The 54529-nt window shown below is 70.9% G+C and carries 60 protein-coding genes, 1 tRNA gene and 1 riboswitch (2 of these 62 only partly in view); of the genes, 28 read left to right on the forward strand and 33 right to left on the reverse strand.

The annotated features are described in order from the left end of the window. Positions 1-247, forward strand: the end of a protein-coding gene (locus H4W80_RS25255; RefSeq protein ID WP_192787369.1) for an MDR family NADP-dependent oxidoreductase. 737 nt of this gene lie to the left of the window's left edge; only the last 247 of its 984 coding nucleotides appear in the window; the start codon falls outside the window, past its left edge; the stop codon is at positions 245-247. Beyond that, entirely contained in the window at positions 244-1344 is a 1101-nt protein-coding gene (locus H4W80_RS25260; RefSeq protein ID WP_192787370.1) for a winged helix DNA-binding domain-containing protein, read from the forward strand. The genes H4W80_RS25255 and H4W80_RS25260 overlap by 4 nt, the downstream gene beginning before the upstream one ends. Before the next feature lie 230 nt (positions 1345-1574). On the opposite strand, the gene H4W80_RS25265 is transcribed toward H4W80_RS25260, so the two are convergent. The 3 genes from H4W80_RS25265 to H4W80_RS25275 all read right to left on the reverse strand — a co-directional run bounded on the left by H4W80_RS25265 (position 1575) and on the right by H4W80_RS25275 (position 4944). Next, positions 1575-2963 (reverse strand): GH39 family glycosyl hydrolase, encoded by a 1389-nt coding sequence (locus tag H4W80_RS25265; protein ID WP_318787049.1) that lies wholly within the window; start codon positions 2961-2963, stop codon positions 1575-1577. A gap of 159 nt (positions 2964-3122) precedes the next feature. Continuing rightward, entirely contained in the window at positions 3123-3872 is a 750-nt protein-coding gene (locus tag H4W80_RS25270) for an SDR family oxidoreductase (RefSeq protein ID WP_192787371.1), read from the reverse strand. Between the two features lie 43 nt (positions 3873-3915). Beyond that, positions 3916-4944: a phosphotransferase family protein gene (locus tag H4W80_RS25275; protein WP_192787372.1), complete on the reverse strand. Its 1029-nt coding sequence runs from the start codon at positions 4942-4944 to the stop codon at positions 3916-3918. Positions 4945-5102: 158 nt separating this feature from the next. Here H4W80_RS25275 and H4W80_RS25280 point away from each other — a divergent pair, with 158 nt between their 5' ends. Both H4W80_RS25280 and H4W80_RS25285 read left to right on the forward strand, forming a co-directional pair. Next, the gene (locus tag H4W80_RS25280; RefSeq protein WP_192787373.1) at positions 5103-6185 is read left to right on the forward strand and encodes a GNAT family N-acetyltransferase; all 1083 of its coding nucleotides are present in this window, start codon (positions 5103-5105) and stop codon (positions 6183-6185) included. Beyond that, on the forward strand, positions 6182-7303 hold the full coding sequence (locus H4W80_RS25285) for a DegT/DnrJ/EryC1/StrS family aminotransferase (RefSeq protein ID WP_192787374.1): 1122 nt from the start codon (positions 6182-6184) through the stop codon (positions 7301-7303). Before H4W80_RS25280 ends, H4W80_RS25285 begins: the two co-directional genes overlap by 4 nt. On the opposite strand, the gene H4W80_RS25290 is transcribed toward H4W80_RS25285, so the two are convergent. Then, positions 7284-7991 (reverse strand): hypothetical protein, encoded by a 708-nt coding sequence (locus tag H4W80_RS25290; RefSeq protein ID WP_192787375.1) that lies wholly within the window; start codon positions 7989-7991, stop codon positions 7284-7286. The genes H4W80_RS25285 and H4W80_RS25290 overlap by 20 nt on opposite strands. Positions 7992-8036: 45 nt before the next feature. Continuing rightward, positions 8037-9431 (reverse strand): MocR-like pyridoxine biosynthesis transcription factor PdxR, encoded by a 1395-nt coding sequence (pdxR, locus tag H4W80_RS25295; RefSeq protein ID WP_192787376.1) that lies wholly within the window; start codon positions 9429-9431, stop codon positions 8037-8039. Between the two features lie 71 nt (positions 9432-9502). On the opposite strand from pdxR, the gene H4W80_RS25300 reads away from it, so the two are divergent. The 9 genes from H4W80_RS25300 (at position 9503) to H4W80_RS25340 (ending at position 19344) form a co-directional block, all read left to right on the forward strand. Continuing rightward, a complete protein-coding gene (locus H4W80_RS25300; protein ID WP_192787377.1) occupies positions 9503-10141 on the forward strand; it encodes a pyridoxamine 5'-phosphate oxidase family protein in 639 nt (212 codons plus the stop codon). 48 nt (positions 10142-10189) lie between these two features. Next, positions 10190-12523 carry a serine/threonine-protein kinase gene (locus tag H4W80_RS62845; RefSeq protein WP_192787378.1) on the forward strand — a complete coding sequence of 778 codons (2334 nt, stop codon included), beginning with the start codon at positions 10190-10192 and terminating at the stop codon, positions 12521-12523. Positions 12524-12629: 106 nt separating this feature from the next. Further along, a complete protein-coding gene (locus H4W80_RS25310; protein WP_192787379.1) occupies positions 12630-14282 on the forward strand; it encodes a serine/threonine-protein kinase in 1653 nt (550 codons plus the stop codon). Between the two features lie 21 nt (positions 14283-14303). Then, entirely contained in the window at positions 14304-15641 is a 1338-nt protein-coding gene (locus H4W80_RS25315) for a protein kinase family protein (RefSeq protein ID WP_192787380.1), read from the forward strand. Positions 15642-15690: 49 nt separating this feature from the next. Further along, a complete protein-coding gene (locus H4W80_RS61060) occupies positions 15691-16833 on the forward strand; it encodes a DUF2510 domain-containing protein (protein ID WP_225963653.1) in 1143 nt (380 codons plus the stop codon). Positions 16834-16901: 68 nt separating this feature from the next. Next, positions 16902-17495, forward strand: coding sequence for an oligoribonuclease (gene orn / locus H4W80_RS25325; RefSeq protein WP_192787381.1), 594 nt, complete (start codon positions 16902-16904; stop codon positions 17493-17495). A 68-nt stretch (positions 17496-17563) separates the two neighbouring features. Continuing rightward, positions 17564-17639 (forward strand) — tRNA-His (locus H4W80_RS25330). 188 nt (positions 17640-17827) lie between these two features. After that, a complete protein-coding gene (locus H4W80_RS25335; RefSeq protein ID WP_235030925.1) occupies positions 17828-18022 on the forward strand; it encodes a helix-turn-helix domain-containing protein in 195 nt (64 codons plus the stop codon). Between the two features lie 71 nt (positions 18023-18093). Beyond that, positions 18094-19344, forward strand: coding sequence for an NAD(P)/FAD-dependent oxidoreductase (locus H4W80_RS25340; RefSeq protein WP_192787382.1), 1251 nt, complete (start codon positions 18094-18096; stop codon positions 19342-19344). On the opposite strand, the gene lat is transcribed toward H4W80_RS25340, so the two are convergent. The 5 genes from lat to H4W80_RS25365 form a co-directional block, all read right to left on the reverse strand. Then, positions 19334-20608 (reverse strand): L-lysine 6-transaminase, encoded by a 1275-nt coding sequence (gene lat, locus H4W80_RS25345; protein ID WP_192787383.1) that lies wholly within the window; start codon positions 20606-20608, stop codon positions 19334-19336. The genes H4W80_RS25340 and lat overlap by 11 nt on opposite strands. A gap of 66 nt (positions 20609-20674) precedes the next feature. Further along, positions 20675-21289: an HdeD family acid-resistance protein gene (locus tag H4W80_RS25350; protein ID WP_225963655.1), complete on the reverse strand. Its 615-nt coding sequence runs from the start codon at positions 21287-21289 to the stop codon at positions 20675-20677. Then, positions 21264-21629: a PPOX class F420-dependent oxidoreductase gene (locus tag H4W80_RS25355; RefSeq protein ID WP_192787384.1), complete on the reverse strand. Its 366-nt coding sequence runs from the start codon at positions 21627-21629 to the stop codon at positions 21264-21266. Before H4W80_RS25355 ends, H4W80_RS25350 begins: the two co-directional genes overlap by 26 nt. Continuing rightward, the gene (trhA, locus tag H4W80_RS25360; RefSeq protein ID WP_192787385.1) at positions 21629-22276 is read right to left on the reverse strand and encodes a PAQR family membrane homeostasis protein TrhA; all 648 of its coding nucleotides are present in this window, start codon (positions 22274-22276) and stop codon (positions 21629-21631) included. Before trhA ends, H4W80_RS25355 begins: the two co-directional genes overlap by 1 nt. A 68-nt stretch (positions 22277-22344) precedes the next feature. Next, positions 22345-23859 carry a penicillin-binding transpeptidase domain-containing protein gene (locus tag H4W80_RS25365; protein ID WP_192787386.1) on the reverse strand — a complete coding sequence of 505 codons (1515 nt, stop codon included), beginning with the start codon at positions 23857-23859 and terminating at the stop codon, positions 22345-22347. A 71-nt stretch (positions 23860-23930) separates the two neighbouring features. Between H4W80_RS25365 and H4W80_RS25370 the strand changes: the two genes are divergently transcribed. The 5 genes from H4W80_RS25370 to H4W80_RS25390 all read left to right on the forward strand — a co-directional run bounded on the left by H4W80_RS25370 (position 23931) and on the right by H4W80_RS25390 (position 26944). Beyond that, on the forward strand, positions 23931-24752 hold the full coding sequence (locus H4W80_RS25370; protein ID WP_192793725.1) for a spermidine synthase: 822 nt from the start codon (positions 23931-23933) through the stop codon (positions 24750-24752). Positions 24753-24851: 99 nt separating this feature from the next. Then, the gene (locus H4W80_RS25375; protein ID WP_192787387.1) at positions 24852-25790 is read left to right on the forward strand and encodes an SPFH domain-containing protein; all 939 of its coding nucleotides are present in this window, start codon (positions 24852-24854) and stop codon (positions 25788-25790) included. A gap of 5 nt (positions 25791-25795) precedes the next feature. Next, the gene (locus tag H4W80_RS25380; RefSeq protein WP_378525600.1) at positions 25796-26056 is read left to right on the forward strand and encodes a type II toxin-antitoxin system antitoxin; all 261 of its coding nucleotides are present in this window, start codon (positions 25796-25798) and stop codon (positions 26054-26056) included. Next, positions 26025-26666 carry a GOLPH3/VPS74 family protein gene (locus H4W80_RS25385; RefSeq protein ID WP_192787388.1) on the forward strand — a complete coding sequence of 214 codons (642 nt, stop codon included), beginning with the start codon at positions 26025-26027 and terminating at the stop codon, positions 26664-26666. Before H4W80_RS25380 ends, H4W80_RS25385 begins: the two co-directional genes overlap by 32 nt. Before the next feature lie 38 nt (positions 26667-26704). Then, positions 26705-26944, forward strand: coding sequence for a hypothetical protein (locus H4W80_RS25390; RefSeq protein ID WP_192787389.1), 240 nt, complete (start codon positions 26705-26707; stop codon positions 26942-26944). Positions 26945-27041: 97 nt separating this feature from the next. On the opposite strand, the gene H4W80_RS25395 is transcribed toward H4W80_RS25390, so the two are convergent. The 9 genes from H4W80_RS25395 to H4W80_RS25435 form a co-directional block, all read right to left on the reverse strand. Beyond that, positions 27042-27371: a nuclear transport factor 2 family protein gene (locus tag H4W80_RS25395; RefSeq protein WP_192787390.1), complete on the reverse strand. Its 330-nt coding sequence runs from the start codon at positions 27369-27371 to the stop codon at positions 27042-27044. A gap of 40 nt (positions 27372-27411) precedes the next feature. Then, positions 27412-28497, reverse strand: a complete 1086-nt coding sequence (locus tag H4W80_RS25400) for a low temperature requirement protein A (protein ID WP_192787391.1) — start codon at positions 28495-28497, stop codon at positions 27412-27414. A 52-nt stretch (positions 28498-28549) separates the two neighbouring features. Next, positions 28550-29122 (reverse strand): superoxide dismutase family protein, encoded by a 573-nt coding sequence (locus tag H4W80_RS25405; protein WP_192787392.1) that lies wholly within the window; start codon positions 29120-29122, stop codon positions 28550-28552. A gap of 95 nt (positions 29123-29217) precedes the next feature. Further along, on the reverse strand, positions 29218-29478 hold the full coding sequence (locus H4W80_RS25410) for a 4a-hydroxytetrahydrobiopterin dehydratase (protein WP_192787393.1): 261 nt from the start codon (positions 29476-29478) through the stop codon (positions 29218-29220). A gap of 9 nt (positions 29479-29487) precedes the next feature. Then, complete coding sequence (locus tag H4W80_RS25415; protein WP_192787394.1) at positions 29488-30333, reverse strand: carbohydrate ABC transporter permease; 846 nt, start codon at positions 30331-30333, stop codon at positions 29488-29490. After that, positions 30334-31248, reverse strand: a complete 915-nt coding sequence (locus tag H4W80_RS25420; protein WP_192787395.1) for a carbohydrate ABC transporter permease — start codon at positions 31246-31248, stop codon at positions 30334-30336. 4 nt (positions 31249-31252) lie between these two features. Further along, positions 31253-32692, reverse strand: coding sequence for an N-acetylglucosamine/diacetylchitobiose ABC transporter substrate-binding protein (gene ngcE / locus H4W80_RS25425; protein ID WP_192787396.1), 1440 nt, complete (start codon positions 32690-32692; stop codon positions 31253-31255). 165 nt (positions 32693-32857) lie between these two features. Beyond that, positions 32858-33769: a hypothetical protein gene (locus H4W80_RS25430; protein ID WP_192787397.1), complete on the reverse strand. Its 912-nt coding sequence runs from the start codon at positions 33767-33769 to the stop codon at positions 32858-32860. Further along, positions 33766-34308, reverse strand: coding sequence for an RNA polymerase sigma factor (locus tag H4W80_RS25435; protein ID WP_192787398.1), 543 nt, complete (start codon positions 34306-34308; stop codon positions 33766-33768). Before H4W80_RS25435 ends, H4W80_RS25430 begins: the two co-directional genes overlap by 4 nt. A gap of 124 nt (positions 34309-34432) precedes the next feature. Between H4W80_RS25435 and H4W80_RS25440 the strand changes: the two genes are divergently transcribed. Next, positions 34433-34657 (forward strand): hypothetical protein, encoded by a 225-nt coding sequence (locus H4W80_RS25440; RefSeq protein WP_192787399.1) that lies wholly within the window; start codon positions 34433-34435, stop codon positions 34655-34657. 241 nt (positions 34658-34898) lie between these two features. Here the strand turns inward: H4W80_RS25440 and H4W80_RS25445 are convergent, their stop codons facing one another. Further along, a complete protein-coding gene (locus H4W80_RS25445; protein ID WP_192787400.1) occupies positions 34899-35249 on the reverse strand; it encodes a winged helix-turn-helix transcriptional regulator in 351 nt (116 codons plus the stop codon). Positions 35250-35303: 54 nt separating this feature from the next. On the opposite strand from H4W80_RS25445, the gene H4W80_RS25450 reads away from it, so the two are divergent. Beyond that, positions 35304-35906 carry an NAD(P)-dependent oxidoreductase gene (locus H4W80_RS25450; protein ID WP_192787401.1) on the forward strand — a complete coding sequence of 201 codons (603 nt, stop codon included), beginning with the start codon at positions 35304-35306 and terminating at the stop codon, positions 35904-35906. On the opposite strand, the gene H4W80_RS25455 is transcribed toward H4W80_RS25450, so the two are convergent. Then, the gene (locus H4W80_RS25455) at positions 35900-37108 is read right to left on the reverse strand and encodes a DUF4032 domain-containing protein (protein ID WP_192787402.1); all 1209 of its coding nucleotides are present in this window, start codon (positions 37106-37108) and stop codon (positions 35900-35902) included. The genes H4W80_RS25450 and H4W80_RS25455 overlap by 7 nt on opposite strands. A 22-nt stretch (positions 37109-37130) precedes the next feature. On the opposite strand from H4W80_RS25455, the gene H4W80_RS25460 reads away from it, so the two are divergent. Beyond that, positions 37131-38699, forward strand: a complete 1569-nt coding sequence (locus tag H4W80_RS25460) for a DUF885 domain-containing protein (protein ID WP_318787050.1) — start codon at positions 37131-37133, stop codon at positions 38697-38699. Here the strand turns inward: H4W80_RS25460 and H4W80_RS25465 are convergent. Together H4W80_RS25465 and H4W80_RS25470 are read right to left on the reverse strand one after the other, a co-directional pair. After that, entirely contained in the window at positions 38694-39332 is a 639-nt protein-coding gene (locus H4W80_RS25465) for a class II aldolase/adducin family protein (protein WP_192787404.1), read from the reverse strand. The genes H4W80_RS25460 and H4W80_RS25465 overlap by 6 nt on opposite strands. 31 nt (positions 39333-39363) lie before the next feature. Next, positions 39364-39948 (reverse strand): TetR/AcrR family transcriptional regulator, encoded by a 585-nt coding sequence (locus tag H4W80_RS25470; RefSeq protein WP_192787405.1) that lies wholly within the window; start codon positions 39946-39948, stop codon positions 39364-39366. 46 nt (positions 39949-39994) lie between these two features. Between H4W80_RS25470 and H4W80_RS25475 the strand changes: the two genes are divergently transcribed. Both H4W80_RS25475 and H4W80_RS25480 read left to right on the forward strand, forming a co-directional pair. Then, positions 39995-40912, forward strand: a complete 918-nt coding sequence (locus H4W80_RS25475) for a carbohydrate kinase family protein (protein WP_192787406.1) — start codon at positions 39995-39997, stop codon at positions 40910-40912. Then, on the forward strand, positions 40909-42123 hold the full coding sequence (locus H4W80_RS25480; RefSeq protein WP_192787407.1) for an aminotransferase class III-fold pyridoxal phosphate-dependent enzyme: 1215 nt from the start codon (positions 40909-40911) through the stop codon (positions 42121-42123). The genes H4W80_RS25475 and H4W80_RS25480 overlap by 4 nt, the downstream gene beginning before the upstream one ends. A 72-nt stretch (positions 42124-42195) precedes the next feature. On the opposite strand, the gene H4W80_RS25485 is transcribed toward H4W80_RS25480, so the two are convergent. The 3 genes from H4W80_RS25485 to H4W80_RS25495 form a co-directional block, all read right to left on the reverse strand. Beyond that, a complete protein-coding gene (locus H4W80_RS25485) occupies positions 42196-43041 on the reverse strand; it encodes an alpha/beta fold hydrolase (protein WP_318787051.1) in 846 nt (281 codons plus the stop codon). A 38-nt stretch (positions 43042-43079) separates the two neighbouring features. Beyond that, positions 43080-43772, reverse strand: coding sequence for a hypothetical protein (locus tag H4W80_RS64635; RefSeq protein ID WP_378525601.1), 693 nt, complete (start codon positions 43770-43772; stop codon positions 43080-43082). 185 nt (positions 43773-43957) lie between these two features. Then, positions 43958-44093: riboswitch (cyclic di-AMP (ydaO/yuaA leader) on the reverse strand. 166 nt (positions 44094-44259) lie between these two features. Continuing rightward, positions 44260-44460, reverse strand: a complete 201-nt coding sequence (locus H4W80_RS25495) for a DUF5302 domain-containing protein (RefSeq protein WP_221519159.1) — start codon at positions 44458-44460, stop codon at positions 44260-44262. A 227-nt stretch (positions 44461-44687) separates the two neighbouring features. Here H4W80_RS25495 and H4W80_RS25500 point away from each other — a divergent pair, with 227 nt between their 5' ends. After that, complete coding sequence (locus H4W80_RS25500) at positions 44688-45656, forward strand: rod shape-determining protein (RefSeq protein WP_192787408.1); 969 nt, start codon at positions 44688-44690, stop codon at positions 45654-45656. Between the two features lie 58 nt (positions 45657-45714). After that, positions 45715-46152 (forward strand): hypothetical protein, encoded by a 438-nt coding sequence (locus H4W80_RS25505; RefSeq protein ID WP_192787409.1) that lies wholly within the window; start codon positions 45715-45717, stop codon positions 46150-46152. A gap of 22 nt (positions 46153-46174) precedes the next feature. Here H4W80_RS25505 and H4W80_RS25510 read toward each other — a convergent pair whose 3' ends face one another. From H4W80_RS25510 to H4W80_RS25525, 4 genes are read right to left on the reverse strand one after another with little or no spacing between them, the layout of a single operon-like run. Then, positions 46175-47395, reverse strand: a complete 1221-nt coding sequence (locus tag H4W80_RS25510) for an ABC transporter permease (RefSeq protein WP_225963657.1) — start codon at positions 47393-47395, stop codon at positions 46175-46177. Further along, positions 47395-48090: an ABC transporter ATP-binding protein gene (locus H4W80_RS25515; RefSeq protein ID WP_318787052.1), complete on the reverse strand. Its 696-nt coding sequence runs from the start codon at positions 48088-48090 to the stop codon at positions 47395-47397. The genes H4W80_RS25510 and H4W80_RS25515 overlap by 1 nt, the downstream gene beginning before the upstream one ends. Next, positions 48087-49220 (reverse strand): efflux RND transporter periplasmic adaptor subunit, encoded by a 1134-nt coding sequence (locus H4W80_RS25520; protein WP_192787410.1) that lies wholly within the window; start codon positions 49218-49220, stop codon positions 48087-48089. Before H4W80_RS25520 ends, H4W80_RS25515 begins: the two co-directional genes overlap by 4 nt. Then, the gene (locus H4W80_RS25525) at positions 49220-49747 is read right to left on the reverse strand and encodes a hypothetical protein (protein ID WP_192787411.1); all 528 of its coding nucleotides are present in this window, start codon (positions 49745-49747) and stop codon (positions 49220-49222) included. The genes H4W80_RS25520 and H4W80_RS25525 overlap by 1 nt, the downstream gene beginning before the upstream one ends. A gap of 156 nt (positions 49748-49903) precedes the next feature. Between H4W80_RS25525 and H4W80_RS25530 the strand changes: the two genes are divergently transcribed. Genes H4W80_RS25530 through H4W80_RS25540 form a run of 3 tightly spaced genes read left to right on the forward strand, consistent with a single transcriptional unit; the run spans position 49904 to position 52270 of the window. Further along, entirely contained in the window at positions 49904-50560 is a 657-nt protein-coding gene (locus H4W80_RS25530) for a response regulator transcription factor (protein WP_192787412.1), read from the forward strand. Beyond that, positions 50557-51894: a sensor histidine kinase gene (locus H4W80_RS25535; RefSeq protein WP_192787413.1), complete on the forward strand. Its 1338-nt coding sequence runs from the start codon at positions 50557-50559 to the stop codon at positions 51892-51894. The genes H4W80_RS25530 and H4W80_RS25535 overlap by 4 nt, the downstream gene beginning before the upstream one ends. 19 nt (positions 51895-51913) lie before the next feature. Continuing rightward, positions 51914-52270, forward strand: a complete 357-nt coding sequence (locus H4W80_RS25540) for an ArsC/Spx/MgsR family protein (RefSeq protein ID WP_192787414.1) — start codon at positions 51914-51916, stop codon at positions 52268-52270. A 116-nt stretch (positions 52271-52386) separates the two neighbouring features. On the opposite strand, the gene H4W80_RS25545 is transcribed toward H4W80_RS25540, so the two are convergent. The 3 genes from H4W80_RS25545 to H4W80_RS25555 form a co-directional block, all read right to left on the reverse strand. Beyond that, positions 52387-52890 carry a hypothetical protein gene (locus H4W80_RS25545; RefSeq protein ID WP_192793730.1) on the reverse strand — a complete coding sequence of 168 codons (504 nt, stop codon included), beginning with the start codon at positions 52888-52890 and terminating at the stop codon, positions 52387-52389. Positions 52891-52952: 62 nt separating this feature from the next. Next, positions 52953-54320: an MFS transporter gene (locus tag H4W80_RS25550; RefSeq protein ID WP_192787415.1), complete on the reverse strand. Its 1368-nt coding sequence runs from the start codon at positions 54318-54320 to the stop codon at positions 52953-52955. Positions 54321-54430: 110 nt separating this feature from the next. Further along, on the reverse strand, positions 54431-54529 hold the end of the coding sequence (locus tag H4W80_RS25555; RefSeq protein WP_192787416.1) for a class I SAM-dependent methyltransferase. The gene runs 558 nt beyond the window's last position; the window shows 99 of its 657 coding nt (coding positions 559-657); its start codon lies beyond the right edge, outside the window; its stop codon occupies positions 54431-54433.

Below are 54529 nucleotides of genomic sequence, written 5' to 3' on the forward strand. Positions count from 1 at the left end.
GGAGCGCTTCCCCGAGCCCGACCAGGCCGCGGCCCAGGCCAGGGGTGTCGAGCTGCGGCCGTTCTCCTGCTACCACACCCCCGACCAGATCGCCGCCTGGCGGGAACACTTCAGCACCTGGCTGGGCGAGGGCCGCTTCGTCTACCCGCAGACGGTCATCAAGGGCGAGCTCGAAGACGTGCCGCAGGCTTTCCTGTCCCTGCTCCAGGGCTCCTACCGGGGCAATGTCTCGGTGCGGCTGTCATGACGGCTCTCTCGAGCAGGGCCCTGAACCGGGCCCTGCTGGGCCGCCAATTCCTACTGGCCCGCACCGATCGCACCCCGCTGGAGGTGATCGGGCGCCTGGTCGCGCTGCAGGCGCAAGAACCCAACTGGCCCTACGTCGGGCTGTGGAGCAGGATCTGCGACTTCACCCACTCCGAGCTCACCACGCTGCTGGAGGACCGGAAGGTGGTCCGCTCCGGCCTGCTCCGCAGCACCCAGCACCTCGCCGCGGCCGACGACTTCCGCCGACTGCGGCCGCTGCTGCAGCCCGTCCTCGATCGCACCGCCCGCTCGGCCTACTTCGCCCGCAACAGCGCAGGCCTGGACAGCGCCTCGCTGATCGCCACCGGGCTTGAGCTGCTGGCGGGCGGGACGACACCGCGAAAGGAGCTGGCTCGACGGCTGGCCGAACGCCACCCAGGCCGCGACGGGCGCGTCCTCGCCGGGGAGGTCGAGCTCAGAACCCCCCTCATCCACAACCCGGCCACCGGCGCATGGGGCTCCTGGGGCACCCGGTCGGCCGTCTCTGTCACCCCCGCCGAGACCTGGCTCGGCCGGCCCATGGCGCCGGCAACCGCCAAGGACCTCATCCGCCGCTATCTGGCAGCGTTCGGCCCAGCCGGGATCATGGACGTACAGGCCTGGTCCGGGCTGACCCGCCTCGGCGAGGTCGTCTCCGACATGCGCGCCGAACTGCGCCACTACCGCGATCCCGACGGCAGGGAACTGATCGACCTGGCCGACGTGGAACTGCCCGACCCCGACACGCCCGCCCCCGTGCGGCTGCTGCCGGCCTTCGACAACGCCCTGCTCGGCCACGCCGACCGGACCCGCATCATCAGCCACGAGGACCGAAAGCGCGTGATGCCCGGCCAGGCACAAGTACGGCCCACCTTCCTCGTGAACGGCCATGTGCACGGAACCTGGTCCCTCGAAGGCGAGACCCTGCGCCTCAACCCGTTCCGCGCCCTGACCGCGACCGATCAGGCCGCCTTGGAGCAGGAGACAGAGCGCCTGCTGCCGTTCGTGGGAGTCAGGAACGTGTCCTACAGCGGCCCGATCGTGACCCGGTCATCCTGACCGTCCGGGATATCGAAAGGATCCGTAGGTTCGGCGGTGGACCGGCTCTCGGAGCTGCCGGGCTCCTCAACCCACTGGTTGACCTGCTCCCCGCCCTGAAGTGAAGGCCGAGGCTTTCTGCGGACCTTCGGTAACCGGCGGAGCCCCAAAGCGAGCTCAGCGAGCGGGGGTTTCGGGGGGGTCGAAGGGGGCGGGAGCCCCCTGGGAGGCGCTGGCTGGAAGCCCGTTCTTTAGGTGCCGCCGCGGCCCGACCATTTGATTTCGTGGGGTTTCAGGGTCACCTGGCGGCCGTCCACCGTGGCCGTCACCTCGCGGTCCGAGGTGTTCACCATGACCACCTGGCGTTCCTGGCCGATTGCCTTGATCTTGGGGTCCGAGGTTGTCACGGGCTCGACGCGTACGCCCGCCGGAAACCATTTGGTGAAGCCGCTGAGCAGGCCCGCCATCGGCATCTCCCCGCCCACCTTGGGGCTCCAGAGGCAGCCGGCGCACTCGCCCTGGCTCTTCTGCTGCGGGTTCCAGTAGAGGGCCGTCGTCACGCCGCTCTTGGCGAATTCCATCAGCGCCGTCGCCTGCACCGCCGTGCGCTTCTCCTCCGACCAGCCGGAGTTCTCCGGCTCGACGTACCATTCGGCCCACCACACGGGCAGGTCGTCGCTCTTCTGCCGCAGCCACGTCGTGATGGCGGCGAACTTGCCCTGGGCGGCGAAGTCGTCGGGTACGTTGCCCCGGTCGTTCGTCATGGACGCGCCGTCCACCACGACGAAGTCGGCGCCCTTCTTGTGGTCCAGCCAGTACGTGATCGCGTCCAGCGCCCGCTGGTCCACCGTGCCCCACGGGCCGCTCAGCTCCGAGGGTCCGCCCTTGGAGTTGGTCTCGATGGGGATGTACGGGCCGCCGATCTGGATGTCCTTGTTCACCTTCTTCAGGGCCGTGTAGACCTTGTTGTACAGCTCGGTGTACCCCTCGGCGTCCCAGCGGTTGGTGGACGGGTCCCAGAAGCCCTTGAACTCGTTCCACACCATGTAGTGCCTGACCGTCGGATACTGCTTGGCGACCTGGACGGCCAGTTTGGCGTAGTCGTCGAAATGCTCGCGCTTGGGCGCGACCGTGTGGTTCTTGCTCCAGTCCGTACGCCCGGCCTGCCCGCCCTTCATCCAGTCCGGCGCGCAGCACAGCGTGATGACGGGCACCGCCCGCGACGACGCCATGAACTTCAGCCGCCGGTCCAGGTCGCGGAAGTTGAACTGCCCCGGGCTGGGCTCCGGGTTGCCGACACCCCAGCCCATGATGTGCTGGTTCTGCAGCATCGGGACCCGGCCGAGCACGCCCCTGGCCTCCTCCACGACCTGCGGCGGCTCGTTGTCGGCGCTGTACTGGGTGTGGGTGACGCCCCAGCGCGGCCAGTTGTCGAGCGCGGGCGGCTGCTCCAGCCGCGGCGCGGGCTCGCTGGGGAGGGTCGTGGCGACGTCGTCGCCCTTGAACACGCTGCGTGACTGGCTGCGCATCGACGCGTAGACCATGATGCCCGCCACCAGCACGACGGCGAGGACGCCTGCTCCCAGCGCGAGCGGCCACGGCGATCGTCGTCGTGCGTGCCGGCCGTCAGTCGGAATCACCGAACGCTCCTCATGCTGCGGCAAAGGTACAAGGACTCACGAACCTACAAGGGCTCAGGATTCTGCGAGGGTTGCGAACGTTCCAGAGAGTGCAAACGTACAAGAGCCTGACCCTAAATAGGCTAATCGCCCCACTTGCAAGGAACTTGCCGGATCCGTTCAGGAAACAGGAGGACGCCGGCCCCCAGCGGGGCCCGGGACCCCTGCGTAGCGGTACGGGACCGGCGGCCGGCCGGGCTGCACGACCAGGAGCGTGCCGGGGGTCTCGGCGTAGAAGGCGGACTCGACGGCGGCGGCCACGTCCTCGGCCGTGAGCAGCGGGAACCCGGCGTTGACGAACATCTCCCGCGACTCCGCCACCAGCGGCGTGTCCGTGAATCCAGGACAGACGGCGCCGATGCGGATGTTCTGGGCGGCCAGCGGCTCGGCGAGCGCCCTGACCAGGCCGACGACGGCGTGCTTGGTCATCGTGTAGATCGGGTCTCCGGCGAAGCCCACGAGCCCGGCCAGCGAGGAGGTGGCCACGATGGCGCCCCCGCCCGACCGCTTGAGCAGCGGGACCGCGGCCCGCACGCCGAAGACGACGCCGTCCACGTTCACCCCGACCACCTGGCGGTAACGCTCCGGGTCGAAGTCCGCCAGGTCCACCCGGCCCGGGATCCCCGCGTTCAGGTGGACCAGGTCGAGCCGTCCGTAGCGCTGCTCGGCCAGCGCCACCGCCTCCAGCGACGCCTCCTCGCGGCTGACGTCGGCGGCCAGCCACGCGCCCTCCACCTCCTTGGCCAGCCTCTCGACGCCCTCACCGTCGAGGTCGACGAGGACGCACTTGACGCCGCCCGCCGACAGCCGCCGTGCCACCGCCGCCCCGATGCCGCTGGCCGCTCCGGTGATGAGTGCAACTGTGCTCATGGCGTCGCTCCTTGCGTCGGGGGTCCTCGCGAAGGCCGGACCGTCAGGGCTGGTCGAGCATGCGGTGCGCACGGGAGATCAGCGCGGGCACCGCGGACCCGATGCGGTCGAATCCCTCCCCAACGGTCTTACCTTGCCGGAACCGGGCGTGGATACCCTCCACGATGACCGCGAGCTTGAAGTTGCCGAAAGCCACGTAAAACCCAAGATCCGAAATATCCCGGCCGGAGACCTTGGCGTAGTGCGCGGCGAACTCCGCCGCGTTCATGAACCCCGGCGCCAGCGTCACGTCCCCCGCCACGGGAATCCGCGCCCGCTCCTCGTCCCCCTCATCGTGCCAGTACGTCAGCGTCAGCCCCAGGTCGGCCAGCGGATCCCCCAGCGTGGACATCTCCCAGTCCACCACGGCCATGATCTCGATCGGCTCCCCGAACCTGATCAACGTGTTGTCCAGCCGGTAGTCGCCGTGCACCAGCGTGCTGTCGGAGGTGGCGGGCAGCCGCCGCCTCAGCCGCTCCACCAGCCGGTCGTACTCGGGCAGGTCGGCCGTCTTCGACCGCTCCCACTGCTGCCCCCACCGTTCGAGCTGCCTGGCCAGGTAGCCCTCGGGCCGCCCGAAGTCCCCGAGCCCCACCTCGCGGTAGTCGACGGCGTGGATGGCCGCCAGCACCTCGGCCAGCCGCTCCGACAGCCGCCGCGTGTGCGCCGGCGACGGCGAGCCGAGCTCCTCCCGGGTCCGTACGGCGGCCCCCTCCACGTACCCCATGAGATAGAACGGCGCCCCGATGACGGACTCGTCACCGCAGAACGCGACCGGCGCGGGCACCGGCACGGGCGTGGCCGACAGGGCCGAGACGACCCGCCACTCGCGCCGCATGTCGTGGGCGGTGGGCAGCACGTGGCCGAGCGGCGGCCGGCGCAGCACCAGGCGGCGGTCGCGGGCCTCGATCAGGTAGGTGAGGTTGGACCTGCCGCCCGAGATCAGCGAGACGGACAGGGGCTCGCCCGCGTCGGGCACGTTCCGGCCCATCCACGCGATCAGGGCGGGCCGGTCGATGCCAGGTACGGTCATGAACCCAGATTAGAACGCGACTCGGTCCTGAATACCACCTGAGAGTTCGGTAACGTTCGGGACCTGCGGTTACGACTGCTCTGGTAATAACCTTTACCCTGGCTGTACAGGTCCCCCCTCAAGCTTGAAACACAGTGGCATGCCGACGGTAGGAGCCCATGCGCGTCACCCTTGCCCTGCCCCGTGAGCTGGGACAATCCGAAGTGAGCCGCTGGAGGGAGCTCCAGGAGGCGGACCCCGCACTCGACAGCCCCTTCTTGTCTCCGGAATTCACCATCACGGTAGGCGAACTCCGAGATGTCGTACGGGTCGCGGTCCTCTACGACGGCCCAGACATCGTCGGCTTCTTCCCCTTTGAACGACATCCCCTCGGCATCGGCAAACCGGTCGCCGCGGGGCTGACCGACGCGCAGGGGATGGTACGTGCCAAAGGGCTCCCCATCGATCCGCGCCGCCTCCTCAAGGAGTGCGGGCTCGCGGTGTACGAGTTCGACCATCTGGTCTCCGGCCAGCCGCTGCTGGACGAGCGGCACGACCGGCACCCGTCGCCGATCATCGACCTGCGCGGAGGCTACGAGCACTACACCGACATCCTCCGGGAGCACTCCGGCAAGACGTACAAGTCCACCCTGGCCAAGTCGCGCAAGCTGCAGCGCGAGGCCGGGGAGTTGCACCACGACTACGCGACCACCGACCTGGCGCCCCTGCACACGCTGCTCGGCTGGAAGACCGATCAATACCGCCGCACCGGGCGCACCGACAGGTTCGCGCACCGGTGGATCGTGGAGCTGGTCGAGCGGCTGCTGGCCACCCGGTCCGACAGCTTCGCCGGGGTGCTCGACATGGTCTACGTGGACGGGCGGCCGGTGGCCGGGCATTTCGGCCTCCGTACGCGTACGACGCTCGCCGGGTGGTTCCCCGCCTACGACACCCACTTCGCCAAGTACTCCCCCGGCCTCATCCACCACCTGGCGATGGCCGAGCAGGCCGCGGCCAACGGCATCGAGGTGATCGACATGGGCCGGGGCGAGAAGGAGTACAAGGAGAAGCTCAAGACGGGCCAGCTCGAAGTGGCCGAGGGCCGGGTGGCCAGGATCGGCGCGTCGGCCGGGATCCACTGGATGATGCGGGTGCCCGTGCGCAAGACGCGCGCCACGGTGATGGCCAACCCGTTCCTGCTCAAGACCGCCGACAAGGCGTTGAAGACCTACGGACGGCTCCGCACCGTCCTGCAGGGGTGAGGCCGATCGAGGAGCGCACAGGCCGTCGCTGCCTGGCGCTCCCCTCCAACCGTCTTGGCCTCTACCTGGCCTTACGCCACTGGTGCGAGCCGGGCCAGCGGCTGCTCATGTCGCCGATCTCGGCCGACGAGATCCTGTTCCTGGTGCTCGCGGCCGGCCTGCGCCCGGTGATCGCGCCGCTGTCCCCGCGCGACGGCAACATCGACGTCTCCCGCGTCGACCTCGCCGCGGTGGACGCCGTCCTGACGACCAACCTGTACGGCCTGCCCGACGACGCCCCCTCCTTGTCCGGAAAAATCCTGATCGAGGATGTGGCGCACGCCATGGAGACGAGCGTCGGCGGCCGGCCGCTGGGGACCTTCGGCCAGGCCGGGGTGTTCAGCCTCTCCAAGCACCCGGGGGCGGGCTCGGGCGGCGTCCTGGCGGTCGAGCACGAGTCCGACCTGCGCGCGCTCCAGCGCGCCCGTGACGCCCTGCTGGCCCCCGGATCCCTGAGGGCCGACCTGACCGGCGTGGCCACCTCGATGGCCCGCCAGGTGGCGCTCAGGCTCGACCTCGTACGCCCCGCGCTCAGGCTCATGCGGGCACTCGGCATGCAGGAAGACCGCGAGGGCTACCGCATCGCCCTGGAGCCCGAGGCCCTGAAGCAGGCACTCGAGCGGATCCCCGAGCTGCCGCCCTTCGACCCCTGGGTACGCGCCGACCTGCACGACTACCGCGCCCGCCGCGGCCGCGTGGCCCGCTGGTACCAGTCCAGGCGCCTGGCCAAGGTCGCCGCCGACCGCGGCCGGCGGCTGGCGGGCGTCGCGGCCCTGGCCGAGCTGCCCACGGTCGCGCCCGCCGTGCGCGACGACGTGCGCCGCCCGCTGTTCCGCGTGCCGCTCCTGGTGCGCGACAGGGACGCGGCCATCGCCGAGCTGGAGCGGCGCGGGGTGGCCACGGGCTACCTGTACGACCCGCCGTACGACGACTACGCCCCCGCCTTCACCGAGCCCTCCCCCGATCCCGGGCCCGCGCGCTGGTGGGCGCGGCACGTGCTGCCCGTGGACCCGTTGTACGCCGCCCGCGCCCTGCCCGTCCTGCGCGACCTCGAGCCGCCTACGCAAGGTCCGCCCTGACCAGCCGCAGGAACGCCTTCAGCCCCGTGATCACCTCCTGGTTGTCGTTCAGCCCGTCCACGGTCTCGTCGAACCGGCGGGCCATGAGCGTCATCCGGCGCCCCAGATCGTGGTCGGCCAGCTCCAGGCCCTGGCGGGCGGCGTTCAGGTCGTCGACGTCTCTTTTGATGCCCTTCACGACCGTCTCCAGCTCGGACACCCGGTCGAGCAGGGCGATCACGTCCGCGCGCGGGTAGCGCACCTCCTGCCCGAGCGTCCTGACCCGGTCGCGCAGGTGCTTCGTGTACGCCGCGACCGGCCGGAAAGCGGTGGCGAGCAGGTAGAACCCGGAGAAGTAGTAGCCGAGCTGGGCCCCCGCGAAGAACGTGACGACCGCGATCACGGCGGCGGAGACGACGTGGCCGGAGACCGCGAGCACGAGCATGCGCCGGGCGATGCGCCGCGCCTCGTCCTCGCGGTGCCGGGCCACCTCGATGCCGGCCTCCCTGGACACCTGGATCTCGTGGAGGACGTGGCGGGCGGCCAGGAACAGGTTCCACGGGACGGTCAGGACGACGACCAGCCAGAGCAGGCTGATCGCGCCGGCGCCCAGGGAGAGGAGCGTGGACGGCGCCACGCCCGCGTAGAGGACCAGCCAGACGGTGAGCAGGGCGACGATCAGGGACGCGAGGAGCAGCCACCATTTCATGGGGTTCAGCATGCTTCGGGGGTGGGGTGGGGGGCGAGAGCTCGGCTACTCAGATCCGCCCTGAGCACCCGTGGAGCGGATGAGGTCGGCGAGGATGCGGCAGCCGCGGCGGACGTCGGCGAGTGAGGCGGAGCCGTAGCCGATCACCACGCCGTGCAGCCGCGCCCGCCCGTGGTGGTGGCGGCCGATGGAGTCGAGCAGGACGCCGCGCTCCCTGGCCCGCTCCACCACGTACCGCTCGACCGGCGCAGGCAGCTCGGCCACCACGTGCAGCCCGGCCGTGTCGCCGCGCAGGCGGCAGACGGGCCCCAGGAGCTCGACGACCGCGGCGCGGCGGCGGGCGTACTCCAGGCGCATCCTGCGCAGGTGCCGGTCGAGGTCGCCGCACTCCAGCAGGTTGATCACGGCCTGCTGGACGGGCCCGCTGGTGCGGTCACCGACGCTGCGCCGCAGGCGGGAGATGGTGGCGACCAGCTCGGGAGCTCCGACGAGCCAGCCGACGCCCACGTCGGGCGCGAGCGTCTTGGAGAGCGTGCCGAGGAGCACGACCCGCGAGGGGTCCAGGCCGTAGAGGGCTGGCAGCGGGGCGACGTCGTAGCGGAACTCCGCGTCGTAGTCGTCCTCGACGATCGTCGCGCCCGTGCTCCTGGCCCAGGCCAGCAACCGCTCCCTGCGCGGGATCGGGAGCCGCCCGCCCAGGGGGTACTGGTGCGCGGGCGTGGTGTAGAGCACGCGGAGGTCGCCGGGCAGCCCGTCCACGACCACGCCGTCCTCGTCCACCGGGCACGGCACCACCTCGGCGCCCCTGGCCGCGAAGACCGTGCGCGCCACGTGGTAGCCCGGGTCCTCGACGCCGGCCCGCGTGCCGGTGCCGAGCAGGGCGAGCGCGCACAGGTCGAGCCCGTTGCCGGTGCCCCGGGTGACCAGGATGTTCTCGGGACCGACGGCCATGCCTCTGGCCCGTCTCAGGTGGTCGGCCAGCAGCTCCCTGAGGCGCGGCAGGCCGTACGGGCTGGGGTCGGCGCCCGGCGGCAGGTCGGCGGCCTTGCGCCAGGCCCGCTTCCACGCCGCCAGGTCGTAGTCGCGCACCCAGGGCTGGCCCGGTGTGAGGTCGATCCCGTCGGCCGGGGCGGGCGGCGGCGCGGGCACGTACGGCGTCTGCTCGCGCGGCGGCGGGGCCACCTCCATGTCGGCCACGAACGTCCCGGAGCCGTGCCGCCCGTCCAGCCACCCCTCCGCGTACAGCTGCTGGTACGCCTCCGTGATCACGGTCCTGCTCACCGCGAGCTGGGTCGCCAGGGAACGCGTGGACGGCAGCCGCTCGCCGGGCGCCAGCGTGCCGTCCAGCATGGCGCGCCGCAGCCAGTCGGCGAGCTGCGCGGTCAGCGGCGCGTCCGAGTCACGGAAAAGGGAAACGGGCAGGTCAACGTGGGTACGCACGGAAGTGGTCTCTGCGAAGGGCTCGATAGTGGCCCTACAGGATAGGTCCACTTGGTGGTTACGGTCGAATCATGCTCTCCACCACTTCCCGCACCACGCTCGGCCGCTCGAAGGAGCGGGGCAGCACCGACAGGAACGACCTCCACGAGGTCCTCGACACCGGCCTGGTCTGCCACCTGGGCGTGGTCGTGAACGGCCACCCCATGGTCGTGCCCACGGGCTACGGCCGCATCGGCGAGACCCTCTATCTGCACGGCTCCACGGGGGCCACGACGCTGCGCGCCGCCGACGGGGGCGAGGTGTGCGTCACGGTCACGCACGTGGACGGGATCGTGCTGGCCCGCTCCGTCTTCCACCACTCGGTCAACTACCGTTCGGCGGTCGTCTACGGCCGCGCCCGGCTCGTGACGGACCCGGAGGAGCGGATGGCGGGGCTGCGGGCCCTGTCGGAGCAGCTCGCGCCCGGGCAGTGGGACTACGTCAGGCAGCCCAACCGCAAGGAGCTCGCCGCCACCGCCGTGCTGGCCCTGTCGCTGGAGGAGGCGTCGGTCAAGATCAGGCGCGGGGCGCCCAAGGACGAGGAAGAGGACTACGACCTGCCGGTATGGGCCGGGGTGCTGCCCCTGGTCACCACGTGGGGCGAACCCGAGCCGGATCCGATGCTCCCAGAAGGTATCGACGCGCCTGTTCACATCCTCCATCGGGAGTAGTTCCATGGAGCAGGCACCACCTGCTCCTGATGGTGATGGGAGACGTCGATGGAGTGGAGCGCTCCCGGCTATACCGAGATCAAGCAACTCGGGACCGGCGCCAGCGGGCGGGTGACGCTGGCCGTACACGACGAGACCGGCGTCAAGGTCGCCATCAAGTACCTCTCCGAGGGGCTGCTGCGCGATCCCGCCGCGCTGGGCAGGTTCCAGGCCGAGGCGCGGCTGCTGACCACGCTGCGCGACCCGAACATCGCCACGATGTGGGAGTACGTCCAGGACGCCGGTGGCGCGGCCATCGTGATGGAGCTGGTCAACGGCGTCTCCTTGCGGGCCCTGCTGCGCGAGAACGGCGCGACCGAGCCCGAGGCGGCGCTGGTGGTGCTGAAGGGGTCGCTGCTCGGGCTGGCCAGGGCGCACGACCTCGGGCTGGTGCACAGGGACTACAAGCCCGAGAACGTGATCGTCAGGGACGACGGGGTCAGCAAGCTCGTCGACTTCGGCATCGCGGTGCGGCAGGGCACGCCCACGCATCCGGAGGGCACGCCGCCGTACATGGCGCCCGAGCTGTGGGAGGGGCTGCCCGCCTCGCCCGCGACCGACGTGTACGCGGCCACCGCCGTCTTCTTCGAGTGCCTGACGGGGCACCGCCCCTACCGCTCCACCGAGCCGAGCGTGCTCGGCTATCAGCACGTCCACGCCCCTGTGCCGTTCCACGACGCGCCGCAGCCGGTGCGCGAGCTGGTCAGGCGCGGGCTGGCCAAGGACCCGGCGCGGCGGCCGGCGAGCGCGCACGCGTTCGTGGCGGAGCTGGAGGCCATGGCCAGGGCCGCGTACGGCGAGGACTGGGAGGAGCGCGGGAAGCGCCGCCTGGCCGCGCTCGTGGCCCTGCTTGCCCTGCTGCTGCCCACGGCGCCGACGCCCGTCCCGGAGGTGACGACCTCGCTGGCCCGGACGGTCTTCCGCGGCCTGCGCTCGAACGTGGCACGCATGGCCATGGCCGGCGCCGTGGCCGTGGCGACCGCCGTGGCGGTGGTGGTCGTGCTGGCCAACCGCCAGTCGCCGCCCACGGAGGAGCTCGGCGCGGCGGCGGCCGTCCCGCCCTCGCAGTTCACGACGGAACCGGCGGCCGATCCGCCGGCCACGCCGGAGCCGACCCCCGAAACCACACCCGAGGTCACCCCGAAGGCGACGCCCGCTAGCACGCCCAAGGCGGTCATCCCCATAAAGACCCCGGCGAAGACCCCCGTACAGACTCCGGCGAAGACCCCGGTCAGCACGCCGACCACCACGAAACCGGTCAAGACCCCCAAGCCCACCAAGAAGGCCACCCCGACGCCCACTCCCAAGCGGACGCCGACTCCCCGGCCGACCCCCACCCCGACCCCGACGCCCACCCCCACTCCCACTCCGGAGCCCGTGACCGAGGTGCTCGGGGTGAACGTGGGCGGCCTCACGGTCGACGAGGACGGCGACGCTGCCGCCACGGTCACCGTGCGCACCGACGGCACCGCCCCCGTCACCGCCACCGCGACCTGGTCGGCCCCCGGCGAAGGCGGCCGCACCCAGCGCCTGCGCCTGGCCGGCGCCAGGTCCTACACCCGAACGCTCTCCTGGTCCATCGGCGAGCGCCCGTGCGGCAGCACGGTGACGCTGACCGTGGTCACCTCCCCGGCGGCCCCAGGAGGCGCCAGGACGGCCTCGCTGGCCGTGCCGCCCTGCCCGACGAGGGTGACCGGCCTGCGCGTCTCCCTGGACCTGCCCGACGCGCCGGGCCGCACCGCGCAGGCGGCGGTGCGGGTGAGCGCGAGCGGTACCGGGGAGATCCCCGTCGAGGCCCAGTTCGCGGTGAACGGCGATCCGGTCGGCACCCGGTCGGCGACCCTGTCCGGCCGGACGTCCTACGCGCGCTCGTTCGCCCACACCTTCAGGTCCCGCCCGTGCGGCGCGACCCTGTCGGTGCGGGTGCGCGCCGGTGACCGGACCGCCACCGCACGGACGTCGGTGCCCTGCCCGCCGCAGGTGGAGCGGGTCTCGATCGTCAGGGCCGGTCAGGGCGAGGGCGGGCTCGTCGCGACCGTCTCGGTGACCACGTCGAGCACCCAGCCGGTACGGCTCGTCGTGTCGTTCTCCGCCGACGAGGGCGGGGGCACGGAGTCGGTCACCCTGTCCGGCGCCACCTCGTACACCAGGACGTTGAGCCACGCCGTCAAGCTCCCCTGCGGCACGAGGTGGTCCGTGACGGCCTCCACCGATCCGGCGGCCGGCAACGGGAGCGACAGCGCGAGCGGAGCCACGCAGGAGTGCCCAAGGGAAGAGGAACCTCCCGAGGAGGAGGAGCCCAGCAAGACCCCTAGCCCAGGCACAGACGACAACGTTGGATGACATTGCTGACTAATAGGGATATCGGTAGCGGGAAAGCGGTTCCCTCTGGTTAAGCTACGGCCGGTTGATGAGGGTGGGGGCCCGGCAGACTCCAGAGGAGACCGTTATGCACGGTGAAGGCCAGTGGGGGGTCCCCGGCTACACCGAGATCCGCGACCTGGGCTCGGGCGCGTCCGGGCGCGTGGTCCTGGCCAGGCGCGACCACGACGGCGTCGAGGTGGCCATCAAGTACCTCAGCGACGAGCTGAAGACCGACATGGGGTTCGTCGCGCGCTTCCGGCACGAGGCCCGGCTGCTCGGCACGCTCCAGAGCCAGTACCACGCCCGGTTGATCGACTACGTCGAGTCCGGCCAGGGCGCGGCGATCGTCATGGAGCTGATCAACGGGGTGTCGCTGCGCGAGATCCTCAGGTCCGAGGGTCCCACCGGCCCTGAGGCGGCGCTGACCGTCCTCAAGGGCTCGCTCCAGGGTCTGGCCTCGGCGCACGCGCTCGGCGTCGTCCACCGCGACTTCAAGCCCGAGAACGTCATGGTCCAGGGCGACGGCACCAGCAAGCTCGTGGACTTCGGCATCGCGGTCAAGGCGGGCGAGGGCGCGAGCGCCGCGGGCACGCCGCCGTACATGGCGCCCGAGCAGTGGTCGGGCGGTCCTCCCGCGCCCCCGACGGACGTGTACGCGGCGACCGTCGTGTTCTTCGAGTGCCTGACCGGCACCCGGCCCTTCCGCGCCCCCAACATCGCCGCCCTGGCCCGCCAGCACCAGAGCTCCCCGCCGCCGGTGGACGAGGTGCCCGCGCCGCTGCGGAGCCTCGTCGAGCGCGGCCTGGCCAAGGAGCCGGGCCGGCGGCCGCCGTCCGCGGAGGCGTTCCTGACCGAGCTGGAGGCGGTCGCGGCCGAAGGGTACGGGTCCGACTGGGAGGAGCGCGGGCGCCGCCGCCTGGCCGCGCTCGCCGGCCTGCTGGTCCTGCTCTTCCCGACCGCCCTCGACGAGCCCGCCCAGACGCAGACCTCGCTGGCCGAGACCCGCTTCCGCGACCCGGCGCGCGTCCTCGGCAAGCTGCCCGCGAAGATCGCCATCGGCGCGACCGCCGTCGGCGTGCTGGTGGCGGTGGCCGTGGTCATCGCCAACGCCTCGTCGGACACGCCGGTGCTGCGGGCGCAGACCAGTACGGTCTCCCCCACCACGGCCGTGCCCGCGACGCCGGAGCCCGAGGAGAGCGACGAGACGGACGAGGAGCCGACGCCCACCCCCTCGGCCGAGGCGACCACCCCCAAGGCGACGCCGACGCAGAGCGCCGCGCCGCCGCCCGTGCAGCCGACCGCCACCACGCGGCCCACAAAGCGGCCGACGCGCAAGCCCACGCCCAAGGCCGTCGCCACCCCCGTCAAGACGCCTCCCAAGACCAAGAAGCCGACCCCGACCCCGTCTCCCGAGCAGCCCCAGATCACCGGCACGCCCCACGACCCCGAGGGCAACACCCCGCCGACCACGGCCGCGCCCACCCCGACGCCCCCCGCCACCACGACCCCGCCGGCCCCGCCGACCCGGCCGGCCCCGACGCCCAGCTCGCCGCCCGCCGACGGCGGCGAGGGCGGGAGCGGAGGCGAAGGGGAGCCGTCGCCGGAGGAGCCCCGGATCGATCGCGGGAGCGACGCGCAGGCCGCGCTGCTCGCCTTCGGCCTGATGACGTCCGGCGCGGTTCCGGTCACACTTGCGGTGAGACGCCGTATGGCGGGACGCCACAGAAGGAAGCGCTGAGACGCGCCGGGGGGACGGCGGATGAACAACCCTGGACACGGGATCGCCGGTTTCCGGCTCACCGAACACACCTGGATGACCGAGCTCGGCAACTGGATCGACGCGATCTCACCCGATGGCCGCAGGGCGGGGGCGCTGCTGTTCGATCCCAAGATCATCGCTCTGCCCGGCGTGCGCGACCGGGTGGTGCACGCGGTCATGACCGACCAGCGGCTGGTGCTCGCCGGGCTGACCGGGCTGATCCCGGTGGCCGACGTGGTGGCGGCGGGCGACCAGGTGTGGCTGCTCACCGCGCAGGCGGTCAGCCCCACCCTGTCCGATCTGCTCGCCACCGCGCCGATCGGCCCGGCGGGTGCGGCGTCCGTGCTCGTGGAGACCGCCCAGACGCTCATCGGGCTGCACGCGGCCGGGGTCACGCACGGGTCCGTGCACCCGGGCACCGTGGTGATCACGGCGGAGGGCGCAGCGCTGCTGTCCGAGCGCGGGCTGTCCGACGCCATCCGCGGCCGGGTCGCGCCCCGCGAGCGGGACGCGGCGGGGTGGGCGTCGCTGGCGCGCGGGCTGGCCGCCTCGTTCGGGCAGGGCCGGCAGGAGGCCGCCGAGCTGTTCGAACGCGCCGCGGCCACGGCCGGGACCCTGGGCCTGGCCGCCGCCCGCGACGTGCTGGCCGGCCAGGCCACCGGCCGGGAGGAGCTGGCGCAGGCCGCGCGCGGGAGGTCGGCGTTCGCCCAGGCGCGGGCGTACGCGCCGCCGCCCGTCCTGCCGCCCGGGGACGAGGGCGACATCGTCACCCTGCTGCACGTCCCGGGCCGGTCCTCGGGGCCGGTGCAGTTCGGGCCGGGGATCAGCACGCAGGAGCAGCGGCCGGAGACGACGGCCGAGCGGATCTGGCGGGCCGGGCGCGACCAGGCCGCCACCGAGCACCGTCCCGGCGCCAGGCTCGCCAGGGCCTCGCGGGCGCGGCGGCGGCGCACGATCACCTCCGCGGCCCTCTTCGCGGTCGTCATGGCGGGGGCGGTCCTGGCCTGGTTCTACGTGGGGAACACGCCGGCGCTGGCGGTCGAGTCGATCGACGTGGTGGCGCCGAAGAAGACCCAGGGCTGCGACAAGGCCGTCCTGATCACCGGAACGGTGGTCACCAACGGGGCGCCCGGCGAGATCACCTACGAATGGCGCAAGAACCTGGACAAGGAGGTCGTCAAGGGAACGCTGCGCACGAAGGCGGACCAGACGACGTACGAGGTGCCGCTCCGGTGGACGCTCCAGGGCAGGAGCAACGTCAAGGCCACCGCCACGCTGCGGATCCTGACGCCCGGCCCGGTCCGCAGCGACAAGGCCAGCTTCACGTACAAGTGCTGATGCCCTCGCGACAATGCATATCAATGAGGTTCTTACTAATCTGGCGAACATGACCACGCAGACCCCCGCGGGCTGGTACCCGGACCCGTACGGAGAGCCCCAGCTCCGCTGGTGGGACGGCACCCAGTGGACCGACGCCCTCCACGCGCAGCAGTCCGGGCCGGGCGCGCCCCCGCAGCAGCCCTCCGGGCCGCAGCCGCAGCCCCCGTCGCAGCCGCAGCCCCAGCCCCCCTCGCAGCCCCAGCCGCAGCCGCAGTCGCAGCCCCAGTCGAGCCCCGACTGGTCGGCGACGCCCGCGAACCCCACGCTGCAGTTCGGCCAGCCGGCGTACGGGCAGGGGCCCTACGGCCGGCCGGCGGGCCCCACCCAGCCGGGGCCCACCCAGTGGGGCGGCCCGCCCCTGCCCGGGGTGACCTACGGCCCGCCGCCCAAGCAGTCCAACCCGCTGCCCTGGGTGTTCGGGGGTCTGGCGGCCCTGGTGGTGGTCGCGCTGATCGTGGTGGCCGGCATCTTCTTCATCAACCGGAGCACCACGCCGACGGCGTCGCTGCCGACACCGGCCGACACGTTCGAGCAGGAGGACCCGCCGAGCCAGGACCCCCCGTCCAGCGAGCCGCCCTCCCAGGGCGTCACCGAGCTGCCCCAGCCGGTCGGCGGCCGCATCACCGACCCGCAGTCCGGCCTGTCCTTCGAGGTGCCCGGCAACTGGACGGTGCCCCAGCCCGCCGAGGTCAACGGCCCCAACCCGGCCCCGACCCAGCAGCTGTGGTCGGGCGCGGTGCAGGCGGTCTCGCAGGCGAAGTACGACGGCGAGGGCGACTGGATCGGCAACATCTACACGGGCCTGCTCAACGAGCTCTATCCCTATTCCGGCGCCGCCGGCATGGGCGACACGGCCAAGGCGGTCTTCGTCGACTTCTCCACCAAGTTCTACCAGCTCGCCCACGAGACCAAGGTCGTGGAGGACAAGGCGATGAAGATCGGCGACAAGGACGCCTGGGTGCTGCAGTTCCAGCTCGACTTCTCCAAGGTCTCGGAGGAGAAGGGCTACAAGTGGAAGAAGGAGAACGGCGCGATCGTGCTCATGGACCGCGGCGACGGGCAGCGTCCGGCCATCATGTACGCCTCCGTTCCCGACAATCTGGGCACCGACGTGCTGGCCAAGGTTCTCGGCTCGCTCAAGCCCGCCTAATCAGTGGCACTAGGCTGGTGGGGTAACAAGCGGGCGGATTGCTCCGAGCCGCTGGGCGAGGAGAGCGAATGAGTGACTTGCTGGTCTGGATCGACTGCGAGATGACCGGGCTCGACCTGGGTCGCGACGCGCTCGTCGAGGTGGCGTGCGTCATCACCGACAGCGAGCTCAATCAGCTGGACGAAGGCGTCGACGTGGTCATCAAGCCGCCGCCGGAGTCGCTGGAGCAGATGTCGCAGGTCGTGCGCGAGATGCACACCGCCTCGGGGCTGCTGCCCGAGCTGGCGGGCGGTGTGACGCTGGCGGAGGCCGAGTCGGTCGTGCTCGACTACATCCGGCGGCACGTCCCCGAGCCGAAGAAGGCGCCGCTGTGCGGCAACTCGATCGGCACCGACCGCACGTTCATCTCGCGCGACATGCCCGGGGTCGACGGCTACTTGCACTACCGGATGATCGACGTCTCGTCGATCAAGGAGCTGGTGCGCCGCTGGTACCCCCGCGTCTACTTCGCGGCGCCCGAGAAGCAGGGCGGACACCGGGCTCTGGCGGACATCATGGAGAGCATCAGGGAGCTGCGCTACTACCGCGCGGCGATCTTCGTCGCCCAGCCGGGGCCCGACTCGGCGACCGCGAGATCCCTGGCAGAGCGTGTCAGCGGCTAAAGGAGTGGCGTAAAGACTCCCGAACCCCGCTACACTTTTCCTGTGCCACCACACAGGGGTGGCTCATGGTGGGTGTAGCTCAGTTGGCAGAGCGCCAGGTTGTGGTCCTGGATGTCGAGGGTTCAAGTCCCTTCACTCACCCCAACGAGGCACGGCCGGTCCTTCGGGACCGGCCGTTGCCGTTTTCTCCCAACAACGTCCCCAAATCATGACATTGCGAGTTATGCTCGCTGTCTACCGCTAACGCCGGAAGCACGGGGGCCATCGGCGATCTGACCGTCTGCGCGCCACCCGGAGGCCGGATGAGAGTCGACGACGCAGCGTTCGATAGCGTGTTCACGTCCCTGAGCAAGCGTGAAGCCGAGGTCATGGACCTGATCGCCACCGGTCAGTCCAACGGGCAGATCGCTCAACGGCTGTTCCTCAGCGAGAAGACGGTCAAGAACCACGTCAATCGCATCTACGCCAAGCTAGGGGTGGACTCACGGGTCACGGCCATCGGCCTGTGGCGCTCCCGCCAGGAGTAACGCTTTCCGCGAGCCGGCCCGAGAGAACCGGCGGGCCGGCCACCGGCCTGCCGTCGCGGGCCACCGGTTCCATGAGCACTTTCAGGGGCAGACCCCTTGGCATGGTTCAGAGACCGCGAGTCGTGGTGGTGGGCGGTGGATTCGCCGGGCTGGCCGCCACCAAGGAGTTGGCCAAGGCCGGAGCGCTGGTGACGCTCATCGACCGCAACCCGTACGCGACCTTCCAACCCCTCCTCTACCAGGTGGCCACCGCCAGCATGGGCAGTGCGGACGTGTCGTACCCGATCCGCACGTTCGCGGCCAGGTGGCCCAACGTGCGGGCGCGGCGGGCGGCGCTGAGCAAGATCCTGCCGGACGAGCGGCGGGTGGAGCTCGACGACGGCAGCGGGCTCGAGTACGACTACCTCGTGCTGGGCACCGGCGTCACCACCAACTGGCTCGGCATCGAGGGAGCGCAGGAGAACGCGCTGCCCATCTACTCGCTCAGCGACGCGGGGGTGCTGCGCCGCCGGTTCCAGCACTACCTGGAGGACACCGCGGCGGGCCGGCGCGAGAGCGTGCACGTCGTGGTGGTCGGCGCGGGCGCGACCGGGGTCGAGATGGCGGGCACGCTGGCCGAGCTGCGGCGGCGCACGCTGCCGCTGACGCATCCCGAGATCAAGCCGCAGCAGACCAGCGTGACGCTGGTGGAGCGGTTCGACTATGTGCTGGCGCCGTACAAGCCGCGGCTGCGCGACAGGGCGGCGGCCGCGCTGCGCAGGAGAGGGGTCAATCTGCGGCTGGGCGCCACGGTGGCCTCCGTCGAGCCGGACGCCGTGGTGCTGTCCGACGGCACGCGGCTGCCCTCCGACATCACCGTGTGGGCGCTCGGCGTCACCGCGCCCAAGCAGGCGGGCGACTGGGGCCTGCCGCAGGGCAAGGGCGGGCGGATCACGGTCACGCAGGCGCTGAACGTGCCGGACCATCCCGAGATCTTCGTGGCGGGTGACCTGGCGGGGCCGCCCAACCCGCTCCCCCAGCTCGCCCAGCCGGCGATCCAGATGGGCAAGCACGTGGGCAGGCAGATCGTCGCGGTGCACCAGGGGCGGTCGCCGGCGGCGTTCAAGTATCGCGACCCGGGCATCATGGCCACCGTCGGCAAGGCGGAGGCCGTTTTGCAGCTGTCCAACGGGATGACCGCGTACGGGCTGCCCGCCTGGCTGGCGTGGATCTTCATCCACGTGGCGTACCTGCTGGGCGGGCGCAACCGCATGACCGTGCTGCTGAACTTCTTCTGGCGCTACTTCGGGCCGCGCCGCGCGGCCACCAGCGTCACGGAGTAAGAGCCTCCGACAGGGCCCGGAGGCCGTGGTCGACGTCGGCCTCCGGGATGTTCAGCGCGGGCCGCAGGCGGACCGAGCGGGGCCCGCAGGGCAGCACCAGCACCCCGTGCTCCTCCCTGAGGCGGGTCACCAGCGCGTCGCGCTCGGCCTGGCCGGGCAGGTCGAAGGCACACATCAGGCCCCGGCCGCGGACGTTCGAGATCGACTCGGGGCGCTCGGCCTCCAGCTTCGTGAGGCGTTCGAGCAGCACGTTGCCGAGGGCGCCGGCGCGGGTGATCAGGCCGTCGCGCTCGACGATCTCCAGGATGCCCCGGCTGCGTACCATGTCCACCAGGCCGCCGCCCCAGGTCGAGTTGATCCGCCCGCTCTGCCGGAACACGTTGTCGGGCACCAGGTCGACGCGGCGGCCCGCCATGATCCCGCCCACCTGCACCTTCTTGGCGAAGGCCACCACGTCCGGAGCGAGGCCCAGCTGCTGGTACGCCCACGGCGTCCCGGTCGTCCCGCCGCCCGTCTGAACTTCGTCAAGGATGAACAGGGCGTCGTACTCGTGGCACAGGTGCTGCATGGCCTGCAGGAACTCGGGCCGCATGTGGTTGTCGCCGCCCTCGCCCTGGATGGGCTCGGCGATGAAGCAGGCGATGTCGTGCGGATGGCGCTCGAACGCCTCGCGGGCCTGGGCCAGCGCGCGCTCCTCGGCCGCCTCCACGTCCCCGAAGTGGATGGCGGGCACGTCGATCCGCGGCCAGCCGAACTTGGGGAAGCGGTCGGTCTTGCCGGGCTCGGTGTTGGTGAGGCTCAGGGTGTAGCCGCTGCGGCCGTGGAAGGCCTTGGTCAGGTGCAGGACCTGGGTGCCCAGGTCGCGCGAGCGTCCGGCGGCCTCGTTGCGGCGGCTCTTCCAGTCGAAGGCGGTCTTGAGCGCGTTCTCGACGGCCAGGGCGCCGCCCTCGACGAAGAACAGGTGCGGCAGGTCGGGGTCGCCCAGCACGCGGACGAAGGTGTCGACGAAGTCCGCCAGGTGCTCGGTGTAGATGTCGGGGTTCGCCGGTTTGTTCCGGGCGACCTGGCCGAGCAGGAGGGCGAAGTCGGGGTCGAAGGGCGGGTTCACCCCGAGCGGGGCCGAGGCGAAGAACGTGTAGAAGTCGAGGTAGCGGCGGCCGTTTCGGGCGTCGACGAGCCAGGAGCCGCGACTGAGCTCAAGATCGAGCACGAGCCGGTATCCGTCGACGAGCAGGTGGCGGGCGAGGCGGGCGTGTACGTCCATGGCGACTCCACGTGCGTCGGTCTGACCGGATGTTCCTCTTGAGGAACACGGGCATCTACGCAAAATTTACGGCATACCTACCCCGCGAGAGAAGTTCTTCACGCGGAACGACAGACCGATCATGGCGATGCCGTGCAGGATCGCGAAGATTCCGACCAGCCAGACGAGGCTGAGCAGACCCGCGCCCGGCCAGATGAGCAGCAGGATGCCGAAGATCAGCGACAGGACGCCGCCGATGATGAGCAGCCATTCGTTGTCGATGGCCTTGCGGAGTTTGATGCCCGCGAGAATCTCCGCGACGCCGGCGAAGATGGCCCAGAAGGCCATGACGAAGAGCAGGGCCAGCGCCGTGATGCCCGGCCAGATAAATGTCGCTATACCGGCCAATATCCCGATAATTCCCGAGAAGATCAGCCAAGCGCGCGACTCGGCCCCGTGCCGGAACCCGGCGAGCAGCTCAGCCACGCCTCCGACCAGCGCGTACGCACCGAAGAAGATCACGAGCACGAGCAGCGTGATCGCCGGCCAGATGAGCGCCAGGATGCCGAAGATCAGCGAGGCGAGGCCGCGTATGAGTAGAAGCCACCACGACCGTGTGATATCTCCCATATTGGTCTGATTTCCAGGTAATGCCGGAAAACAGACCAGCGTGGGGTCAAATGTCGGTGATCCGCACTCCAACGGTGCCGGTACTCCCCCTGCGGAGCCTGCTGCCGAGCAGCGTGATCCGCCCCAGGAGGCCGTACTTGCGCCGCAGCAGCCCGCGCACCCGCTCGGTCTCCGCCGCGTCCAGCACCACGGCCCGGCCCTCGACCGGCTCGGTCCTCAGCCTGCCCCGCACGTCGCAGCCGGCCACGCTGACCCTGGGGTTGTTCGCGATCCGCTTGATCTTGCCGGAGTCGGCGACGGTCCAGAAGACCACCGCGTCACCGTCCTGCGCGGCCCACACCGGAGTCGCGACAGGGGTGCCGTCCCTCCGGTACGTGGTCACCGAGATGTACTGCTCTGCCCCGAGGTTCATCACACGTGCGAGTAGACCACGATCGACACCGCGATGTACTGGACCAGGTACGCGGCGAGGGTGAAGGCGTGGAACACCTCGTGGAAGCCGAACCAGCGGGGCGACGGGTCCGGACGGCGCAGGCCGTACACGATCGCCCCGGCCGAGTAGAAGACGCCGCCGACCGCCACCAGCACGACGGCGGCCACGCCCGCGCCCTGCAGCAACTGCGGCATCACGAAGATCGCGGTCCAGCCCAGCGCCAGATAGAGGACGGTGTAGAGCCAGCGCGGGGCACCCATCCAGAACACGCGGAACAGCACCCCGGCCAGCGCGCCGCCCCAGATCACGGAGAGCACCGCGATCCTCGCCACCCCATCCAGCGCGAGCAGGGCGAAAGGCGTGTACGTGCCGGCGATGATCAGATAGATGTTGGCATGGTCGAACCGGCGCAGGAACTCCGCCAGCCGCGGCCCCATCGTGCCCCGGTGATAGGTCGCCGAGATCCCGAACAACAGACCGGACGTGATGGCGTAAACGGCGGAGGCCATCCGCGCCTGCAAGGTCGGGCCGAGCGCCACGAGCACGAACCCCGCGACCAGCGTCACGGGCAGCGCCCCGGTGTGCAACCAGCCTCGCAGCCTGGGCTTGACGGTGATGGTCGTCATGAAACCTACGGTACCGTAGGTTAGCGTCGCCTTACTTCGGAGGTCCGCCGTACGCGGACTTTCGCAGGTCAGAGACCGCTGAAGAAACGCGCGGCGATGGGGACGGCGGCCTGCCGGCCGGAGCCGCCGTGCCGTACGAAGACGCAGAAGGCCAGGTCGTCCCGGTAGCCGATGAACCACGCGTGCGACAGCTCCTCGTCCGGCACCTCGGCCGTCCCCGTCTTGCCCGCCACGCCCGCCGGCAGCCCCATGTCGCTCGCCGTCCCGTGATCGACCACGGCGGCCATCATGTCCCTGAGCGAGGCCACGATCCCCTCGTCCATGCGCACGTCCTTGTGCGGGACGCCGTCGATCCGGCGCACCTCCGCGTCCGACAGCAGCCGGGGCGAGCGCCAGGTGCCGCTCTGCACGGCGGCGGCGAGCGCGGCCATGCACAGCGGCGTCGCGACCACCTGGCCCTGGCCGATGGCGTCGAGGCCGAACATGTCGGGATCGTCGGTCTCCTGCATGGTCCCGCAGGTGCCGCCGATGCCGGTCGCTATCTGGCGGCCGAACCCCCACTCGTCCGCCGTCTCCCGCAGCTGGTCAGCGGTGAGCCTGGTGGTGGCCTGCTCGACGAACGTCGTGTTGCAGGAGTACGCGTAGGCGTCGGTGAAGCTGATGAGCCCGCGGTCCACCTCGCCGTCGTTCTTGAAGGGCGCGTGGAACGGGATGGTGTACGTGCCGGGGCACCGGACCTCCGCCGCCGGGTCGAGCCCGCTCCCGAGCAGCGCCGCCGCCGTGATCGTCTTGAAGACGGACCCCGGCGGGAAGACGTCCCGGACCGCGCTGTAGTTGTTCTTGAGCCGGTCGGCCAGCGCCAGGATCTCGCCGGTGCTCGGCCGGATGACGACCATCGCGGAGTCGTCGACCCCGTCCAGCGCCCTGGCGGCCGCCGCCTGCACGGGCCGCGACAGCGTGGTGCGCTCGACGTCGGCCTTGGGCCGGCGGGCCAGCAGCTGCCTGGCCGGCTGCCCCGGCACCTTGGACACCAGCTCCCAGCCTCGGGACGACGACCCGAACTCGGGCTTGAGCTGGTCGAGGTAGGCGTCCGCGTAACTGTCGTTCGGGATCCGCTCGCCCTCGCTGGTGACCAGCTCGGCCGCCGACGCGTCGACCTCGTCCAGCTCCAGCGTGCCGCCGCCCCCGAGCAGGGGGTGCAGCGTCTCGGGGGCCCACAGCACCTTCCAGGCCCGATCCCGCACGCCGAGCCGCAACGTGCTGTCGAACGGCCACGCCCCCAGGTCGGCGAGCTGCCGCACCCCGGTGAACGGCACCTCGGCGGCCCCCTCCCCCATGCTCTTCAAGCGCCCCGGGGTCAGCCGGATGGACTCGATGTGGAGCTCCTCCGTCAGCCGGTGATGCCGGATCGCGAAGTCGGGCGGCGGCTCGTACACCAGTCGCGCCATGCGCGACACGTCACCCTTGCGCCAGGCGTCGAAGTAGTCCGCGGCGGTCTGGGAAGCGCTGCCCTTGACCCGGTTCGACGCCGCGATCGCGAACGCACCAGCCCCAACTACCGCGACAAGTGCGATAACGAGCACAATCAGCCTTCGTCGTCGCATACGGTTTCTCCCAGGAGGGGATCAGCGTGGCACGAGGACAGCGGGAACCGATGCCCGGCGTGTATCCGGTGACGTTCGGCGAGGTCGAGCTTCTCCGTGACCTGGACAGGCAGGACGGCTGGGTGCTGTCCAAAGATGGCGTACCTCAGTCGTATGTTGATCTTCAAGATCCGACGTTTCTCGAATTTGAGTATGTACGACTCATGGCGGATGTGATCGACCTTTTGTCGGAAGGGCCGCTGAGCTGCGTACACGTGGGCGGCGGCGCCTGCACCATCCCCCGCTACATAGCCTCCACCAGGCCCGGCTCCCGCCACATCGTCATCGAGCCGGACGGCCTCCTCGTCAATCTGGTACGCGAGCAGCTCGACCTGCGTTCGGTGCCCCGCCTGAAGGTCATCGTGGCCGGGGGGCGCGAGGGCACCGCCAAGGTCTGGGACGACTCGGCGGACCTGGTGGTGCTGGACGCCTTCACGGGAGCGACGATGCCCGTCGACCTGGCCACGGCGGAATACATGGGCGACCTCGCCAGGATCCTCCGCCCGGACGGGACCCTCCTGATCAACCTGGCCGACGGCAAGGGCCTGGCCTTCGCCAGGCGCCTGCTCGCCACGGTGACCGGCACGTTCGGCCACGTGGCCCTGCTGGCGGAGCCGGGCGTCATGCGGGGCCGCCGCTTCGGCAACCTGATCGTGGCCGCCTCCCGCACCGGCCTGCCGCTGGACCTCATGACGCGGCGCGCGGCGGGCGGGCTGACGCAGGCGAGATGCGTGCACGGCGAGGCGCTGACCAACTTCATCGCCGGCGCCGCCCCCATCAAGGACGGCGACCCGATCCTCGCCCCCGTCCCCCCGCCCGCCGTCTTCGGCTGACCTGCCCGGTCCTCCCTGAGCCAGGACCTCTTCCCCGTGCGCCCAAAAAGTGATATCACTTTGATAGCAGACAGAGCCAGGTGGAAAAGGGGACGGGCGATGACAGACACATCGTTCGAAGGGACCGTCGTGGACATGCCGGCGCCGCACACCAGCGAGCGCCCCGTCCGGGCGGCCAACGGATTCGTGCTGATGGGGGTGGCGGTGGTGCTGATCCTGGGTGGGGTGGCGTTACTCGCGCTGGGGATCGTCATGCTCGCCGACGGGGCCGGGCAGTCCGGCGCGTGGCTGGTGGTGGCGGCCCCCCTCATAGTCCTGGTGGGCGCGACGCTGTGCTGCGGGCTCACCGCCGTGGCGCCGGGCGAGGCCAGGGTGGTGCAGCTGCTCGGCCGGTACGTCGGCACCCTTCGGACGCCGGGCTTCCAGTGGGTCAACCCGTTCACGGCGCGGCGGCGGGTGTCCACCAGGATCCGCAACCACGAGACCGAGGTGACGAAGGTCAACGACGCGGACGGCAACCCGATCCAGATCGCGACCGTGGTGGTCTGGCAGGTTCAGGACACGGCGCAGGCGGTGTTCGAGGTGGATGACTTCGTGGAGTTCGTCGCCATCCAGGCGGAGACGGCGGTGCGGCACATCGCGGGCGTCTACCCGTACGACTCGCACGGCGAGCCGCGGCTGTCGCTGCGGGACAACGCCGACGAGATCAACGAGCGGCTGTCCGCGGAGATCGGCGCCAGGGTGGCCTCGGCCGGGGTGAAGGTCATCGAGTCGCGCATCATCCACCTGGCGTACGCGCCGGAGATCGCCCACGCGATGCTCCGCCGCCAGCAGGCCGGCGCGGTGGTGGCGGCCAGGCAGCGGATCGTCGAGGGGGCGGTCGGCATGGTCGAGATGGCCCTGGCCAGGCTCGCCGAGCACGACGTGGTGGAGCTGGACGAGGAGCGCAAGGCGGCCATGGTCAGCAATCTCATGGTGGTGCTGGTCGGCGACCGCGACACCCAGCCGGTGGTCAACACCGGCACGCTCTACCAGTAATCGCCGTGGAGCGGAAGAAGATCCTGTTGCGGCTCGACCCGGTGGTCCACGACGCGCTGGCGAAGTGGGCCGCCGACGACCTGCGCAGCACGAACTCGCAGATCGAGTTCCTGTTGCGCAAGGCCCTTTCGGAGGCCGGTCGCCTGCCCGACAGCGTGGGGCGCATGCGCCCCCGCGGGCGCCCGCGCAAGGCCCCGGAGCCGGAAGATGCCCTGGAAGGAGGGGAGACGGCCGATGGAACCGCGGACGACGACACAGCAGGGTGAGTCCTGGCCGAGGTCGGTTTTCCTGCTGGCCTTCGACCTCCGCAAGGAACGGCCGGCCAACCGCCGCCGGCTGGGCTGCCTCCTGCGCGCGGCGGCGCTCGCCGAGCTCATGACGAGCGGCAGCCTGGCGGACGAGTCGGGCAAGGCGCGGGCGGTCACCGCCCCCGCCGCCCCCGGCCGGCTGCAGGCGGCCGTCTGGGAGCAGATCGCCGGCTCTCCGCCCCGGTCGTGGGGGAGCTGGATGCGCAAGGACCACGCGCAGGCGTATCGGCTGGTCCGCGACGAGCTGGAGGCCGCCCGGCTGGTCCGGGTGGAGCGCCACCGGGTTCTGCTCTTCCCGGTCGAGCGGGTCACGCCACGCAAGCCACACCTCTCGCGCAGACTCGCCGAGCGCGTCGCCCGCGCGGTCCACGGCAGCCGGCCCATCAGCCGGGTGAGCCCGGACGTCCGCGTCCTGGCCGCGCTGGCGGCGGCGGCCCGGCTCAAGACGGTCCTGCCCGACCGGGAGTGGCCTCTCCACCAGCGCAGGGTGGAGCAGCTGTCGGCACCCATCGAGCCGATCACCACGGCGCTGCGGAAGAACCTGCAGGCCGCCGAGAGCTCCGGCTGAGTGGAGCCGTCCGCACCGCCTTCCAGTCCATCGAGCGCATGCGCGCCCACGGCAGCGAGGGCCGCGGGCTCAGCTCCGGGGCGATGGACCTGCTGTTGCGGCTGAGCGACGCGGACGACGGCGGCGTCAGCATCGGAGAGCCGGCCCAGTCGGCCGGCGTCAGTCCGAGGAACGCCATGGCGGCGATCTTCCGGGGGTTCTCCCCCGAGGAGCTGACGTCGCTGCGTCACCTGTGCCTGCGGCTGGCCGAGCACCTGGCCGCCCAGGAGGCCCGATGAGCGCGCACGGCCGAGCGCTTCCGGCTCCGCGACGGGAAGATCGCCACGATCATGCTGATCTTCGACGCGGCGCCGTGGCAGCCGATGGCGGCCGCGATCAGGTGAGCGGCGCGGCGGCCGCCGTCTGGCGCCAGATCCTGCCGTCCCTGATGACCAGGGTGCCGTACGTGGTGACGCGGTTCCCGGCGATCGTCATCAGGGCGTTGTAGAAGATCACGTCGTCGGTCGTCCGCACCGAGACGATCTCGTCCACCTTGGGCTCCGCCGAGAGGTACGCGGCGAACAGGTCCCTGATCTCGGCGGGGCCCCGGGCGACGCGGTCGAAGCGGACGACCGTGGCGTCGTCGTGATACTGGCCCAGCAGCGCCTCCAGGTCACGGTCGGCGATGGCGGCCAGCTGGCGGTCGAACAGGTCCTCGGCGGTCATGCGGCACCTTCCGGCTGCGGGCGGAACAGGTCCTCGGCGGTCATGCGGCGCGCTCCGGCTGCGGGCGGAACAGGTCGTAGGCGACCTGCGCCGCCGCGTACAGGATGATCAGGGGCAGCGCGGCGGCGACGGGAAGCGCCGAGGTGGCGAGCGTGAGCGCCGCCACGCCGAGGCGGATGGCGCCCGCCCGCCGGTCGGACGAGCACAGGTGTTGCAGGCCGAGCACGGCGAGCACCACGGCTGCCGGCAGCCCGACGGACCAGCTCGACGAGGACGGGTGCATGATCGCGTGTTCTATCCCGATCCCGAACGCCACCAGTCCCAGCGAGAGCGGCAGGTGCGAGTAGACCCACACCTGTCCGGCCAGCCGGGTGCGCAGCACGACGGACTCGTCGGTGTGGCCGAAGTACAGCCACCAGAAGCCCATCGCGATCGCCACCCCGGCCAGGGCGATCAGCAGCGTGCCCGGCGTCACGTCGTGCCCCTTGAGCCCGAGGACGACCGCCGCCACGACCTCGCCCAGGACGATCACCACGAACAGGCCGAAGCGCTCCGGCAGGTGCTCGCTCTGCGGCGGCAGCTTGCCCTGGGCCCGCCTGGTCAGCAGCGGCGTGACGAGGTCGATCGCGAGGGCGACGGCCCAGAACGCGTAGCGCTGGGGCGGGTCGACGGCGAGCGAGGCCAGCCAGATGAGCACCGCGACCGCGAACCCGACGGCGTAGCGGGTCGTCAGGGGCCGGGCGTCGGGCACGTGGCGGCCGGCGCGGACATAGGCCACGATGAGCAGCACTCTGACCACCACATACGCGATGGCGAAAAGTCCGGAACGCTGGTCGATGTCGCTCACGCTCGCCGCCATGGCCGCCACGGCCAGGATCTGCGGCAGCGCGAGCAACCGGTGGCTGACGTCGTCGGTGTCGAACCTGTTGGCGTAGAAGACGTAGCCCAGCCAGGCCCACCAGATCGGTACGAACAGGCCCACGAACGCCGGCAGGCTCCTGGGGAGCACGTCGGCGAGCTCGGCCACGGCCACGACGAAGACGAGGTCGTACAGGAGCTCCAGCCAGGTCGCCCTGCGGTGCGCGTCTTCGAACAGCCGTAATCGAGGTGGCTGCCACTGGGTCACCACTACACCCTCCCTTATGTAATTGTGTAATTATGCCCGTGGCCGGGGGCGGTTACGACACCTTTTTCAGGGTCAGGCAGGCCACCCGGTCCCCCGCCGTGCCCACCTCAGGACCCGAGGTCTTGGTGGCCTTGGCGTGGATGACGAGCGAGCCGGGCAGCTTGGCCGGGTCGAGGACCCAGTCGTTGCGGGCGGACGAGCGGCCCGCGCCCTCCGCGTTGGTGGTGAAGTCGAGCCAGACCTCGCTGGCCGGGCTGATCTCGCCGGCCTTGTGCTGGAAGTGTGGCCCCGTCTCGTCGGGCTTCTTCCCGCAGGGCTTGACGTGCAGGTGGGCGCCGTAGTGGTGGTTGGGAAGCAGGCCCTCGACGACGAGCGTGGTGCGCGTCTGACCGTCGGCCGACTCGACGTGGGCGCTGCCCTGGGCGCCCTGCGGGACGAGCTTGCGGTCGTAGACGATGGCGGCGGTGTCGGAGGTGGTGAACTGCCCCTCACCGGCCAGCCTGATCGCCGCGCTCGTGGCTCCCTCGCTGGGCCCCTCGCTGGGGCCCATGGCCTGCTGGAGCGGGGCGGGCGGGCCCGCGCAGGCGGCGGTGAGCATGATGGACAGGAGTGCGGGCACGCGCATGAGAGCCTCCATGGTCCGAGCCCCTTCGGCAGGAGGGCTCCGGGAGGGCACCCACTCTAACGAGTAATCAAGCCACTACATTGAGTATTCGGCGGTCAGGCGCCGTGTTTCGCCGCGATGTCGTCGATGATGGCCGCCAGCGTGAAGTCGAGGTCGGTCAGCCCGCCCGCGTCGTGGGTGGTGAGGACCAAGTGGAGAGTACGCCAGCGGATGTCGATGTCGGGGTGGTGGTTGAGCTCCTCGGCCTTGACCGCGATCGCGTCGACGATGCGGATGGCCGTGGGGAAGTCGGGCGCCTCGATCGTGCGCCGGATCTCGTCGCCCTCGCGCCGCCATGCGGGCAGGTTCTCGCTCATGGCGCCACGTTACTTCAGCGCCCCCGAGCCGAGCCCGGACTGGATCTGGCGTTGGAAGATGATGTAGACGACCATGACCGGCAGGATCGTCATGCTCAGCGCGGCGAACAGGCCCGGCCAGTCCGCCTCGTACCCGGCCAGGGTGGAGATCTTGGCGATGCCCTGGGTGAGGACCCATTTGTCCGGGTCGCCGGCCAGGAGCACGAGGGGCAGCAGATACTGGTTCCACTGGCCGAGGACGTTGAAGATGGTGATGCTGATCAGGCCGGGCCGGGCCATGGGCACCATGATCTGGAAGAACGTCCGGGTGTGCGAGGCGCCGTCGATCATGGCCGCCTCGGCGACGGTCTGCGGCAGCGTCCGGAAGAACGCCGCCAGGAAGAAGACGGTGAAGGGCAGCGAATAGGCGATGTAGACGAGAACGAGCCCGACGTGGGAGTTCAGCAGGCCGAACTGCTTGACGACGAAGAAGAGCGGCCCCAGGGCCAGGAACACGGGAAACGCCAGCCCGGCCACGAAGTAGTAGTAGATGAGTTTGTTGCCGACGAACGTGTAGCGGGCCAGCACGTACGCCGCCATCGACCCGAACAACATCGTGCCCGCCGTGCCGAAGAAGACGACGACCACGGTGTTGAGCATGTACTGCCCGATGTGCGCCTTGTCCCAGGCCCGGCCCCACGAGTCCAGCCGCAGCGCCCCCGGGAGTTGCAGCGGGTCGCCGAAGATCTCGGTGTTGTTCTTGAACGACGCCAGGAACGTCCACAGCAGCGGCAGGATGATCAGCAACGCCCAGACGGCCAGCGCCACGTGCGAGAGCCCGTTGAGCACGCCGGGCCGCGGCCTGTTTCTGGCCATCTAGAGCTCAACCCTTTCACGCCTGGTCGTCCGCAGTGTAAGCACGGCGAAGGTCACGGTGAGGAAGAACAGCGCCACGCCCATCGCGGAGGCGTATCCGACCTTGTTGTAGGCGAAAGCCGTTTTGTAGATGGTGACCGGGAGAATGGTCGTGGCGCCGTCCGGCTCGCCTTTGTCGCCGGCCAGCACCTGCACCAACGCGAATCCGTCGAAGGCCGCGATCCCCAAATAGATCCAGCCGACCTGGATGGTGTCGCGCAGCAGCGGCAGCGTTATCGAGAAGAACAGCCGGACACGGCCGGCGCCGTCCAGCGCGGCGGCCTCGAAATAGTCCTTGGGAATGGCCGCCATGCCCGCCGAGAACAGCACCACGTAAAAGCCGACGCCCTGCCAGATCATCACCGCGATGATCGACCAGAGGGCCAGGCCCGGCTCGGTGAGCCAGCCGACGGGCTCGGCGCCGAACCTGGCGAGCACGCCGTTGATGACGCCGTCCGCGTCGGGGCGGTAGACCGCCTGGAAGAGCACGCCCACCACGGCCACGGCCAGGACCTGGGGGAAGAAGAACACCACCCGGTAGAACTTCGACCCCCAGACGCCGCTCATGCCCGCGCCGCGCGTGCCGCCGCCCAGGTTCAGCAGGAACGACAGGAACAGCGCGATGACGATCGTCGCGATCGGCAGCACGAGCAGCATGATCCCGTGGTTGCGCAGGGCCTGCCAGAACACCTCGTCGTCGAACAGCCGGCCGAAGTTGTCCAGCCCCACGTACCGCACGATCGAGCTGTATCCGTTCCAGCTCGTCAGGGAGAGCTGGAACGCCTGGACATAGGGGCTGATGACGAAAACCGAATAGAGCGCCAGGGGGACGACGAGGAATCCGGCGACGAACCCGTACTTGCGCAGCCGCTCCATCTGCTCACTGGCTCCGCGTCTGCTTGGCGACCGCGTCGTCCTTCTTGATCTCGTCGGCCTTCTTCTGCATGTTCGCGCAGAACTTGTCCGGGGTGATGCGCCCGGCCATGACCACGTTGATCTGCTGGGTGCCGTAGTCGAACAGCTCCTTGTACCAGCCCTCGAAACGCGCGTCGGTGATGATGTTCTGGCCGGCCGCGTCCTGGGCCTTGGCGGCGCTCATCAGCCCGGCGGGCAGGTCGAGCCCGGCGGCGGCGCCGTTCACCACGGTGAGGTTCTCGGTCTTCTCCGTGAATCCGCGCGCGCCTTCCTTGGACAGCATGATGCGCAGGTATTCGAGGCCGCCCTGCGGGTTCTTGCCCTTGGCCGCGACGACGAAGTTCTCGCCGACGCCGACCTGGATGGCGCCGTACGGCATCTTGTCGGCGGCGGTGACGTCGGGGATGGGGGCGATCGCGTATTCGAAGTCGTCGGGCTTGTCCTTGGCCATCTCGTTCTCGACCCAGGAGCCCACGGGGTAGAAGAGCAGCTTGTTCTGGAGCTGCTTGACCTGGGTCTGGGTGTGGTCGAGCCCGAAGTACGCTTTGTCGCCATATTTCGCCTGAATGTCCACCCAGGCCGTGACCGCCTGCTTCATCGGCTCGGCGTTCCAGGCGTTGTCGACCAGGTTGTCGATGTCGATGATGACCTGGTTCCCGCCGATCTTGGCGGCCGTGTAGAGGACGTTCCAGAGCTGGTAGTACGGGCCCTTCTGCCCCGGGTACGCGAAGAGCAGGATGCCTTCCTGCTTGGCCGTGTCCCCCAGCGCCGTGAACTCGGCCCACGTCCTCGGCAGCGACCATCCCTTGGCCGCGAACAGCTTGGCGTTGTACCAGAGCGCGCGGTGGGAGACGGTGTAGTTCAGGACGAGGTCCTTGCCGTTGATCTTGGCGTTGTCGATCACGGCGGGGGTGACGGTGTCGCGGATCTTCTTGGCAGGGTCGTCGATCGACGGGGCGTCGAAGAGCACGGTGAGGTCGGCGAGGTGGTTCTCGGCGGCCAGCGCGGCCAGGTCCATCGAGTCGGGGCCGGAGTTGTTGAGCACGTCGGGCACGTCGCCGCCGGCGAAGCGCGGGCGTAACTGGGTGCCGATCTGCTGGGTGGCGTTGTGCTTGACCGACACGCCGGGGAACTCCTTCTTGTAGAGCTCCTCGTGCAGGTCCTTGGCGTACGCGTCGCCGTACCCGCCGCTGAAGATGACCACCTCCAGCGGCTTCTTGGGGTCGACGCCGAACGGGTTCCTGGTGTCGGCGGAGGCGGTGATGCTGGGGGCGGCCGAAGGCTCGCCCCCGGCACCGGCCGTGGCGCAGGCGCTCAGGAGGCCCGCACCGGGGCCGGCGACGAACGCGGTCATACCGAGGCGGCGCAGCAGCTGACGCCGAGTGATCTCGCCCGGAGGGGTCATGAGGGCTCCTGAATTAGGAAAGTTTCCTAAACGTTTGCCCGAACGTACGAACGGCCCCCGACACGCGTCAAGGGGGTGCAATCGAGACGTGACCTTGCCGTGATCGCCTTGCCTGACCAGATGACAGCATCGTGGACGGGAACGAGGGCGGCAAGTGCCGGTTCGCTACTTCCACCACTCGGGCCTCTCAAAGGAGCCGGCTTTGGGCAGCGAGTTGGGCGGCACGCCGGGACCGGCATCGACGTACACCCGGACCGCGTCGGACGCCGTCTTGTAAGCGCTCTCGACAGTCCAGTCGTCCTTGATGTGCGCGCCGTCCACGGGGTACCCGCTGCCGCTGCCGTCGGGGCCGGTGGTCCACATCACCACATACTCGATCTTCAGCCCGAGCCGCTCCATGTTGACCCTGACGTCGCCGACCCGCTTGCCGCGAGCCCTGTAGCCGTCGACGGGCGCGTCGGCGTACCGGCCGTCAGTGCTCGGTGTGGCGTAGGGCTCCCCCGGCGCGGCCGGCCGGCCGATCCCGAAGATGACCTTCCCCTTGAAGTGGACGGGGATGGAGATCGTGCCGCACCAGGCCGACGGGCAGTCCGTCCTGCGACTGCCCGTCACGCCCGTGCCGGGCGGGAACTCTCCGTCCATGATCGGGCCGACCAGCTTGCCCACGTCCTCCGGCGCCACCGGCGCCTTCTTCACCTCGGCGTCCAGCCCCACCGCCCGGAACGCTTCCGCGAACTCCGCCGCCTCGGCCTCCGGGTCGTTGATCGCCACTTCCAGGTAGTCGTCGCCGGCCTTGATCGACACGGCGGCGTTGGCGTACTCGGTGACGGGGCCGCCGAACGGCACCCCGACGACGAGCGCGACGGACGCCGCGACCGCCACCGCGGCCAGCCCGAGCCACCGCCCTCTGCGCGGGGAACGCCTTCGCACCGGCACCCGCTCCTCAGCCATGATCGACTCCATCAGCGCCCGCGCCCCCGCGCCGGACGCCTGCCCCACCGCGTCCCCGGCCAGCTCCTCGTCCCGTACGCGGGCGAGCTCGGCGATGTTCACGGGCTGCTCCCTCCGGATGCTCACAGGCTGCTCCCTTCGATCGCGACGGCATTCGAGTACTCGACCCCGGCCGCGGCCAGGCCACGGGCGAAGCGTTTGCGGGCCCGGAAGAGCCTGACCCGTACGGCGTTGCGCGAGATACCGAGGATCTTGGCGATCTGGCCCGGATCCAGCCGCTCCCACGCGACGAGGGCGAGCAGCTCCCTGTCGTCCTCGGACAGGGCCCGGAACACCTTGCCCAGCTGCGAGAGGTCGTCGCCGGGCAACTCGGCGACGAGCGGCGAGGCGGCCAGCTGCTCGCGCAGGGCGGCGGTGCGCTGCTCATGCCGCCGCTCACCGCGCCGCTGGTTGGCCAGCACCTTCCTGGCCACCCCGAAGAGCCACAACCTCGCCTCGTCGCCTCCGGGCACCTCCTCTATCCGGCGCCACGCGACCATGAACGTCTCGGCGACGACGTCGGCCGCGTCGTCCGGGTCGGGGCATCGGCGTAACGCGTATCCGAGCAGCTGGGGGTAGGCCGCTTGGTATATCGCCTCGAACCGGCTTTGGGGATCGGCTCCCATCCGTTCTCCTCACTGTGGTTCACCACCACTCACCCCATGTCCGGATTTCCGCCTCCATTACCGACCACCCCAACTCCGGGAGCGCCCCGCAACGCGGGGGTGATGGAGGCTAGGCGGTGCGGTGATGAGGAGCGGAGGTGCGGGAGGAGAGGAGGGCGGCGGTCGGTACGGCGATGAGGCACGGGGCCGGGCGGCGGGCGAGGCGGTGGTGAGAGGCGAGTACGGCCGACGACAGCGCACCCCCGGCCCCGGCGGCGGCGAGCGGCGGCGCACCCGCCCGGAGTCCCTCCGGCGCCGGTACGGCGGGAAGGCGCACGGCGGCACCCGGCGCAACGCGTGCGGCGCATAGACGGCGAGCGCCCCGACGAGGCGAGAGCGGCGGCGGCGAGCGGCGCACCCGCCCCAAGTCCCTCCAGCGCCGGTACGGCGGGAAGGCGCACGGCGGCACCCGGCGCAACGCGTGCGGCGCGTGGACGGCGGGCGCTCCGACGACGTGAGCGTGGCGCTGGCGAGCGGCGATGGCGGGGCGTTGAGGGGCGGGGCGCGTTGGCGAGGGGGGCGGGGCGCTGGCGAGGGGGCGGGATGGCAGGTTAGGCGGATTGGGCGCGGCTGGTGAGGATTTCGGTTATGTGGTTCTCGGCCCACGCCGCCACCGCCGAGACCGGCTCGTGCAGCGACCGCCCCAGCGACGTCAGCTCGTACTCCACCCGCGGCGGCACCTCCGCGAACACCTCCCGCGTCACCAGCCCGTCCGCCTCCATGGCCCGCAACGTCTGCGTCAGCACCTTGGGGGTCACCCCGCCGATCCGCCCCCGAAGAGCGGTGAAGCGCATGGGGCCGTGGGCGAGGCTGAGGAGCACCAGCACCGACCATTTATCGCCGATCCGATCCAAAACCACCCGGGTCGGGCAGTTAGGGTCGAAGACATCGCCAGTATCCATAAGGTACTTATAGCACGATGAAGTAACCAGTATCCGATGGATACTCTGGCGCACATGAAGATCCTGCTTTTTGGCGCGACCGGCATGATCGGCCAGCGCATAGCCGCCGAGCTCACGAATCGCGGCCACCAGGTGACCGCCGTCAGCCGCAAGGGCCCCGTCAAGGGTGATGTCCACGACGCCGCCACCCTGGCCAAGGGCTACGACGCCGTCGTCTCCGCCATCGCCCCGCCCCGCGACGGCACCGAGCCCGAGCCGCCGTTCCTGGACGCCAACCGCGCGCTCATCGCGGGCGTGCGCGCCGCCGGCGTACGCAGGCTGATCGTCGTGGGCGGCGCCGGCAGTCTCCAGGTCGCGCCGGGTCAGGACCTGGTCGACACGCCCGACTTCCCGGAGCTGTACAAAAAGGAGTCCAAGGCCCAGAGGTCGGCCCTCGCCCTCTACCGGGAGGTCGAGGACCTCGACTGGACGTACATCTCACCGGCCGCGGAGATCGCGCCGGGCGAGCGCACCGGCGTCTACCGCATCGGCGGCGACACGCTGCTCGCCGACGCCGAGGGCCGCAGCTTCATCTCGGCCGAGGACTACGCGGTCGCCGTCGCGGACGAGCTGGAGAACGGCGCCCACCCGCGCAGGCGCACCACCGTGGCCTACTGAGCCGCGTCCTCCGGGAGCAGCGCCTTCTCGTCGGGCTTGTGGACGAGCACGTTGTCCACGTACGACTTCACGGCCGCGGCCAGCCCCACGTCCGCGCCCGACTCCTCGGACAGGTACCAGCGGTGGTCGAGGATCTCGTGGAAGAGCTGCGCCGGCTCCAGCTTGCCGCGCAGCTCCGCGGGGATGGCCTCGACCGTCGGCTGGAACACCTCCGCCAGCCACCGGTGCGCCACGATGGCCTCGTCCTCGTGCCGCAGCCCCTTGGCCACCCTGAACCCGTCGAGGTCGTTGAGCAGCCGCCGCGCCTGGTTCTCCTCCACGTCGAGCCCGGTCAGCCGGAGCAGCCGCCGCTGGTGGTGGCCGGAGTCCACGACCTTGGGCCGTACGATGAGCCGCCCGGTGCCGACCTTGCGCCGCACCATCATCTCGGCCACGTCGAAGCCGAGCAGGTTCAGGCGGCGGATCCGCTGCTCCACGCGGTGCCAGTCGACCTCCTCGATGATCTCGCTCTGGGTGATCTCGTCCCACAGGCGGTGGTAGCGGGTGACGATGTCCTCGGCGGTCTCCATGGGGTCGATGGACGGATGCAGCAGCCCGCCGGCCTCCAGGTCGAGCATCTCGCCGAAGATGTTCGTGTGCGCGGTGTCGATGTCGGCCAGCCGCTGCCCCTCGCTGATCATCGGGTGCATCTCGCCGGTCTCGGCGTCCACCAGGTACGCGGCGAAGGCCCCGGCGTCCCTGCGGAACAGCGTGTTGGACAGCGAGCAGTCGCCCCAGTAGAACCCGTTCAGGTGCAGCCGCACTAACAGCACGGCCAGCGCGTCCAGCAGGCGGGTGAGCGTGTCGGGCCGCAGCGTGCCCGACATGACGGCCCGGTACGGCAGCGAGAACTGCAGGTGCCGGGTGATCAGCGCCGCGTCCAGCCCTTCCTCGCGGCCGGTGACGTAGGCGACGGGCTCCACGGCGGGCGCGTCGAGGCGGGCCAGGTCCCACAGCAGCTGGTATTCACGCTTGGCGTACCGCTCGCTGATCTCCTTGATCGCGTACACCTTGCCGGACAGCCGGGCGAACCGCACCACGTGCCGCGATATGCCGCGCGGAAGATCGACGAGATGGTACTGCGGCCAGTCTTGGAGGGGGACCTCCCAAGGGAGGCGGATCAGGTCAGGGTCGCCTAGCGCGCCAGTGATCTGCAGGGGCATTTCCACAGGATATGGTGCATCGGTGGACGAGTTTCTCAAGTGGTACTTTTCCGACCGTCCCGTCATGGCCAGCTCGTTGGGGGCCGACGGTTACGATCACACCCTCGGCGACTTCACCGCCTCCGCCTGGACCGCCCGCGAGCGGGAAGAGGCCCGCTGGCTCGACCGCCTCTCCTCCCTCCAGACCGCCACCCTCGACGACGCCATCGACAGAGATCTGGTCCTGTCCTGGTTGAGAGGCTCGACCGCGCTCGCCTCCTGGCCCGAGTGGCGGCGCGACCCGGCCGTCTACCTGTCCGCGATCTTCGCCTCCATGTACACGCCGTTCCAGCGGCGCCTCAAGCCGGAGCCCGAGCTGGTGTCCTCGGCCGTCTCCCGGCTGGCCGAGGTGCCCGGCGTGCTGGCCGCCTGCCGCGCCAACCTCGACCCCGAACTGGCCGCCCCGCTGCTGATCAAGCGCGGGCTCGGCCAGGCCCGCACCGGCCGCAACTTCCTCACCCGTACGATCCCGTCCATGGTCGAGGACCCCGACCTGGCCGCCAGGCTGGCCGAGGCCGCCGAACCGGCCGCGCGGGCGTTCGACGAGCTGGTCGCCTTCCTCGAGGGCTTCGAGTGCGGCGGCACCTGGCGGATGGGTGAGAAGCTCTACTCCACACTGCTGCGCGAACGCGAGATGCTCGGCTACGGCGCCGCCGAGCTGCACGAGAAGGGCAAGGCCGCCTGGGCCGAGCTGGACGCGCGGATGCGCCAGGTGGCGCTGCGGGTCAACGGCGGCGAGGACTGGCGGGCGGCGATGGAGTTCCTCATGGACGACCATCCGCCGACCCTGGCCGACATGCGGGCCGAGTACGAGGCCGAGACCCAGCGGGCCAGGGAGTTCGTGCGGGAGCGGGACCTGGTCACCTTCGCCGACGGCGAGGAGTGCGACGTGCTCCCCTCCGCCGAGTACACCCGTCCGGTGCTGTCCGTCGCCCACTACCTGGCGCCGCCTCCGCTGAGCGCCTCGCGCAAGGGCGTCTTCTTCGTCCCCTACACGCCGGACGACTTCACCCCCGAGCAGGTACGCCAGCGCCTGCGGACGAACTCGCGGGCCCAGATGCCCTCGATCTCCGTACACGAGGCCTACCCGGGGCATCACTGGCACCTGTCGTACATGGCGGGCAACCCCCGTACCGTCAGGAAGGTCTTCCGCACCCCGTACTTCACCGAGGGCTGGGCCCTGTACGTGGAGAAGCTCCTGCACGAGCAGGGCTACTTCGACACCCCCGCCACCGAGCTGGCCCACCTGGACTGCCGGATCTTCCGCGCCGCCAGGATCGTCGTGGACACCGCGCTGCACTGCGAGGACATGTCGATCGAGGAGGCGGAGACGTTCATGGCGACCAAGGCGTCACTGTCGCCGGGCACCGCTCAGGGCGAGGTCAACCGCTACTGCGCGTGGCCCACGCAGGCGCCCTCCTACCTCACGGGCGCGATCGAGATCGACCGCATCCGGCAGTCGTTCCAGGGGTCGCTGAAGGAGTTCCACGACCGGATCGCCGGGTCGGGCGGGCTGCCGCTGGGCCTGGCGGAGCAGGCCGCGCTGTCATAGGCGGCGAGGGAACGCCGGGGGGTTCAGCGCGCGCTCGACCACCGCGTTGAGCTGCTCGTCGGTGAGGACGGCCGGCTTGCCCACGCTGAGCCCCCGGACGTACACCTCGCACAGCCACTCCAGCAGCCGGGTGGCCTCGAACGCCTCCTCCAGCGTCGCCCCGACGGTCACCCCGCCGTGGTTGGCCATCAGGGCGGCCTTCTTGCCCTCCATCGCCGCCCGGACGTTGGCGGCCAGCTCGGGCGTGCCGTACGTGGCGTACTCGGCCACCTTGACCACGCCGCCGAGCAGCAGCGCGTTGTAATGGACGGGTGGCAGCTCGGTCATGGTGGTGGCCACGATCGTGCCGAACACGGAGTGCGTGTGCACGATGGCCCGGGCGTCCGTGGTCGTGTAGACGGCCAAGTGCATGGGGGTCTCGCTGGACGGCTGCAGGTCGCCCTCGACGAGGTAGCCCTCGACGTCCACGACCGGGCACATCTCCGGGGTCAGCCGGTCGAGCGCCGCCCCCGAGGGGGTGACCGCGACCAGGTCGCCCTCGCGCACGCTCAGGTTGCCGGACGTGCCGATGACCAGGCCGAGCTCGACCGCGCGCCGGCCGTACTCGCACAACTGCTCGCGCAGGCTACTCATGCGTTCGCAATGTAATCGGTCGTCCGAATTACTACAACCGATCGAGCGCCTGGAGCATGAGGCGCTCGACGTCGACGCGTCTGAGCCGGCCCGGGTAGAGGAGCAGGTGCAGGCTGAGGCCGTCGACCAGGGCGAGCAGGTGCTCGGTCAGGTCGTCCAGGTTGTCGTCGGTGCGCAGCTCGCCCGCCGCGCGGGCCTGCGCCAGCAGGTCGCGTACGACGGCGCGCAGCTCGTCCGCCTCCGTGCGCTGGACCTCGGCCAGGCGCTCCGAGGCCAGGCTGCGGCTCCAGAAGCTGACCTCCAGGCGCGACTCCTGGGTGCGCTCGGCGTCCAGCGGCAGGTTGTCCAGCAGCAGCTCGCGCAGCGCGGCCAGCCCGCTCGCGCCCTCGACCTTGCGGGTCAGCCGCTCGCGGATGCGCTGGTGCGACTGGCGCAGCGCCGAGAGCAGGATCTCGTCCTTGTCGGCGAAATAGTGGGCGAGCACGCCGTTGGAGTATCCGGCCTCCTTGGCGATGGCCCGGGTGGTGGCGGCGTCGATGCCGTCCCTGACGATCACCCGGCGGGCGGCTGACAGGACCTCGCGCCGGCGCTCGTCGTGATCGACGATCTTGGGCATCGGCTCCTCCATTGACTTTTTATTCGGACGTCTGTCTATTTAGACTATGACCGTCGCCACCGTCGGCGTCCACATCGTCGACATTCTCGCCAGGCCCATCGATCACATCCCCGAGGGCCAGGACACCGTACTGGTGGAGCAGATCCGCCTCACCGCCGCCGGCGCAGCCGCCGGGACCGCCGTCGACCTGGTCAAGCTGGGCAACTCCGTGATCACCATGGGGGCCGCAGGCGACGACGAGCTGGGCGACTTCCTGGTGGCGGTGCTCGCCAAGCGCGGCGTCGACGTCTCGCGCCTGGTGCGCAGGGCGGGCGAGCAGACGGCCGCGTCGATCCTGCCCATCAGGCCCGACGGCGGGCGGCCCAGCTTCCACGTGCCCGGGGCGAACCTCGGTGTGACGTACGCGGACCTCGACCCCGACGTGCTGCGTGGCGTGCGGGCGATCCACCTCGGCGGGATGGACGTCACCTTCGGCCTCGGCGACCCGGCGTTCTTCGCCCTCCTGGACGAGGTACGCGCGTCCGGCACCGTCATCACCATGGACCTCCTTTCGGAGATGCCCGACTTATTGGGAATGGCCCGCGCTTTCCTGCCGCACGTGGACTATGTGCTGCCGAACGAGTTGCAGGCCCTCCTCATGACCGGCGCCTCCGACGTCGGCGAGGCCGCCCGGGCCCTGCTGGCCGACGGGCCGCGCGGCGTGCTGGTCACGCTGGGCGCGGCGGGCAGCCTGGTGGTCACGCCGGAGGGCGCGGAGGCGGTGCCCGCGCTCAAGGTGGACGTCGCGGACACGACCGGCTGCGGGGACGCGTACTGCGCGGGGTTCCTGACGGGCCTCCTGCACGGGCAGGACGTGCTGACCGCGGCCCGCTGGGGCACGGCCGCCGCCGCCCGCGTCGCCACGGGGCTCGGCTCGGACGCCGGCCTCATCGATCTCGACTCGACCCTAAGGACTCTCGGATGACCGACGCAGAACTCCGTCAGCGCGCACTGAAGGTCGTCCCAGGCGGCATGTACGGCCACCTCAACGCCGCCCTCTTCGCCCCCGGCTTCCCGCAGTTCTTCGAACGCGGCGAGGGCTGCCGCCAGTGGGACGTGGACGGGCGCGAGTACATCGACTTCATGTGCAGCTGGGGCCCGGTCGTGCTCGGCCACCGCCACCCGCGCGTGGAGGAGGCCGCCGCCCGGCAGGCCGCGCTCGGCGACTGCCTCAACGGCCCCGGCCCGATCATGGTGGAGCTGGCCGAGCTGCTGGTGGACACCGTGCCCAGCGCCGACTGGGCGATGTTCTCCAAGAACGGCACCGACGCCACCACGCAGGCGCTCATGGTCGCCCGCGCCGCCACCGGGCGGACCAAGGTCCTGATGGCGCACGGCGCCTACCACGGGGCGGACCCCTGGTGCACGCCCTCCCCGGCGGGCACCACGCCCAACGAGCGGGCCGACCTGGTGGAGTTCACGTACAACTCACTGGAGTCGCTGGAGGCCGCGGCGGCGACCGTGGAGGGCGACGTGGCGGCGATCATCGTGACGCCGTTCAAGCACGACTCGTTCGAGGACCAGGAGCTGGTGGAGCCCGCCTTCGCGCGGGGCGCCCGCGCCCTGGCCGACCGGCTCGGGGCCGCGCTGGTGATCGACGACGTGCGGGCCGGGTTCCGGGTCGACCTGCGGGGGTCCTGGGAGCCGTACGGGGTGCGGCCCGACCTGACCGCCTGGTCGAAGGCCATGGCGAACGGCTACCCGATCGCCGCCGTCACCGGCACGGACGCGCTGCGCGGACCGGCGCAGACGCTGTACTCGACGGGGTCGTTCTGGTTCTCGGCGGTCGCCATGGCGGCGGCCAAGGCGACCATCGAGACGCTGCGCGACACGGACGGCATCGGCGCCATGGAGCGCGCGGGCACGCAGCTGCGCGAGGGGCTTTACGCGCAGGCCAAGTCCCACGGGTTCGTGGTGAACCAGACGGGGCCGGTCACGATCCCGTGGCTCAGCTTCGACGGTGACGCCGACCTGTCCATCGCGATGTGGTGGAGCGACGCCTGCCTGCGGCACGGGGTCTACCTGCACCCGTGGCACAACTGGTTCATGTCGGCCGCGCACACGGAGGCCGACGTGGCCAGGGCGCTGGAGGGCACGGACCAGGCGTTCGCGGAGACCCGTGCCCACTTCGGCTAGGCGGCGGTGAGCTTGCTGATCTCGGCCACTTCGGCTAGGCGGCGGTGAGCTTGCTAATCTCGGCCACTTCGGCTAGGCGGCGGTGAGCTTGCTGATCTCGGCCACGACGGCCGGCCAGAGCGGGCGCGGCAGGTCGTGGCCCATGCCCGGGTAGGTCACCAGGCGGGCGCCAGGGACGGCCGCGGCCGTCGCCTGGCCGCCCGCGACCGGGACGAGCTGGTCCGCCTCCCCGTGCAGCACCAGCGTGGGCACCCGCACCCCGGCGAGCCCCTCCGTGCGGTCGCCCGAGGCCATGATGGCGGCGAGCTGCCGGGCCGTCCCGCCGGGGTCGAAGCAGCGGTCGAACGCGAGCCCGGCCAGCAGGGTGATCCGCTCGCGGTCCAGCTCGTATCCGGGCGAGCCGATGACCGACCAGGTGCGCACCGCCTGGGCCATGACCGCTTCGCGCTCGGCGGGGGGCGCGGCCATGAGGATGGCGAGCGCGGCCTCGGTGGGCGGGGCCGCCGAGGGACTGGGAGTGGACATGATCGAGGTCAGGGTCAGCACCCGGTCCGGGTGGCGGATGGCCAGCGCCTGGGCGATCATGCCGCCCATCGACGCCCCGACCACGTGGGCGGCCGGCCAGCCCAGCGCGTCCATGAGTCCCGCCGAGTCGTCGGCCAGATCGTCCAGCAGATACGGCGAGGGCGCCCCCATCGCGGGAACGCCCTGGTCGTGGAAGTGGGTGGACAGGCCGGCGTCGCGGTTGTCGAACCGTACGACGTGGTGTCCCTGGTCCGCCAGCAGCTCGCAGAGCCCTTCATCCCAGTGGATGAGCTGCGCGCCGAGCCCCATGATGAGGAGCAGGGGGCGCCCCTCGTGCGAGCCGAAGCTCTCGTAGGCGATTTCGATGCCGTTCGCGGCTACGCGGGTGGTCACGTGGACCAGAATGACATTCTGGTCCACGTCCGTAAAGTTCAGACCTTGAGGAGATTGCGGACGCGGTCGCCGGCAAGCGCCACGCCGCCGCCCACCGCGGCCACGGCGCTGGCCACGACGGCGCCCGTGCCGGAGCTCCACTCCCCGGTCTCGCGCGCCGGAGGCAGCGCGAGACCGGCGGCCGCCGGGGGCTCGGCCGGGTTGTCGTCGTGCTCGGCGTAGGCGCCGGTCGAGAACGGGACGGGGTAGTTCTTCTTGCCGGGACCGTCGCCCCACTTGGTGATGACGTAGTCGACCTTGATGTGCCCCTGGCCGCCGACGCCGTCGACGCCGAGCGTGTCCATGTTGAACGTGCCGCCGGTCAGCTCCGCGAACGTCTTGCCGTCCAGGTCGAGCATGACGCCGTTGTTGGAGGGCACGCCCGGGCCGCGGTCGCCGACGAAGAAGGGCAGCTTCTTGCCGTCGTGGATCACGTAGCCCTCGGTCATGAGCGGCCAGCTCGGGCTGGCGGCCAGACCTTTCTGCATGGGCTTGCCGCTGGCGGGCAGACCGGTGTCCCCGGCGCGGCCGGAGGCGTCGTCCCAGAAGTACGAAGCGGTGGTCGAGCCCTTGAGCAGGACCTTCTCGTCCGTGTTGGAGTCGGCGTGGGCCGCGGTGCCGGCGATGGTGAGGGCGCCGACGGTGGAGGCGGTGAGCAGAGCCAGGGTACGCAAACCAGAACGTGCAGACATGAAAAGTACAGTCCTTCGCGAGGGGGCAGGGAGATTGCGCTCGCTGAAAAAGGGCGTAGCAGGGGAAAGCACCTGACAGGGGGAGAGCTACGCGGAGCGCGAAACGAGCCTGGAGAAGGGACCGCTCAGAGGGCGGCCGTCATCACGCTGTATGGGTGTTCTACGTGATCATTCAAGTTCTGCATGTGTCCTCTCCATCTCGCCTACCGGGTTAGCTGACGGGTTCGGGCGGTGGAGTTGCCCTACCGACACAAGGTCGGATTCACCCCAGGGAGGTGGGTCCCCGGCTCCCGAGTGATCGGGATTAGGCGCCAGCCGGCTGGTCCCCTTGTGTGGTCCACGCCACCGGCTGGTAAGTGGGCATCACTCTAACCACGTATTCCGGACAAACACAAACAGTTCGTCATGAATCGGTGTAAAGATCTACCTGCCCCCGGCATAGAGAAAGGGGGCACGGCATTGCCGTACCCCCTGGAAATTACCGGCCTCAGCCGCCGCTCTTGCGCCTGAACGATCTTTTACTCGCAGCCGGACCGTGCGTCCCGTGGATCTTCGATGGGTCGCCGCCCTTGCCACCCGCGCCCGAGCCCGCGTGCTGGCCGCGCTTGCGTTCCAGCGCCTCGCGGAACTTGCGCTTCATCTCGTCCTCGGGAGTCTCGCTGACTTCCGGCTCCGGTGTTTCCGCCATGAGGACCTCCATGGTGTTGGGGACTATCACAGCTTCGCATGGCGCCGCTTATGACGCGAAACTGGCCTCGACCCTGCGCTGCGGCGTGGCGAAGGCGTCACCCTCAGGAGCCACCGAGCCCGCCCGCCCAGGTAAAGGGGAACCACTCCGATCCTGGTGTTGTGTTGGAGCGGCCCAGGAAATAGACCCGGCATGTCCGCCACGACCGCCACGTCCGCAGCCGCGTCATGAGCCTCCTCGGCCGCGACCTGGCGGTGGACCTCGGAGGGTCCCGCACGCGGATCTACGTCAGGGGCAAGGGCATCGTGCTCGACGAACCCTCCGCGGTGACGATCGACGGCCGTACCGGCAAGATCATCGCGTACGGCGCGGACGCGACCGGCGAGGAGACGTGCTGGCCCGTCAGCGGCGGCCTGCCGGCCGACGGCGACCTCACCCGGCGGATGGTCAAGCACTTCCTGAGCAAGGTGCACCGGCGCCCGCTCGCCAGGCCGCGCCTGGTCATGGCGCTGCCCGACGGCTCCACGCCGATCGAGCGGGCCACGCTGCGCGACGTGGCGTACGAGGCGGAGGCCAGGCAGATCCGCCTGATCCCGCACTCGCTCGCGGCGGCGCTCGGCGCGGGCCTGCCGGTCCGCGAGTACGTGGGCGGCATGGTGATCGACATCGGGCGCGACTCCGCCAGGATCGCCGTGCTCTCCGGTGGGGAGGCCGTGGCCACGACGGCGGTCCCGAGCGGCGGCCGGGCCGTGGACCGGGCCATCGCCCGCCTGGTCGAACACGAGCACGGCCACACCCTCGACGAACGCGAGGCGGAGGCCGCCAAGCACCACGCCGGCGCCGACGGGGGCCCCGTCACCGTACGCGTCAGAGATTCCGAGACCGGCCGCGAGCACGACGTGCGGCTGCCCGTGGAGCGGATCCGGGAGGCGGCCGGTCCGGCGATCGAGTCCATCGTGTGGGCGGCGAGGGAGACCGTCGAGCGCTGCCCCGCCGAGCTGATCGGCGACCTCGGAGATCGTGGCGCGGTGCTGGTGGGGGGCGGCGCGCTGCTCGCGGGACTCCCGCGGCGGCTGCGGGAGTCCCTGGGTATGCCGGTACGGCGGGCGGAACGGCCGCTGGAGTGCGTGGCGCTCGGCCTCGGCACCTGCGTGGACGACCTCGGACTGCGTGCCCGGCTCCGCCGGCGCCGTTGATCATTCTGTTTTCGTTTTTCGGTGGGTGCTCCCGGACGATCTCGGATATGGTCCGAACGTGCGCGCCTGCCGTCACGGCTTATCCGCGGCGCTCCTCTGCGTCGCGGCGATGACGGCCTGCACGGCGGCGGCCGAGCTGCCCACTCTCGAAGACGCCGCCCGGCAACTCGACTCCGACGGCGGCGCCCTGCTCGGCTCCGCCGGTCTCCGGCTGTCGACCGAGTCGCCGGCGGACGACGACTCGTGCGTGCCGGGGCAGGTGCGACGATACTTCCGCGCCGAGAGCGACCTCGCCTCCGCCTCCGCCCTGCTGGATCGCCTCCAGGCGATGGGGTACGACAAGGTGGTCGACGACCTGGACCTGCGGGACGGGGATCAGGACGTTTCCGTGCTGCGCAATCCTGAGACCCGGCTGACGTTCGAGCTGACCGTGCTCTCCGGCGACGAGCCCGGCGTCCGGGTCATCGGCAAGACCACCTGCTACACCGCCGACTGACGCCGCATCCCCGCCGAGGGCGTCAGGGGGTGGACAGGGCCTCGGTCGGGGAGAGGCGGGAGGCGCGGATGGCGGGATAGAGGCCGGCCGCGGCGCCGATGGCCAGGGTGGCGGCGAGGCCGCCGGCGGTGGCCCAGGCCGGGACCACGGAGGGCCAGCCGCTGTACAGCGCGTACCCCATCGTGACGCCCGTCCCCAGGAGGATCCCTCCTCCCCCGCCCAGCGCCGACAGCAGCAGCGACTCCGCCAGGAACTGGGTGCGGACCTGCCCCCGGGTCGCCCCGAGCGAGCGCCGCAGGCCGATCTCGGCGCGGCGTTCCAGCACCGAGATGACCATCGTGTTGGCCACCCCCACCCCGCCCACGAGCAGGGCCACCGCGCCCACCCCCAGCAGGAGGTTGGCGAACGCCTGGCTGGTCGCCTGCTTGGCGGCCAGGGCGTCGGACGGGCGGGAGACGTCCACCTCGTTGGGCGCCTCCGGGTTGGCGGTGCCGGCCAGCACCTCGCGGACGGCCTCCAGCTCGGACTCCGCCGAACGGGTGTAGAGCGTGGTCGGGTGCCCGTCGAAGCCCAGCCTGGACTCCGCCACCGGCCAGCCCACCAGGACGGCGCTGTCCAGCTCGGTGGCCAGCGCCACCGGGTTCATGACCCCGACGACCGCGAAGCGGACGCCGCCGATCACCACCTGCGTGTCGGCCCCGATCGAGCCCACGCCGAGCCGCTGGGCCGCGGCGGAGCCGAGCACGGCGGCCGGGTAGCGTTCGGTGGCGGCGTTGAGCCAGGTCCCGCTCCGCAGAGTCGCGCCGACGGTGGCGGGCAGGTCGAGGCGGGCCGCGTACGTGGTCATGCCGCCGGTCTGGGCCTCGGGGATCTCCTCCGACCGGTAGACCTTGGCCTCGGAGATCTTCCCGATCGACGAGACCTTTTCCACGGGTCCGATGCGCTCGATCATCGCCTCCGCGTCCTTCGGCATCTGCGCGGCCTCGCCCATGAGCGTGGTGCCGGACGAGACCGTGAGCAGGTTGGTGCCGAGCGCGGAGAGCGTACGGTCGAGCTCGGCGCCCGACGAGGACGACAGCCCGACCACGCTGACCATGGCCGCGATGCCGATGGCGATGCCGAGCGCCGACAGGAAGGCCCGCAGCGGTCGCGTGCGCAGGCCGACCGCCCCGACGCGCATCACGTCGCGGGGCCGCATCCTGGCCGGCGACAACTTCGGCCGGGCCACCTCCAAGACGGCCATCACACCGCCTCCTGCGGGACCCGCGCGGTGTCGGAGATCAGGCTGCCGTCCCGCATCCGCACCTGCCGGGGCAGGCTGGCGGCGATCTCCCGGTCGTGCGTGATGATCACGATGGTGGTGCCGCCCGCGTTCAGCTCGTGCAGCAACTCCATCACCCCCGTACCCGACACCGAGTCCAGGGCCCCGGTGGGTTCGTCGGCCAGGAGCAGCGGCGGGTCGCCCGCCACCGCCCTGGCGATGGCCACGCGCTGCCGCTCGCCGCCGGACAGCTCGTGCGGCTCGTGGTCCATCCGGTGCCCGAGCCCCACCCGTTCGAGCGCCCTGGCCGCGCGGCGGCGCCGCTCCGACCTGCTCAGGCCGGTGTAGACGAGGCCGTCGGCCACGTTGTCCAGCGCCGGGACCTTCGCGGCGAGGTGGAACGACTGGAACACGAACCCGATCGTGGTGGCCCGCAGCGCCGACAGCTGGTTGTCGGAGAGCTTGGAGACGTCGTACCCGTCGATGTGGATGGTCCCGGACGTGGGCCGGTCGAGGGTGCCGACGACGTTGAGCATCGTCGACTTGCCCGAGCCGGACGGCCCGACGATGGCGACCAGCTCACCGTGCTCGATGCGCAGCGAGACCGACCGCAGCGCCGCCACCCCGCCGGGGTAGGTCCTGGAGACGTCCGTCAGCGCGATCATGGGGTACGTCATTTCGGCATCCCCACGGTCATGCCCTCGGTGAGCCCGTCCCCGCTGACCTCGACCCGGCCCCCGGCGAACAGCCCCGTCTCGACCTTGATGTAGCGGGAGCGGCCCCCTTCGACGACCTCCAGGCCGTAGCCGCCCTCCCGCAGCGCCACCAGCGCCGCGACCGGCACGGTCAGCACGTTCTTGCGCTGGGAGGCCGTGAACGTCACGTCCACCGCCGCCTTGTCCAGCCCCTTGGCGGACTTGGAGTCGCCGATCGAGACGAGCGCCTCGACCCGGGTCTGCGGCTCGGCGTTCTGGCCCTCGCCCGGCTTGACGACCGTGGCCACCTCGGTGACCTTGCCCCGTACGTCCTTGCCGTCCGGCAGCGTGACCTGGACCTTGGCGCCCTTCTTGGCCATCCGCTGGTCCTCGGCCTCCAGCTCGACCGTGACCACCTTGGACGTGCCCGTATAAGTCAGGACCTTCTGCCCGGGGGCGGCCGGCTGGCCCTCCTCGGACTCCAGGCTCTCCACCCGTACCTTGCCGGGGGCGAAGACGACCCGGCCCAGCTCGACCACGCCCGTCTCGTCCAGGCCGCGGTCCTCCTGCCACTCCTTGACGGCCTCGGCGGTGTCGTAGGTGTACTCGTCGTCGACCGTGAAACCGTCGTAGCCGAGCTTCTTGAGGTTGCGCTCCAGGTTCTCGACGTCCTTGCCCTCCACGCCGGGCTTGAGGTCGCGGTAGGCGGGCGTGTCGCCGTACATGAGCATGACCGGCTGGTTGTCCACCCGGTACAGCGACCGCCCACGGGTGATCTGGGCGCCGCTGTCGGGCAGCCAGGTGATCGTGCCGGGTTTCCTGCTCATGGCCGTGGTCACGGGGCCGTAGCCGAGTTCGCCGTCGGCGTCCCTGGTGTCGTTCAGGGTCTGCCTGGTCACCGGGGTGGTGGCCGGGGGCAGGGCGCCGGCCGACCGAGTGGGGCCGGCGTCGCCCTTCAGCAGGCCCGCGCTGTTGATCGCCACGAACCCGCCGCCCGCGGCGACCAGCACGATCAGGAGCCCGGCGACCACCTTGCCCCGGCCGCGCCGGCGGCGCGGCCGGGAAGGCGGAGAGCCGGGCTCCGCCTTCCCGTCGATGGTGGCCATCCCCATCACATGCCTCCCATGCCCGCCTCAGAGAGCTCCTTCTCGCACTTCTGCTGGGCGGACTTGAAATCGGGGTCCTTGCCGACCTCGGCGTTGATGCGCACCATGCCGCCCTCGGGGTCGGGGTAGGACTCGACGCCGTTGTCGCGCATGCACTGGGCGACCTTGCGCAGCGCCTCGGCCCTCTGGGGGTCGATCTTGCCGCCCTCCCCGCCCATCTTCGGCGCGTACTGCTTGCACGCCTGCTGGGCCGCCTCGACCTTCTCCTGCGGGACGCTGCCGTCGAACTTCATCATCATGCCCTTGCCGGGCTCGGGGTCGGGGACGTCGACGCCGTTCTCGCGCATGCACTGGGCGAACTTGAGCCCGCGCTCGTGCGGGTCCTCGCTGGGCTTCGCGCCGGCCGCGGTCTGGCTGCCGTTGCCGGACACCGACGCCACGCCGGAGCCGCCGCCGTCGCCGCCGCCTGAACCGCAGGCGGCCAGGGCGAGAGTGAGCGCCAGGGCCATCGCGCTGAGGGCTGGTCCTCGCATGGGTGTTCTCCTCCGTCGAATGAACGTGGTTCGAGGAGAGATGCAATAGGGGCCGCTGTTTCCTCAGCGTTTCCGCCAGCTGTTTGTTCTGGGGCTTATTTTGAGCAAATGCCGTCTACGCCACACTCGGCTCCGTAAGCAGAAGAAAGGTGCACGATGCGGGTGCTGGTGGTTGAGGACGAGCCGCTGCTCGCCGACGCGATCGCCGAGTGGCTGCGCGAGGAGACCCACGCGGTCGACCTGGCGCACGACGGCGAGGCCGCGCTGGAACGGATCGCGGTCAACGACTACGACGTGGTCGTGCTGGACCGCGACCTGCCGCGCGTGCACGGCGACGACGTGTGCCGGGAGCTCGTCGCGTCCGAGCGCGACGCGCGGGTGCTGATGCTGACCGCCGCCGTCCAGCTCGACGACCGGGTGACGGGGCTGTCCCTGGGGGCCGACGACTATCTGTCGAAGCCGTTCGCGTTCCCCGAGCTGGCCGCGCGGGTCCTCGCGCTGGGACGGCGCTCGCGCCCGGCCGCGCCGCCGGTGCTACGCAGGGCCGGGATCACGCTGGACCCGGCACGCAGGGAGGTCTTCAGGAACGGGCGGTTCGTCCCGTTGTCGAAGAAGGAGTTCGCCGTCCTGGCGGAGCTGATGCGGGCGAACGGCACCGTGGTCTCGGCCGAGCGGCTGCTGGAGAAGGCGTGGGACGAGCACGCCGACCCGTTCACGGGCGCGGTCCGGCTCACCATTCTCAAGCTGCGCCGCAAGCTCGCCGACCCGCCGGTGGTGGAGACCGTGCCGGGTGTCGGGTACCGGATCGCATGAGCTTCCTGAGGCGGCTCGTACGGCCGCGGCCCACGCTGCGGCTGCGGCTCACCCTGTTGTACGGCGCCCTGTTCATGCTCGCCGGGCTGACCCTGCTCGGCGTCACCTATCTGCTGTTCAACCAGCAGCTGACGCAGTCGTTCGAGAGCCGGTTCATCGCCCCGCCGGGCAAGTCCAAACAGCTGTTCTTCGTCCAGGACGGCGTCGAGCTCTCCGGCGAGGCGGCGTACGAGTGGATGCGGCAGCAGGAGCTGGAGCTGCGCGGCGCGGCCATCACGTCACTGCTCACGCAGGGCGTGATCGCGCTGGTCGTGGTCGGCGGCGTGGCCGTCTGGCTCGGCTGGGTGGTCGCCGGGCGGGTGCTGGCCCGGCTGCACCGGGTCACCGAGACGGCGCGCAGGATCGCCGCCGCGCCCATGGCCGAGCGCGGGCTGCACGAGCGGATCGCGCTGGAGGGGCCGGACGACGACGTCAAGACGCTCGCCGACACGTTCGACACCATGGTGGAGCGGCTGGACCAGTCCTTCGACGGGCAACGCAGGTTCGTGGCGAACGCCTCCCACGAGCTGCGCACGCCGCTGACGCTGAACCGGGCGCTGGTCGAGCTGGCCATGCACCGCCGTACGGCCTCGGCGGAGATCAAGGAGCTGGGCGAGAGCCTGCTGGAGATCAACGCCCGCCACGAGCGGCTCATCTCCGGGCTGCTGCTGCTGGCCAGGTCGGAGCAGGAGATCACGGACCGCTCCCCGGTGGACCTGGCCGACGTGGTGACGCACGTGGTCAGGCAGACCGCCGCGGACGCCCACGACTCCAAGGTCACCGTGTACGAGGTCGCCGCGCAGGCGCCCACCGTCGGGGACGCCCTGCTGCTGGAACGGCTGGTGCACAACCTGGTCGAGAACGGCATCCGGCACAACCTGGACGACGGGACCGGGTGGGTGCGGGTGGTGAGCCGGATCGTGTCCGGCGACTCGGGCAGCTCGGGCAGCTCGGGCAGCTCCGGCGGTTCGGGCGGCTCCGGCGGCTCGGGCGGCTCCGGCGGCTCGGGCGGCTCCGGCGGTTCGGGCGGCTCCGGCGGTTCGGGCGGCTCGGGCGGGAGAGCCGAGGTCGAGGTCAGCAACACCGGGCCCGGCGTGCCGCCGTACGAGATCCCTCAGCTCTTCAAGCCGTTCCACCGGCACGGGGCCGAGCGCGTGATCACGGCCAGGAGCGCGGGGCTGGGATTGTCGATCGTACGGTCGGTGGCGTTGGCGCACGGCGGTGACGTCCGGGCGCAGCCCCGGGAGGGCGGCGGCCTGGTCGTGACCGCGTCCCTGCCGCTCATCCCCCACTGACTCGATACTGTCGGGTGTCATGGAGATCTGGATCAATCCGGCGTGCTCGAAGTGCCGCTCCGCACTGTCCATCCTGGACGCGGAGGCCGCCGAGTACACCGTGCGCCGCTACCTGGAGGACCCGCCCGACGAGGCCGAGATCCGCGCGGTCCTGGCCCGGCTGGGGCTCGAACCATGGGACATCACCAGGACCGGCGAGGCGCGGGCGACCGAGCTCGACATGGCCACCTGGCCGCGCGACGCGGAGGCCCGTGACCGGTGGGTCCGGGCGCTGGCGGAGAACCCGATCCTGATCCAGCGACCGATCATCACGGCCGACGACGGGACGACGATGATCGCCCGCTCCGAGGAAACCGTCCGCTCCGTGCTCCCCTGACCGTTTCCCCGCAGACCACCGCCGACCCCGGTCAGCACCGCCAGGGGAAGCGCACCACCGCCACCCCTGGTCAGCGTCGTAGACCACCGCCAACCCCCGTATGGATCGCCCGGTCGTCAGTTGACGCAGTCCTGCGTATTGAGGCCGAGCGCCAGCTCGTAGACCTTGCCCTTGGAGAGCAGGAACGAGTAATAGGCCTTGGAGTTGCCGGGAACGCCCACGTACGGGTAACCGCTCGCCGCCGTCTTGACCCCGGGGTACGCCTTCTTGATCTGCGTCATCGTGGAGCCGAGGCCGATGCCCTCGGGCGTCTTGACACCCTTCGCGGCGAAGATCAGGGCCACGCCGCGCTTCTTGGAGATGTACAGGCCCACGTTGTCCTTGCCGCTGGGCAGGGCCTTCAGGTCCCAGCCCGCGCACGAGCCCGCCTCGCCGGCCTTCTTGAGCACGACCGCGCCGGTCGCCTTGGCCTGCTTCTCGCTCATGCCGAGCCGGACCTTGCCGTAGCCGTACGGCCCCAGCGTGGTCTTGGCGGACTGAGCGGACGCGGACTGGGCGAACGCGGGCGCGCCGGCGGTGAGCAGTGCCCCGCCTGCCAGGACCGCCACAAGCACCTTCATCACGATGATCTCCCCTGTGTCGAACGGTACGCATGCTTCGAGTGGCGGACCCGGCAGAAAGTTCATCCGGTTTCCTCACGGATGCGCCACACCGGCGGCCCGAGCAGGCTCCCGGCGGTGACGACCACGGCCACCACGGCGCCCGCGCTCAGGACGGGCCCGCTGCCCAGCAGCGCCGCCGCGGGACCCGCCAGGCCCATGCCGACGGGCGCCGCCACGAGGGCGCCGAGCATGGTGACGGAGGTCGCGCGGGCGACGAATTCCTCGGGGAGGTGGCGCTGGATCGAGGTGGTCTGGAGGACGTTGTAGACCACCACCTCCATGCCGGCGGCCGCCGCCGCGAGCGCCAGTAACCAGAGCGGGGCGGGGATCGCCAGCAGCGCCGGGAGCGGGGCCATCAGGAGGAAGAAGAGGAGCGCCGCGACCACGGGCCGCCCCGGCCGCCAGCGGGCGCCTGCGAAGCCTCCGGCCAACCCGCCGACGGCGTACGCGATGCCGATGGCCGACCAGGCGGGCGCGCCGCCGAGGTGCTGGTCGGCGACGTACGGACCGAGGACCAGGATCGGGGAGACCACGAGCATGTTCGTGAGCGCGCTGTGGATCGTCCACATCCACAGCCACCGGTGCCGCGAGAACTCCGCGAAGCCGCCGCCGATGCCGGCCAGCACACCGCCGCTCGGACGCGGTCGTCCCGCCTCGATGGGCAGGCGGTACAGGAAGGCCGCGCTCACCAGGAACGTCAGCGCGTCGACCAGGATGGCCCAGCCCGGCCCGACCAGCGCCACCAGGGCTCCGGCGGCCCCCAGCGCCAGGATCGACGCCGCGCTCCTGGAGATCGAGATCAGGGAGTTGGCCGCCTGCACGTGCTCCCTGCCGGCCAGCCCGGTGACGAGGCCCGCCGCGGCCGGGGTGAAGAACGCCGCTCCCACGCCGGCGATCAGCTGCAGGACGATCAGCATCCAGAGGTGCGCGGCACCGGTGAGCAGCAGGACCGCCGTGATGCCGTGTGCGGCGAAGCGCGTCAGGTCAGCGAGCAGCATCACGGTCCTGCGGGAGAACCGGTCGCCGACCGCGCCACCCAGCAGGGTCAGGAGGATGACGGGCAGCCGGGTGCTCAGGACCACGATCCCCAGGTCCACTGGTGATCCGGTGAGGTGCAGGACGGCGAACGCGACCGCCAGCGGGGTCAGCGAGTCGCCGAACGCGGAGGCGGTCTGACCCAGGTAGTAGCGCCGGAACCCCCTCGCCGCCAGCGGCGCGAACATCGAACGCGACCGCGCCGAGGCCGGGCCGGTGTCAGGCGCCGCGAGGTGGCGAGCGGCGTCTGCGGCGGGATGGTGGGTCTCGCATGCGGCGGGATGGTGGGTCTCGCATGCGGTGGGGTCGAGCGGCTGGGGCTCGGTTGTGCTCCGGTGGCTGCGATCGGACACCGTGCCCCCTTTCGACGCGCGCGCGTGGCATCGGCACCGCCCCTGGTCGCCGGTGCCGGTCCGAAGATCCGGGGACACTCTGCCAGGCCGTACCGACAGTTTCGGGGTGGTCAGGCCGGGGCGTAGTGCGCGTTGACGGCGGGCTGGCCGGTGTAGTTGGGGCCGGCCTGGTCGTCCGCGCCCAGGTAGCGGTACGGGAGGTCGAGGCG

It is taken from the genome of Nonomuraea angiospora, assembly GCF_014873145.1.
GTDB lineage: Bacteria > Actinomycetota > Actinomycetes > Streptosporangiales > Streptosporangiaceae > Nonomuraea > Nonomuraea angiospora.

Bases quoted from the DNA above. Each gene is read 5' to 3' on its own strand.
- H4W80_RS25270 (WP_192787371.1), bottom strand. From the start codon at position 3,872: ATGAGCACAGTTGCACTCATCACCGGAGCGGCCAGCGGCATCGGGGCG.
- orn (WP_192787381.1), top strand. From the start codon at position 16,902: ATGAGTGACTTGCTGGTCTGGATCGACTGCGAGATGACCGGGCTCGAC.
- H4W80_RS25290 (WP_192787375.1), bottom strand. From the start codon at position 7,991: ATGAAATGGTGGCTGCTCCTCGCGTCCCTGATCGTCGCCCTGCTCACC.
- H4W80_RS25535 (WP_192787413.1), top strand. From the start codon at position 50,557: ATGAGCTTCCTGAGGCGGCTCGTACGGCCGCGGCCCACGCTGCGGCTG.
- H4W80_RS25310 (WP_192787379.1), top strand. From the start codon at position 12,630: ATGCACGGTGAAGGCCAGTGGGGGGTCCCCGGCTACACCGAGATCCGC.
- H4W80_RS25495 (WP_221519159.1), bottom strand. From the start codon at position 44,460: ATGGCGGAAACACCGGAGCCGGAAGTCAGCGAGACTCCCGAGGACGAG.
- H4W80_RS25445 (WP_192787400.1), bottom strand. From the start codon at position 35,249: ATGGATACTGGCGATGTCTTCGACCCTAACTGCCCGACCCGGGTGGTT.
- H4W80_RS25525 (WP_192787411.1), bottom strand. From the start codon at position 49,747: ATGCGAGGACCAGCCCTCAGCGCGATGGCCCTGGCGCTCACTCTCGCC.
- H4W80_RS25420 (WP_192787395.1), bottom strand. From the start codon at position 31,248: ATGGAGCGGCTGCGCAAGTACGGGTTCGTCGCCGGATTCCTCGTCGTC.
- H4W80_RS25370 (WP_192793725.1), top strand. From the start codon at position 23,931: ATGCCCGGCGTGTATCCGGTGACGTTCGGCGAGGTCGAGCTTCTCCGT.
- H4W80_RS64635 (WP_378525601.1), bottom strand. From the start codon at position 43,772: ATGTCTGCACGTTCTGGTTTGCGTACCCTGGCTCTGCTCACCGCCTCC.
- H4W80_RS25375 (WP_192787387.1), top strand. From the start codon at position 24,852: ATGACAGACACATCGTTCGAAGGGACCGTCGTGGACATGCCGGCGCCG.
- H4W80_RS25500 (WP_192787408.1), top strand. From the start codon at position 44,688: ATGAGCCTCCTCGGCCGCGACCTGGCGGTGGACCTCGGAGGGTCCCGC.
- H4W80_RS25530 (WP_192787412.1), top strand. From the start codon at position 49,904: ATGCGGGTGCTGGTGGTTGAGGACGAGCCGCTGCTCGCCGACGCGATC.
- H4W80_RS25515 (WP_318787052.1), bottom strand. From the start codon at position 48,090: ATGACGTACCCCATGATCGCGCTGACGGACGTCTCCAGGACCTACCCC.
- H4W80_RS25385 (WP_192787388.1), top strand. From the start codon at position 26,025: ATGGAACCGCGGACGACGACACAGCAGGGTGAGTCCTGGCCGAGGTCG.
- H4W80_RS25280 (WP_192787373.1), top strand. From the start codon at position 5,103: ATGCGCGTCACCCTTGCCCTGCCCCGTGAGCTGGGACAATCCGAAGTG.
- H4W80_RS25540 (WP_192787414.1), top strand. From the start codon at position 51,914: ATGGAGATCTGGATCAATCCGGCGTGCTCGAAGTGCCGCTCCGCACTG.
- H4W80_RS25465 (WP_192787404.1), bottom strand. From the start codon at position 39,332: ATGAGTAGCCTGCGCGAGCAGTTGTGCGAGTACGGCCGGCGCGCGGTC.
- H4W80_RS25510 (WP_225963657.1), bottom strand. From the start codon at position 47,395: ATGGCCGTCTTGGAGGTGGCCCGGCCGAAGTTGTCGCCGGCCAGGATG.
- trhA (WP_192787385.1), bottom strand. From the start codon at position 22,276: ATGACGACCATCACCGTCAAGCCCAGGCTGCGAGGCTGGTTGCACACC.
- H4W80_RS25390 (WP_192787389.1), top strand. From the start codon at position 26,705: ATGCGCGCCCACGGCAGCGAGGGCCGCGGGCTCAGCTCCGGGGCGATG.
- ngcE (WP_192787396.1), bottom strand. From the start codon at position 32,692: ATGACCCCTCCGGGCGAGATCACTCGGCGTCAGCTGCTGCGCCGCCTC.
- H4W80_RS25520 (WP_192787410.1), bottom strand. From the start codon at position 49,220: ATGGGGATGGCCACCATCGACGGGAAGGCGGAGCCCGGCTCTCCGCCT.
- H4W80_RS25395 (WP_192787390.1), bottom strand. From the start codon at position 27,371: ATGACCGCCGAGGACCTGTTCGACCGCCAGCTGGCCGCCATCGCCGAC.
- H4W80_RS25470 (WP_192787405.1), bottom strand. From the start codon at position 39,948: ATGCCCAAGATCGTCGATCACGACGAGCGCCGGCGCGAGGTCCTGTCA.
- H4W80_RS25405 (WP_192787392.1), bottom strand. From the start codon at position 29,122: ATGCGCGTGCCCGCACTCCTGTCCATCATGCTCACCGCCGCCTGCGCG.
- H4W80_RS25355 (WP_192787384.1), bottom strand. From the start codon at position 21,629: ATGAACCTCGGGGCAGAGCAGTACATCTCGGTGACCACGTACCGGAGG.
- H4W80_RS25545 (WP_192793730.1), bottom strand. From the start codon at position 52,890: ATGAAGGTGCTTGTGGCGGTCCTGGCAGGCGGGGCACTGCTCACCGCC.
- H4W80_RS25435 (WP_192787398.1), bottom strand. From the start codon at position 34,308: ATGGGAGCCGATCCCCAAAGCCGGTTCGAGGCGATATACCAAGCGGCC.
- H4W80_RS25480 (WP_192787407.1), top strand. From the start codon at position 40,909: ATGACCGACGCAGAACTCCGTCAGCGCGCACTGAAGGTCGTCCCAGGC.
- H4W80_RS62845 (WP_192787378.1), top strand. From the start codon at position 10,190: ATGGAGTGGAGCGCTCCCGGCTATACCGAGATCAAGCAACTCGGGACC.
- lat (WP_192787383.1), bottom strand. From the start codon at position 20,608: ATGGACGTACACGCCCGCCTCGCCCGCCACCTGCTCGTCGACGGATAC.
- H4W80_RS25275 (WP_192787372.1), bottom strand. From the start codon at position 4,944: ATGACCGTACCTGGCATCGACCGGCCCGCCCTGATCGCGTGGATGGGC.
- H4W80_RS25415 (WP_192787394.1), bottom strand. From the start codon at position 30,333: ATGGCCAGAAACAGGCCGCGGCCCGGCGTGCTCAACGGGCTCTCGCAC.
- H4W80_RS25450 (WP_192787401.1), top strand. From the start codon at position 35,304: ATGAAGATCCTGCTTTTTGGCGCGACCGGCATGATCGGCCAGCGCATA.
- H4W80_RS25455 (WP_192787402.1), bottom strand. From the start codon at position 37,108: ATGCCCCTGCAGATCACTGGCGCGCTAGGCGACCCTGACCTGATCCGC.
- H4W80_RS25260 (WP_192787370.1), top strand. From the start codon at position 244: ATGACGGCTCTCTCGAGCAGGGCCCTGAACCGGGCCCTGCTGGGCCGC.
- H4W80_RS25440 (WP_192787399.1), top strand. From the start codon at position 34,433: ATGAGGAGCGGAGGTGCGGGAGGAGAGGAGGGCGGCGGTCGGTACGGC.
- H4W80_RS25410 (WP_192787393.1), bottom strand. From the start codon at position 29,478: ATGAGCGAGAACCTGCCCGCATGGCGGCGCGAGGGCGACGAGATCCGG.
- H4W80_RS25315 (WP_192787380.1), top strand. From the start codon at position 14,304: ATGAACAACCCTGGACACGGGATCGCCGGTTTCCGGCTCACCGAACAC.
- H4W80_RS61060 (WP_225963653.1), top strand. From the start codon at position 15,691: ATGACCACGCAGACCCCCGCGGGCTGGTACCCGGACCCGTACGGAGAG.
- H4W80_RS25340 (WP_192787382.1), top strand. From the start codon at position 18,094: ATGAGCACTTTCAGGGGCAGACCCCTTGGCATGGTTCAGAGACCGCGA.
- H4W80_RS25300 (WP_192787377.1), top strand. From the start codon at position 9,503: ATGCTCTCCACCACTTCCCGCACCACGCTCGGCCGCTCGAAGGAGCGG.
- H4W80_RS25475 (WP_192787406.1), top strand. From the start codon at position 39,995: ATGACCGTCGCCACCGTCGGCGTCCACATCGTCGACATTCTCGCCAGG.